The sequence below is a fragment of the Pseudonocardia benzenivorans CB1190 genome (assembly GCF_000196675.2).
Lineage (GTDB): Bacteria > Actinomycetota > Actinomycetes > Mycobacteriales > Pseudonocardiaceae > Pseudonocardia > Pseudonocardia benzenivorans.
Genome location: NZ_CP002597.1, coordinates 1 through 57,671 on the forward strand (window position 1 = coordinate 1; position 57,671 = coordinate 57,671).

Here is a 57,671-nt window from a genome sequence, read left to right on the forward strand (position 1 = left end):
TTCTTGACACGACGCGTCGAAGACAACACAACCCCTAAACGATCATGGGAGTGTTGCGACGCTCCGTAGAAACCACCCGGTCGGCACCTGCTCAGTTTTCATCCGTCGTCGACATTGGTCGACGCCGAAGGCCGGCCGCTGGTCCACCCACACCGCTTCCGCCACACCATGGGCACTCAGCTCGGGGAACGCGGCGCGAAGCTCCAGACCATCATGAAGGTCCTCGGCCATCGTTCCGCGGGCATGTCGATGACCTACACCAGCCTGTCGGACCCGGTGGTCCTGGCCGACTACCAGTCCGTCCTCGCCCCGGGCGCTGTCCTGGCCGGGCCGCAGGCCGAAGCAATCCGGGCTGGGGAGCTCACCCAGGAAGCGGTCAGCTGGCTGTCGACAAACTTCTACAAGACCGAGCTCGAACTCGGCCGCTGCCTGCGCCTGCCCCAGGAAGGCCCATGCGAATGCGACCTCTACCTGACCTGCTCGAAGTTCGTCACCACTCCCGACTACACGCCGCGGCTGCAGGCACGGATCCGCACCGAACACCAGCTCGCTACGGACGCCGAGCAGCGAGGTTGGGCACGGGAGGTCGAACGACATCAACGCACGGCCCGCCGACTTTGCGATCTGCTCGACCAGCTCGGAGAGCCTCACACGCCTCGCTGATCCCAAGAGTCCCGACATCGGCCAGAACCGCTGCTTCGGGGCCGTGTCTGTCTGAAGTCTGTCGGGCCCGAAGGGGAGCATGAGCGGGTGGATGGCAGAACCTTGTTCAGCAACGGAGACTTGGGCCAGCACCTCGCCCAAGCCCGCGCCAAGGCCGAGCAGGCGCTGCTCGACTACAACCCTGACCAGCTGCTGCTCGCCTCCGAAACGGACGTCGTCGACTACCTGATCGGTCTGGGGACCATCGAGGAGCTCGTCCTGCACCGCGACGAGGCCTACCAGCTCGATTCCCCTGCTGAGATCACTAAGTGGGTCCATGATCGCTGGGACAGGCAGAAGCACCAGCGTCGCGTTACTCGCTACACCGTGGTCGTCCCGTTCAGCGGTGACCCCAAGCTGTTCGACCTGCGCGCATCGACCTTCGGCTTGGCGCCGCCATACGCCTACGTCGGCCGCCAGGAGATCCATCTGTTCTGGGACAGCGACTACGGACACGGCACCGCCGAGGTGATCAAAAGCCACATCGGCGAGGAACTCACGCGCATCGAGACATCGGTCGGCTTCACCAACAACGATATCGCCAGACACAACAAGACGCTCGCGAGCGCCATCCCCGGCCTGGTCAGCAAGCGGCGCGCGAAGCACCTGGCCGACAAACAGATCCAAGCTGACCTGGGGTTTCCGCTCAAGACTCGGCGCGACGCCGCAACCTATACCGTTCCGATCACCCGAAAGAAGGTCGTCCCAACCCGGCCACCGCAGGAGCGCGGACAGGCCTACACCCCCGAGCCCGCCATGGGCGAAGCCGAATACGAACAGGCGCTGAAGGTTCTGCTCAACAGCCGTAACGCGTTGGAGCGCAGCCCCTCCATTGCAGCAAAATTTACCGAGGAAGAAATCCGCGACATCCTGCTGATCGGCCTCAACGCCCAATTTGAGGGCGCAGCGTCCGGCGAGGTCTTCAACGGCGCAGGAAAGACGGACATCCTCATCCGCGAAGACGACCGCAACATATTCATCGGCGAGTGCAAGATCTGGAATGGGCCGAAGAAGTTCGCCGCCGCCATAGACCAGCTTCTCAGCTACACGACCTGGCGCGACACCAAGGCCGCCCTGCTGATCTTCGTGAAGTCGGGCGACGTCACTGCAATCACGACGAAGGCCGTCACTGCAGTGACCGAACACCCCAACTTCAAGCGGAAGGGCACTCACGCCAGCGAGGACCGTCACGACTTCGTCCTCCACGCAAACGGAGACCCCAACCGCGAGATCAAACTCGCCCTCATGCTGTTCGTGATCCCGACGAGCACCGCCTGAACGTCTCCAGCGCAGCTATGGCCTGCCTCACTCTGGGTCCGATCCGTTCGGATAACGCCGCTGTATGACCCGCCCGCGGCCCTCCAATTGTTGCCCGATTCGCAGGAAGCCAAGCGATCCCAGACGGTGTTCGTGCTGGTCCCGGCGTCCGGGCCGGACTGCTTGTCCCCGCCGGCCTGGTCCCCGGCAGGCTGGTCGTCCTGCGCGGCCTGATCCGTCGAGCTCTGGTCTGTTGAGTCTTGGTCCGAGGCGCCGTCGTCCTGGGACTTCTGGTTCTCCGACTCGTCCTGCTTCTGGTCCTGACCGTCGGAGCTCTGCTGGTCGTCGGCGCCCTGCTGGCCGCTGTCGGTGTCCTGGTCGCTGGGTTGATCGCTGTCGCCGCCGCCCTGATCGGCACTGTCCGAGGTCGACGAGCTGTCCCCGGAGTTGGTGCCGGTGGAGGTGGTGTCGGTCGGGTTCGTGGTGCCGGCCTGCTGGGCGCGGCCGGTGATGCCCTGCGCGGCGAGCTGCTCGGAGAGGTTGCGTGCGACCGGGTCGTCACCGGCGGAGGACAGCTCGTCGGCCAGCTTCTGCGCCTTCGCCTCCCACGCCTGCCCGGCCGCCCCGGCCCCACCGGTCGAGGTCTGATCGGTCGCGGGATCGTTCGCGCCGGTCGTAGCCCCAGAACCCGTGGCCCCGCCGCCGCCCGGGGCGGTGTCACCACCGGTGGTGCTCCCGGTGCTCCCTTGTCCGGTGCTGCCGGTGTCGGTGCCGCCGGCGTCGGTGCCGCCGGCGTCGGTGCTGGTGGTGCCGGTGCCGGTGCTGGTCGCGCCGCTGTCGCTCGTGGTGGAGCCGTTGTTGCCGCGTTCGGTGACCTGGTTGTTGACGGTGTTGCCGGTCCCGGTCCCGCTGGCGCGGGCCTGCTCGATGATTTGGGCGAGCTGGCGGGCGGCGGGGTCGGAGTCGCCGGTCAGCTGGGCGAGCAGGGCGTCTGCCTGGGACGACCAGTCGCCGGTGCCGGCGGCGCCATCGGCCGACGAGCCCCCGCTGGTGCTGGTGCCGGTGGTGGAGTCGGTGGTGGAGTCGAGGCCGCAGGCTTCGAAGCCGTCGGCGGGCAGTGCGCGGATCGCCGCAGCGAGCGCGCCGCCGGCGAGCAGGACCGACCCGACCGCGGCGCTGGGCGCGATCGCCGGCCCGCTCCCACCATCCGCGGCCGCGTCCTGCCCCGATGCTGTGCCGGTGGCCGTGCTCGCGCTGGTGTCGGGGGCCTTGTTGGTGTCGGTGCGCAGGTCGGCGGGGGTGGGGGAGTAGCCGGCCTTGGCCAGCGCGACTGCGAGCGCTCCGGCGGCCGGGTCGTCGCCCATCGCGGCCAGCGTGGTGTCGGCGAGGTCGTGGGCCTGCTGCTCCCAGCCCGAGGCCACTGACGGGGTGATCCCCAGCGCCCGGATGCCCGAGCCCAACGCTGCCGCGCGGGCATCGGCGCCGGCGAGGGTCAGCGAGGTCACCAGTTCCCGGGTCTGCTCGAGCAGCTGCGCGGCCTGATCCGGCGTGAGCTGCCCCGTGCCACTGGCCCCCGTGCCGCCGGTCCCGGTGCCGCCGGTCCCTGTGCTGGTGCTGGTGTTTCCGGTGGAGGTCTGGACGGTGCAGGTCCGGTTGTCGGTCTGGTCGGCGACGAGGGCGGGAGTGGTGGTCAGGGCCGGTCCCGCGGCCAGCGCGGCGGCGACGGCCAGGGCGCCGACGGTGGTGGTGACAGGCATAGGGGTCACTGCTCCTTGGTCAGGAAACGATCGGTGTGGTCGGGTCGACGACTGGTTCTCGGTAGACAGGCGAGACGCGCCCGGTACATGGCGTGGCCGTCAAACGGGAGGGCTCATCGCTGCCCGTTTCCGCAGGTCGCCGCGCTGGGCTCGACCCCGCCCGAGCCCGACCCCGAGCCCGCGCCCGAGCTGGTGCTGGGGTCGGTGTCGGTTCCGGTGGGGGTGGTCTGGGTGCCGCCGCTCCAGTCGGACAGGACGCGGAGCTTCGCCCACGGGATGTGGTCGAGGGCGACGAAGTCCCCGGACAGCCCGGCCTGGGAGTAGGCGTTCGAGTCGGGGGCGTACTCGGCGATGAACGCCATCCGGGCGCCGCCGTTGTCCCCGACGTAGGCGCCATAGGTCTGCAGGGCCTTGGCGATGGCCTTCTCGCCGCTGCTGATCCCGGGGATGGTGTCGACGTCGATGCTCGGGTCGAGCTGCACCCGCGCGCCCTCGGGGATCGGGGCGGAGGCGCCGTCCATGTTCGAGCCGTCGGTCTTGGTGGCCGGGTAGCGGACCTCGCCGGGTTTGACCATGTTGGTGGAGAAGAACAGGGCGTGCGGGATCGTGCCCGCGGCGATCTCAGAGGCCCGCACGACCGCGGCGTAGCGGGCGATGCCGGCGCCGGTGGAGGAGCCGTTGTGTTCGCGGCCGTCACCGTCGAGCGGGGTGGCTGCGCCCCAGTTCGCGGCCAGCCCGGTGCCGGTCTTCTTGGTGACCCACAGGTTGACCACGGTGTCGGTGGTCGGGTCGGCGATCGCGACGTGGCCGTCGGAGCCGGGTGGGATTTGCAGGTTCGCCGGGACCGGCACCTTCACCCCGGCCAGGGGGTTGCCGCCCCAGTTCTCCGACAGCGGCACCGTCGAGCGCGGGGTGGAGGCGCTGATCTGGTCGGGGTTGACCAGCGCGACGCCGAACTCGCCGGTGTTGAGGATGTGATCGCCCGAGGCCAGATCCCCGGCCATCGCGGTCGACGACGGATCGAGTTTCGCCCCCGACGGGATGGGGGACCACAGCCAGTCGGCCTTCGGGAAGTACGGCCGCGCACCAGACGGGCACGTCCTCGTGTTCCTGCCCGTCACGCCGGGGGCGGTGTCAGCGCAGCCCGCAAGAAAGGCCGGTGTGCCGGCACCTGCCGCCGCAAGGCTGTCGCGCAGCCGCGTTCCTCCTGGGTCAGCGGCCGACCGCAGATTGTCGAAGAGCTGCTGAGCGGTCTGGCGCCATCCACATCCGGCGGCCACCGCAACAGCAGCCGCGGGCGTAGGCAGCTGGGCTTGGGTCCCAAGGGCGGGCACGGTGAAGCAACCGAGAAGTGACGAGGTGGCCAGTGCGGCGGTGACGACCATCTTGAGAGCGCCCATCGCCGTCACCGCCCGCCGGTCGTGAAGCCGTCGGGGGCAGGGAAGTCCCAGGTGAACGCTTCCGCGACCAGGGCTGCGAGTTCGCGACCGGCCTGGCGTGTCCGGGGCCGCAGCATCTCGAGGTCGATCCGGCCGCCCTCGGTGAGGTGCGGATCGGCTGGGAACTCGACGACTGCGCGGCAGCGGTCGGCGAAGTGCTCACGCAGGGCAGCGGGGTCGATGCTGTGGGCCTGCCGATCGCAGGTCAGGACGACGATCGCATCGCGGACGAGCTCGTCGAAACCGTGCGCGATGAGCCAATCCAGCGTCGTCGTGATCCCCTCGGCGGCGTCGATCGTGGGCTTGCCCGTCACGATCAGGCTGCGTGTCGTCTCCAAGGCTCCGGTCATGGCCGAGTGAATCAGCCCGGTGCCGCTGTCGGTGATGACGATGTTGAAGAACCTGGTCAGCAGCGCCAGGACGCGGCGGTACTCCGCGGCGTTGAACGCCTCCGACATCGCCGGATCGAGGTCGCTGGCCAGCACCTGCAGGCGTCCGGCAGTGTTGACGAACCGGCTGACCTCGGTGAACGAGGCGAGCTGATCGAGATTCTCCTGTTCGAGCAGCTGGCGGACAGTCGCGGGGGCCCGGTAGCCGAGCAGTCGTTGAGCGAGGTTGCCGGCGTCGGGGTTGGCGTCGAGGGTGACCACCCGATCGCCGCGGTGCTCGGCCAGAGTGAGACCCAGCAGCGCCGACGTCGTCGTCTTGCCCACCCCGCCCTTGCTGCTCGCCACCGTGATCGTGTGCCAGCCGGTCAACGGCGTCCGGATCCTGTCGAGGTGCACACGCTCGGAGAGCTCGCGCGCTGAGGCGCCGACTGAGATCCGGCCGCCGCTGGCCCTCCAGAGGAGGGCGCGCAGGCCGCGGCGCGGTACCTGGAGCTGCAAGCTCTGCCCGCGCAGGTAGCCGTCGAATGTCGCGTGCTCCGGTGGCGCAGTCGGAGCGCTCGCTGGTGGTGTGGCAGTCAGGGCTGCCGCTTCGGGTGTTGGCTCGGACTGTGGCCCGGTGGTGGCGGTAGGTCCCGTTTCGTCCCGGTCGGTGCCGCGCCCGAGCGGCGGGGTCGCCGAGGACGCAGTGTCGCGGGGCGCGGGAGGTTCGAAGGGAACTGCCCTCAGTACCGGGCCGGATGGGACCGCCGCGGACGACGGCACATGGGCACGCGCCCTACCTGGAGCGGCCGGAGCGGTCTGCGGCGGGGCTGCGTGACCGCCGTCGGGGGAGGCGCTGGTGGCTGGGGCGAGGGCGCCGCTCCATGCGCGGACGAAGGGCTGCATCGGGGCCGGGCGTTCCTCGGTCATGAGCTTCTCTCCGCGTTCTCGGGGATCGGGGCCAGCTCCACGACGAGCGCTCCTGAGTCATGCCGGCGGATGGGGATCGACAGCCGCAGCCACATCGACGGTCCGGCTTCCCACCCCGCTGCGGTCGTAGGCGGTACCGACGACCAGCGGGCTCCCTCGAGCAGCTCGAAGTCGTCGGTCAGGTCGGGCGGCGGCCCAGATAGCCGCCGGTAGGGCGTGACGCGCGCCCGTACGTCGACGACGAGCCAGTAGTCGACGCTGATGATGCGACCCGCATGCGCGGCCTCGACGCGCTGGCGCCCCTTGCCCGTCCAGCCGAGCGTGCAGTCGGCGCCCGGGGGGAGGTACCAGCCGAGAGCCTCGACACGGCGCTCCGGTACTGCCTCGTCCCAGGACAGGTAGTCCGTCGCGAAGCAGACCGCCAGCTGTGCTGCCTCGCTCCGATCCGGTGGCGTCAACGCTTCGAGCGGGCGATCAACTGAGGTCCAGATGCCTGGGCGATGGCCATCGACGGGGCGGCGGACCGCTGCGGCCGGGGCGCTGCTCGCCGGGGGGATGAACCCTTGGGCGGGCGGGGGTGCGCTGTGCGCCGAGTTCATTCGCAGCGGCGCGACGACCGCCGGGCCCGGAGGGGGCGGCGAAGTGTCGGCGTCCGGCTGGGCCCACCGCTTCTTGACCGCGGCCAGCGCCGCTCCGAGGACGTTCGGTGGTGGGACGGTCGGCGGAACCGGCGCCTGCTGAGCCGGTGGGGAAGGAGCGGGGAGAGGGACCGGTGCGAGTGGCGCGGACGGCGGCACCGCCGCCCGCGGCTCAGGCGGCGCTGGGATTGGGACCGGCCTCGGCCTCGGTGCCGGTGTTGGTGGCGGGGAGGGCCTGGTCGGAGCGGGCCCGATCGCTGGCGTGGGCGCGTACCCGGCGGCCCGGCGGTCCCCGGCTGGGCCACCGTCCTGCGGTGGAGACCACCATGGGGGAGGGGAGGAGACACGGCCGCGGCGCCCGCTATCGCGGCGACTCACGACCTGGCCACCTCCGTCGGGGCCTTGCGCACAACAGCCGCGGACCCGAAGCCAGTCCTGGACGAGCCGATGACTGGCGAGAATCGGTACGATCGAGGTGTTCTATTGCTCTGCTGACGACAGTGGCGTCGATCCGACGGGCACGCCTCTACCATGTGATACGGCTCGATCCGAGTCGTAGGAGGTGTCTGGTCGAGGCGAGCAAGCACGGTACGACTGTACCGATGACTCTATCTGTGCGCTATACAGTCATGCATGACCATGACTGCGGCCCACCGGCTGGTGCGTACGCTTGCCCCGATTCGACGCGGGCTCGAGCTCGTACCGACGGTGGAGGGTGACGAGGTGGTCAGGCGCCAGGCTGGGACGCAGGACGGGGTGGCTGCATCCAGCGCGCGCCGCAGGAGGGTCGCCAACCCCCGCGGGACGATGCCCGAGCGGCTGAACTACCTGTTCCAGAGCATTCGCAACATCGACGACAAGCCGTACTCGGCGGCCCAGGTCGCACGCTGGATCAACGACAACGGCGGCGAGATCAGCAGCGTCTACATCCTCAAGATCCTCAACGGCGAGCGGACCGACCCGTCGCAGCGCTACCTCAAGGAACTCGCCCGATTCTTCGGCGTCTCGCCCGCCTTCTTCTGGGAAGACGAGCCAGCCGACCTCGACGTCGACGAGCTGCGCCAGCGGATCCTGCTGCGTGACGACCTCGTCCAGTCGATGATGCTGCGCGCCGCCCGGCTCTCCCCGCGCTCACAGCAGGCCTTGAGCGACATCATCGAAAGCCTGCTCAAGGCCGAAGGAAAATCGGACTAGCGGGCGCGAGAAGGAACCGAATTCCGTCGGTAGGGCCTGATAGATCTCACGGACGTGTGGATTGACAGCGTGCGCAAGTTATTCGGTATACGGATCTCGGAGCCCGAGGTGCCCTGGCAGGAGCGCTGCGAGCAGCAGGAGGATCGCGGGCAATGCCCGGCAGGCGCGACTGAGTCGTTCCAGAACCGGAATCTATGCACCGAGCACGTCGAGCTGATCGTGATGTACGAGTATGACCGGCCAAGGGGCTGGCGCCCCGGCGGAGCGCCTCAGCCCCCTTGGCTGCCGTAGGCGGGGCGGGGACGATGCTGCGGGCCCGCCGGCGGCGACCGGCTGCTTGCTGTCGCTGCGTGCTCCGAGGGGCGGGTGGGCGGATCGCGCGGTGCTCCTCGGTCAGGTGGTCCTTTTGGGCCGTCCTGGTGTTGAGCTGACGATCCGGCCGCGCGGTGCGTAACGCCGTAGGTACAGTCCGCGAACATTTCGTGCAGGTCCGAACAGCCCGGGGGGGTGGGATGGCGAAGCGCGTCGTCGCGCTCGTGGCCGGAGCGGTCGCGGTGCTGCTCGCCGTTGGGGGGTGCGGCACCGAGCCGAACCCGAATCCGACAACCGGCGTGCCGCCGGTGACCGGGCAACCGGACACCGCCGAGCAGACACCTGCTGGTGACCCCGGCACCGTCGACTCGGGTGTCGGGCCGACGTCGCCACGTGGGGCGCGGCCGTGGAAGGTCGGCGAGCGGATGCAGTTGTGGGGGCCGCCGATGTCGGCAGGAATCGGCCAGTACGTGACGGTTACGGCGATCAAGTCGCTCGACTCGAGCTGCCCTGCGGCGGTGACAAAGGAGAACGCGAAGCCGGAGCACGGCCGGTTCTTCACCATCGAGATGACGGTCGAGAACACCCCGGTCTACGACGCGTCGCAGCCCGGCTACTACGCCGGGTCCGCTCAGCAGTTCGACTGGGTCAGCGCCGACGGCACGGCGATCAACGACGTCGCCAACCTCGCGTCCTTCTACTGCACCAACAAGATGACGGTGTTCTCCCAGATGAAACCGGGGCGCACGTACAAGGGCTTCACGAACGTCGACGTCCCGCCCGGGGCCGGGTGGCTCATCTTTGGGCAGTCCCAGTTCGCGGGGCCTGGGTTCGAGTTCGAGATCCCCGCGGCCTGAACCGGTGGTCAGGCCTCCGGTCGGCTAGGTACGGCAGCCTCGAGACGCTGCGTGTGATCGAGTGGCTGCACCGCAAGGAACGCGACCGCCGGCGGCGGGCGCATCCAGGCGCGTGCTGGGGCACGGCTGGCTTCCCTGATTCGAGGCCCTCCGACGGGCCAGCCCTGCCACAGGGTCGTGGACGCACTGGTCGCGCGCCCGGCAGGGTTCCGGCGGGCTTAGCGAGGCGTAGGAACTCCTGCTCGTACGGCGCCGATGAACTCCCTGGTCCAGTAGGGGGAGTTCCAGATCTTCTCGACCGTCTTGACGACGTCCCCGGTCTCGGGAGCGTGCACCATCTTTCCGTCTCCCAGATACAGGCCGACGTGGTGGATCCCGCCAGCGGTGCCGTTGCTGCTGAACAGAAGCATGTCTCCGGGCTGGAGCTGAGCACGGTCGGTGATGGCGGGCTGAAAGGTGGCCCAGATCGACTGCGTCTGGTGCGGCACGGTCACCCCGATCCCGGCGAAGGCGTAGACCATCAGCCCGGAGCAGTCGAACCCTCCCTTGGTCGGGCCGTTGGCGTCCCCGCCAGCCCACACGTAGGGCACTCCCTGCTGGGAGAGCGCCCGGTCGATCACCAGCTGCGCCTTCGGGTTGGTCGCCAGAGAAGTGCCCGGGCTCGTGCACACGATGCCGGCAACTGAGCCGACCAGGGCCGAGGCAGGCTCTTCCCACCGCGCGTAGGCGTCCGGGAAGGCACTCACCTGAACCGCCTGCGCTGCTTGGGACAGCGACATCGACTGCCAACCCGGAACGGCCAAGAGTCGGGCGTAGAACAACTGCGCGGACTTGCGCGCGTCCATCCGTACCGCGAGCGGCCCCCAGGACGTCCGCTGCTGGAACAAGCCCACGGAGTCGTGGTCTGAGCCCACACGGTCGTGGGGGAGGCTCAGTGACGCGGGGACCGTCGAGTTGGCGTACATCAGCAGCTTCGACTCCTGGATCGCGGTTGCCACGGCGATGACCTGGCCGCGTTGGGGGACGCCCATTTTGACGCCGACCGTCACGATGGCGGCCGCATTGGCCAGCTGTGGTCCGGCGAACCCGGCTACGGGGTCCCCCGGCTTGCCTCCCGGCGGCGCGCAGACGACCCCGGGCATGCCTGGTGCGGCATTCGCTTCGTCAGAGCTGCTGACCAGGACGATCAGCATCAACAGCGCAGTCATCCCGGCAGCTAGAGCACCCCCGACGGCAAGAGCTGCCTTCTGCACCTGGCTGAGTATAGATTGATATTGCTAGTATCCGTACAGCTGTAACAGCTGCAGGACCGATCGCGCTGCGGGGGAAGGTACGTGAACGTCGACTCGTTGAAGCGGCAGCTGCTTCGTGACGCCCGCGCGGCCGCCGAGCGATTCCCCATCTTCCCGGTAGCACCCTTCGGCAAGACACCGGCCGTCCGGCGCTGGCAGGACCGCGCCACGCAAGACAACAGAGTGATCGAAGCGTGGTACCGCCAGGCCCCCTTCAATATTGGCCTGGTGACCGGGAAGGGCCTGGTGGTCGTTGATCTGGACGTGGCCCGAGGCGGCGACGGCCGGTCTGGCGAGTCGGGGGAGCTCTCAGGGCGTGAGCACCTGGCTCGGATCGCCCGCGAAACCGGAGAAGAGTACCCAGGAGATACCTATACAGTACGTACTCCGAGTGGCGGTGACCATCTGTACTTCGCCGTCTCGGATCGAGAGTTTCTGCGTAACACCGGCGGGCGTCTGGGAGCTCGCATCGACACCCGCGCGAACGGCGGCTACATCGTCGCTGCGGGATCGCGGCGTCCCGGCGGGATGTACCGCGTCGTGAACCGTCGCCCCATCGCACCGCTCCCAAGCTGGCTGGCCACCGCGCTGGCACCAACTCCGCCCACGCCTCGGCCCGCTCCGGTCCACGCCGTCGCCAGCGGCAACCTGACGGGCTACGTGACCAGCGCGATCAACGCGGAGTGCGCGACCGTCGCGGCCGCGAGGACCGGCCACCGGCACTACACCCTGCTGCGCGCAGCGCGGATCCTCGGCGAGTTCGTCGGCGGGGGAGCCCTGCCCGAGGACATCGCCCGACATGCCCTGACCGCGGCGGCCGCGGTGCATGTCGGGGTCGACGGATGCACCCAGGCCGAGGTGGACCGGACCATCACTGACGGACTCGAGTACGGCGCCCAACGTCCACGACGACTGCAGGAAGGTCGACGATGATGGAGACCAACTCGCCCGACCCGGCGGCCTCTTGCCGATGCGATGGCCATGCGGGAGAAAGCCTGTGCCGTCATCGGCGCGTCGCCCCGGCTTTAGCTGTTACAGGTGCCAGGATTCCGGCCATGCCCACGAGACGGCAGTACAAGCCCCGACCCGGTAGCTACCGCGGCGAGCGCAAGCTCGTCGGTGGCCGTGTCTGGACCGAGATCGTGGAGCAGGTCGACGAGGCCCGCGGTGATGTCAGCCAGACCGACTGGGTCGCCGCGGCGCTGCTCGTCGCGCTCGACCACCCGGACGCCGTGGAAGAGGCGCTTGAGCGCGTCGCGCGTCTCGATCCGCGCAACCGTGGCAACAAGCAGCTCTCGCTCGCCGAGGAGGTCCTCGACCGCACCGCCTAAGCCCTAGGACGCCAGCAAAAGTTCAAATGGGCTGAGTGCAGCAGGACCCCGAAAACGTTAGGGCCCGTCCCTCCGGCCAAGAGGAACGGGCCCACGTAACGGGGCGCGGAGTTCCAGCTCCGGCACCCAGCCCCTCCCCGAAGGGAGGCGCACACGCTTGCCTGCGCGCTCCAATAGTAGCGCGCGCCCGGAAAATCGCACAGCCTTCGGACCCGGTGCGTCACAACGCTCCCGCGTCACACACCCCGATCAGACCAGCAGCCCGATCACCACCCTGCTGGAGCCGCCGGCCGTAGTCAGGCCGTTTCGGCTCGACCTGGTCCAGCGTGACGCCTTCGCGCACCGCCCGCCGCAGATGTGCGTTAGCTGTGCTCGGCGCTCCGGGATCGCGCGCAACACCCCCCTTAGGTCGGTCGTTTGCGGCCCCTGCTGGTTCGCCAGCGGTGGCGAGACCGATGCGGCTGAGTTGACCGGCCGGCCCGCTGTGGCCGAGTCGGTGCTGCCCCGTACCGCGCACGACTGGGCCCACGCGGTGTTCGCCTCGCGATGGTTCGTCGCGCGCCGCCGCGACTGTGCCGCTCGCTTGCGGTTGCTCGTGCGCACCCTCGCGCTCCACGCGGACTGGGACGACCACAGCAGCTTCCCCACCTGGGATCGGCTCATGGAGGCCACTGGGTGGAGCCGCAGCACGATGAGCAGCTGGCTCGCGGAGCTACACCGGCTCGGCTGGCTTGCCCGTCTGGAGCGCGGCACGACGCCTCAGTTCCGGCCGATGGCGCTGCAGCACGTCGAGGGAAACCGCGCCGCGGTCTACCAGCTCCGGGTCCCCGTGACCGCTGAGGACAGTGCCTCAACTGCTCTAACCCGGACCCCAACCCTCTCTAGAAATCCTGTTTCTAACAGAGAACATGTGGTTCCTACGCGCGCGAGAAAAATCATCCACAGCTCACACACAAAACCGCAGGTCAACCACACTATTGCCGGCCCTACCGGGCCGCGCCTCGACGGAAAGAGCGCAGGCTTTTTTGATCTTCGTGTCCCGGTCAGTGCTGGTCAGATGCTTGCTGCTGCAGCTGAGCTCAAGCATGCCGACCGGGCGCTGTGGCGGGTGAGCCCGCGCGCTCTGCGCGCCATCGTGCGGCCCTGGTGGCGCGCAGGGTGGACCAATAGCGACGTCCTGCACGCTCTCGACCACGCCCCGGCCACCGGAGGTCCCCGTCGGTCCGATCGCTGCCCAGCAGCCGAACTACGGCGCCCTGAAGGGTGGATCAAGCACCGTCTCCGGCGGTGGCAGGTGGCTGGTACCCCGGTGGCGGCACCGCGCGTCTGGGAGCCCCTGCGGACCGAGGTGGTCGAGCGCCACGGCGCGGCCGCAGCGAGGCGGCTGACCTACGGTGCTGGCGAGCTCACCGCCACCGACGTCGAGCTGACCGCGGCTGAGCGGACCGCGGCCGCGGCGGCCGTGACCGAGCAGCTCACCCGCCGGTGGGCCAGGGAGTTTCACGAACGCCGCAACGCCCCCCGCCCCGAGCAGGACATTGCCAACCCCGACCACCGGCGATCTGTGATCACCAGCTGGCGCCGGACGTCGTCCACCCCGGAGAAGCCGGCCCCGCCACCGTCGGCGCTGGAAGCCCCCGCCTACGACTCGCCGGCCAACACCGCATCGCCGGAAGCGAGCGCCTATGAGCGCGCCCTGGAGCGAGCCCGGGCCGAAGGACGTCTCGCCCGCCCCCGACTGCCGCGCAGGAGGCACCGCCGATGAGCGCCGTCCCGATCGAGCAGCCCGCGGTCGCAGCACCCGACTATCGTCAGCCGCCGCAGGACCTCACTGCCGAGCAGTCGGTTCTCGGTGGGATGTTGCTGAGCAAGGACGCGATCGCCGACGTCGTGGAGATCCTGCGCCCGGACGACTTCTACCGCCCGGCGCACCAGACCGTCTACGACTGCATCCTCGATCTCTATGGTCGGGGTGAGCCGGCGGATGCGGTCACGGTGTCGGCGGAGCTGCAGCGCCGCGGTGAGCTGATCCGTCTCGGTGGTGCGCCCTACCTGCACACGCTGATCGCGACGGTGCCGACGGCGGCCAACGCGGCCTACTACGCCGAGATCGTCGCGGAGAAGGCGATCCTGCGGCGGCTGGTGGAGGCTGGTACCCGGATCGTGCAGCTGGGCTACCACGGCGCCAGCAGCGATGGCGGTGATGTTGCTGAGGTGGTCGACCGGGCCCAGGCGGCGATCTACGAGGTGACCGAACAGGCCACGAGCGAGGACTACACCCCGCTCGAGGAACTGCTGGGCCCGACGATGGACGAGATCGACGCCATCGCTGCCCGCGGCGGCATGGCCCTGGGCGTGCCGACCGGCTACACCGACCTCGACGCGATCACCAACGGTCTGCACCCCGGCCAGATGATCGTCGTCGCGGCCAGGCCGGGCGTCGGGAAGTCCACGGTCGGGCTCGACATCGCCCGCTCCTGCTCTATCCGGCATCGCATGACGAGCGTGGTGTTCTCGCTGGAGATGAGCAAGTCCGAGATCGTGATGCGGCTGTTGTCGGCCGAGGCCCGGATCCGGCTGGCCGACATGCGGGCGGGCCGGATGAGCGATGAGGACTGGACCCGGATGGCGCGGCGTATGTCGGAGATTTCCGAGGCGCCGTTGTTCATCGACGACTCGCCGAACCTGACGTTGACCGAGATCCGGGCCAAGGCGCGCCGGCTCAAGCAGCGCAACGACCTCAAGCTGATCATCCTGGACTATCTGCAGCTGATGACGTCCGGGCGCAAGGTGGAGTCACGGCAGCAGGAGGTTTCGGAGTTCTCCCGGCAGATCAAGTTGCTGGCCAAGGAGCTCGAGGTGCCGGTGGTGGCGATGAGCCAGCTCAACCGTGGGCCGGAGCAGCGCAACGACAAGCGTCCGATGTTGTCGGACCTGCGTGAGTCGGGCTCGATCGAGCAGGACGCGGACATGGTGATCCTGCTGCACCGGCCCGATGCGTTCGAGCGCGACGATCCGCGTGCGGGCGAGGCCGACCTGATCCTGGCCAAGCACCGTAACGGCCCGACCAGCACGATCACCGTCGCGCACCAGCTGCACTACAGCCGCTTCACCGACCTCGCCCACGAACCCCGCTGAACGTAATAGCTGTAGATTGATAATTGTCCACTGTGGAGTATCAGCAGGGTCTGGGGTGTGATTGCAGGGATGACGGTGACCGCGCAGGATGGCTACCGGAGTGCCGCGGCGGGCGGGGCTCATCTCGGAGGGACATCGCTGATGCGCGACAAGGAGGGGGCGGCTGATCCGCCGGTCACCGCGCCGGACAGTGGCGTCCACCAGGGTGGTGTGCGACCCGGCCCGGGTGAGGGGCGTGGCGTAGACGGGTAGGGCGGCCATCGCGTGATCTTCTGGAGACCTTCCACAGTGCTTCAGGAGTTCCACGCGATGACCGCACCCTCCAGTATCGACCCGACCCAGTTCCTGCACGAGCAGCTGTCCCAGGCGAGTCCCGACCTGCTGCGACAGATGTTGACCACGTTCATCAACACGCTCATGTCCGCCGATGCCGACGCCGTCTGCGGGGCGGCGTGGGGCGAGCGTTCCGAGCAGCGCACGAACACCCGCAACGGCTACCGTCACCGCGACTTCGACACCCGCACCGGCACGATCGACGTGGCGATCCCGAAGCTGCGCAACGGCTCCTACTTCCCCGACTGGCTGCTCGAACGCCGCCGCCGCGCCGAACGCGCACTGACCACAGTGGTCGCCACCTGCTACCTGCTCGGGGTCTCCACCCGCCGAATGGAGAAGCTCGTCGAGTCCCTCGGGATCACCCGGCTGTCGAGGTCGCAGGTCTCGACCATGGCCCAGGAGCTGGACGCGCAGGTCGAGGAGTTCCGGTCCCGCCCGCTCGATCAGGGCCCCTACACGTTCGTCGCCGCGGACGCTCTGGTGCTCAAGGTCAGAGAGGGCGGACGGGTGGTCAACGTCCACGCCCTGCTCGCCACGGGTGTGAACGCCGACGGGCATCGAGAGATCCTCGGGCTGCAGGTCACCTCCGCCGAGGACGGCGCCGGCTGGCTCGGGTTCTTCCGCGACCTCACCGCCCGAGGGCTCAGTGGTGTCCGGCTGGTCACCTCCGACGCCCACGCCGGCCTGGTCGCAGCGATCGGGGCGACCCTGCCCGGGACCGCCTGGCAGCGGTGCAGGACGCACTATGCGGCCAACCTGATGGCCGCGACCCCGAAGGCGTCCTGGCCGTGGGTGCGGGCGCTGCTGCACTCGGTCTACGACCAGCCCGACGCCGGCTCGGTGCACGCCCAGTTCGACCGCGTCCTCGACGCCGTCGCCGACAAGTTGCCGAAGGTGGCCGAGCACCTCGACGACGCCCGCGCCGACGTCCTGGCGTTCGCGACCTTCCCGAAGGAGCTTTGGCGCCAGATCTGGTCGAACAACCCCTCCGAGCGGCTGAACAGAGAGATCCGGCGTCGCACCGACGTGGTTGGGATCTTCCCGGACCGCGACTCACTGATCCGCCTGGTCGGTGCCGTGCTCGCCGAACAGCACGACGAGTGGGCCGAAGGTCGCCGCTACCTCGGCCTCGATGTCCTCGCCCGGGCCCGGATCACCGCCGTCCCCGCCACCACCAGCCCTGCCGAGGAGGTGACCTCCGCCGACACGATCCCGGCGCTCAGCGCCTGACCGACATCCAGAAGATCACGCGTCAGCCGTCACACACCACGCCAGGGGACTTGACCCGCCGGACCTCCTCGCTCGTCTGCGGCCGCGGCCGTGGGACTCGGAGGCATCCACCGCCTTCGAGGCTGCTCAAGAGGCGATCAGCCACGCCATCGGCTGCTACTCCTCGCTGCTGGCCTCCGAGCAGCACTCGCCGAATCCACGGGCTGAGCGGATGGACGCCTGGTCGGCGGCCCGGCAGCAGTGCGCGGCGGAGCGCCGCCGGCTGCGGGCCTACGACCGCGACCAGGTGGCGGAGGTCCGGGCGCGCTACACACGGCTCATCGCCGAGCTCGACGCACAACTGCAGGCGCAGTCGCGTTGAGCGGTGACGGCACGTCGCCCGACGTTGGGTCCTACCAGCTGTCCGCGGACGACAACGACCGTGTCTTCCGGCGCGACATCGTTCCCAGCGAACTGGAGCTGGTCCCGGCGCAGGAGCAGCCGATCGTCGTGTTCCTCATCGGCCAGCCTGGTGCGGGGAAGTCCGCCACCGCCGACGAGATCCGGGACGTTTTCGGTGACGGGGGTTTCGTCGAGGTCGACAGGGACATCTACAGCGTCGACATCTACGAGGCCTATCACCCGCGCTACGCGGAGATCCTCGGCCTCGACGACAAGCTCATGGCGGCGGCCGTCGGGCCGGACGGTCGTGCGTGGATGGCGAAAGTTCAGGACTACGTCCGGGCGCACCGGCTGCACGCGCTCGTGCACGAGATCGCGCAGAACCCGGACTACCTCGTCGCCACCGCCACGAAGTACCGGAACGCCGGCTACCAGGTCGCCGTCGTCGTCCTGGCGGTGCCCGAGGGGATCAGCCGACAAGGCATCCTTGACCGCTACTTCCAGCAGGTCGCGGACCGCGGGGCCGGGCGGCTGTCCGTCCCGGAGAAAGCCGCTGAGTCCTACGCGCGGATTCCCGAAGGCGCAGCCAGGCTGGAAGCCGACAAGGTCGCCGACGCGGTCGCGGTCTTCCGGCGAGGTCTCAACCCTGCCGGCGCGTCGTACTGGAACCACCAGACCGCGGCCGGTAAATGGCAGAACCCGCCCCGTATTGCCGCAGCGATCCACGCCGAACGACAGACAGTCACTCCGCAGGAAATGGCCGACTTCGCCGCCCGACAGATCAGACTGCGAGCCGTCGGCGCCGCCGAGTTCGGGGACGAGTTGGCGACCATCGAGAATCTCGTCTCCGCGCTCACCCCCGCAGACAGCACGCCCACCGCGCACCCGGCGCGCCGTGCCGCCGGAGTCTTCGCAGTCCAGGTCGAGCACGGCGCCGCCCAGGCCGTGCGGCAGACTGCGATGATGGTCCGGGTGGAGCTGGTCGCGACGGCGTACAGCATGCGCCCGCAGGGCCCGGCCGAGGTCGTCGATGACCTGGTCCATCTGAGCCGGTTGGTCGAGATGCCAGCCGTCCCGCCGGCAGGTGCAGAGATGTACGTGGCGCCTTCCACCGATTCGCTGAGCGTCGAGCACACCGTCTGGCACGCCGAGGCCCGTGCCGGCGAGCCGCACGTGCAGGTCTACCTGTCCCCTATCGACCTCGACGCCCTCGGCGACAAGGCCGAGGCGCTCGCGATGCTGATCAGCGCGGGCTGGGACGCCAGCACCTGACACCAGTATCTGACACCGCCCCTGACGTCCGTGGTGTGCAGGTGTGGCTCGGTTACGGTTCCTGGCGTGGGTGGGCCCGACCAGCTCGACGACGACGCACTCCCCGCCGGGGCGAGCGTGGTGGCCGCGATGGCGGCCGGGGATGTCGAGCGCGCGAGGGACCGTCGGAATCGGGTCCTGGCGGCGTTTTTGCTCAGCTGCCGTTCCGAGCACACCCGCCGCGCCTACGCCGGCGACGTCACCGACTTCTTCGACTGGTGCGACCAGGTCGGGCTCGAGGTCTTTGCCGCACGCCGGGTCCACCTCGACGGCTACGTCACCGCCCTCGCCGCGCCGCGGCCGCGGACCGGACGCCCGGCCGCGGCATCGACCGTGGCGCGCAGGCTTGCCGCGTTGGCCGGGTTCTACGACTACGCCGCCGACGAAGACCTGATCGAGTCCTCACCGGTGACCCGGGTACGCCGCCCCCGGGTCGAGTCCGACTCCCCCAGCACCGGGCTGGACCGCGACGAGCAACGCGCACTGCTGGCCGCCGCGGCCGCCGACGGGCCCCGCGCGACAGCGTTGGTCACGTTGTTGCTGCACAACGGGTTACGCATCGACGAGGCGCTGTCCCGCGACGTCGAGCACCTCCAGGTCGAGCGGGGGCATCGGGTGTTGCGGCTGCACCGCAAGGGCGGCCGGGCCGCCACCGCAGCACTGGCGGCGCCGACCGCTCGCGCGCTGGACGCCTACCTCGACGGCCGGGAGACCGGGCCGATCTTCACCACCCGCACCGGGCGGCGGATGGACGGCCCGGCCGCGTGGCGGCTGATCCGCCGCCTCGCCCACACCGCCGGCCTCGCCTCGGCGGACCGGATCGGCCCACACAGCCTGCGGCACACCTTCGTCACCACCGCCCTGGACGCCAAGGTCGAGCTGCGCGACGTCCAAGACGCCGCCGGGCATGCCGATCCGCGCACCACCCGCCGCTACGACCGGGCCCGCCACAACCTCGACCGCCACGCCACCTACGCGGTGGCCTCCTACCTTGCCGAGCCGGTAGCCGCTCTCACAGATCAGCCGGCGCACGACTCGGAGGTTCCGGCCCGGCGCGGTGCGGATTGACCGACTCCGGACCCCCGAGCAGCCACTGGGGCGGCAAATGGCCGCCTACGGTGAGTCTGGACTGGCCGCTGTCAGACCTGAGTTGCACAGATTTAGTGCCCCGGCGCGTTGATCGCCGGTAGCCGGGGGACTGTTTCAAGATCGGTGTTTTCGGCCCGACACGCCGGGCGAGGGTCCGGCGGGATGGGCACTGTGAGTGATGACATCGGACCTTGTGAGTCCACGCAAGGGTGAGTCCAAGCCGGCGCGGGAGCTGTCGCCGGAGCAGGCCGCTGCAGCGGCGATGGTGGCCGAGGCGAAGGCACGCGGTCTGGCGTTGACCGGCCCGGACGGCCTGCTGAAGTTGTTCACCAAGAATGTGTTGGAAACGGCGTTGAACGAGGAGATGACCGAGCACCTCGGGCACGCCAAGAATCAGGCGGACCCGGATCGAGATTCCACGAACGTGCGGAATGGGTCGCGCTCGAAGACGGTGATCTCGGATGCCGCGGGCGAAGTCGAGATTGATGTGCCGCGGGATCGTGAGAGCAGTTTCGAGCCGCAGATCGTGCGCAAGCGGCAGCGGCGTCTGACGGATGTCGATGAGATCGTGCTGTCGCTGTACGCGAAGGGGATGACCACCGGGGAGATCTCCGCGCATTTCTCGGACATCTACGGGGCGTCGGTGTCCAAGGAGACGGTCTCGCGGATCACCGACAAAGTCGTCGCCGAGATGAACGAATGGGCCAGCCGGCCGCTGGACGCGGTGTACGCGGCGGTGTTCATCGACGCCATCCACGTCAAGGTCCGTGATGGGCAGGTGGCCAACCGGCCGGTCTACGCCGCCATCGGCGTCACCGTGGACGGCTGCAAAGACGTCCTGGGCTTGTGGATGGGCGTTGGCGGCGAGGGCGCGAAGTTCTGGATGAGCGTGCTGGTCGACCTGAAGAACCGCGGCGTGCGCGACGTGCTCTTCCTGGTCTGTGACGGCCTCAAAGGCCTGCCGGAGGTCGTGGCGAACGTGTGGCCGCACACCGTCGTTCAAACGTGCATCGTGCACCTTATTCGGAACACTTTCCGGCTGGTCGGCAAACAGGACTGGGACGCGGTCAAGCGGGACATCAAGCCGATCTACACCGCGCCGAGTCCGGATGCCGCCCTTGCCGCCATGGAAGAGCTCGACGAAAAATGGGGCCGCAGATACGGGGCCGTGGTCCGGCTGTGGCGTAACGCGTGGGAGGAGTTCGTTCCATTCCTCGGCTACGATGTCGAGATTCGACGGATGATCTGTTCCACAAATGCGATCGAATCGCTCAACGCCCGCTACCGCCGAGCGGTGCGTGCTCGAGGCCATTTCCCGGCCGAACAGGCGGCGATGAAGTGCCTGTATCTTGTGACTCGTAGCCTGGACCCGACCGGGACGGGCCGCACTAGGTGGACGATGCGGTGGAAGCCTGTGATCAACGCATTCGCCATCACGTTCGGTGACCGCTGGCCGGGAGCCGAGACCTACTGACAACGACGCCGGAAACACCGATCACGAGACAGACCCCCGGCCGGCTGAGGATGGCTCGGGCCTGGTCGGTGATCTACGCGCCGGGGCACTAAATCTGTGCAACTCAGGTCTCACTCGCGGTCGGCGGGGACTGCCTGGCCGACATCGCCATGCTGCGCGCCGAACCTGCCGTGTTTGGGCCGGTCGCCTCGGACCCGACGGTGTCCCGCACGATCGATCGGCTCGCAGCCGACGCCACCGCAGCGTTGACGGCGATCGACACCGCCCGCGCCGCGGCGCGGGCGAGAGCATGGGCGTTGGCCGGCGGGCACGCTCCCGATCACGCCACCAACGCGGCGAACCCGCTGGTCATCGATGTGGACGCGACCCTGGTCACCGCCCACTCCGACAAGCAGGGCGCCGCACCGACGTTCAAGAAGGGCTATGGCCACCACCCGTTGTGGGCGTTCGTCGACCACGGCGCCGCGGGGACCGGGGAGCCCCTCGCTGCGCTGCTGCGCCCGGGGAACGCCGGGTCGAACACCGCCGCCGACCACATCACCGTCATCCGCGCCGCCCTACGTCAACTGCCCGGGCACAAGCCCGGAAACCGGCCCGGCCGCAAGGTCCTGATCCGGGTCGATGGCGCCGGCGCCTCCCACGAGCTCCTGGACTGGCTTCACGGGCAGCGGTTGTCCTACTCGGTCGGGTTCGGGCTGACCCAGGCCCTGGTCGACCAGCTCGCTGCGCTGCCCGTTACCGACTGGCAGACCGCGCTGGACGCCGGCCGCGAGCCCCGTCCCGGGGCCTGGGTCATCGAGGCCACCGGCCTGATGAACCTCACGCCCTGGCCGACTGGGATGCGGGTCATCGTCCGCCGGGAGCGACCACACCCCGGCGCGCAGCTGCGGATCACCGACCCGGACGGGTTGCGCTACGACGCATTCGCCACCAACACCCGTCCCGGCGGCCCGCACCGCCAGCTCGCAGACCTCGAGCTGCGCCACCGCCGCCGCGCCCGGGTCGAGGACCGCATCCGGGCCGCGAAGGACACCGGGCTGACGAACCTGCCCTGCACGAGCTCGACCAGAACCGGATCTGGCAGGCCGTGGTCGCGCTGGCCTGTGAGATCACCGCCTGGACCCAGATGCTCGCGTTCGGCGAGCATCCCGCCCGCCGCTGGGAACCCAAACGGCTGCGACTGCGCCTGTTCTCGATCCCCGCCCAGATCGCCCGCCACGCCCGCCAGGTCGTGCTGCACCTCCCGACGCACTCGCCCTGGTCAAGGCTCATCCTCAACGGACTCGACCAGCTTCACGCACTCGCCGTCCCCGGCTGAACCCCGGCCCGCCAGCCCCGACGACCCAGGAACCCGACCGGCACGTGGACCCGGCGCCCCGAGCGACCTCGGCCGAACTGTCACACCCAACAGGCAGAATCAGCCCCGCCGCACCGCCCAGCACCGGTGTCGATCAAGGCCCGGCCTCACGACGAAAGATCCGGGCTAGGTGAAGTGCTCTCTTCGCAAAATCAATCGCAGGCGATAGTACTCTCGGATGATCTCTGACATCGGACTCTCCATTCCAGAGTCTATGAGTTGCCGCCACCGAACACGATCTGCTCGAGCGCCTGCGTCACAAACTGACGGCCCCCTTCAGGCCGAGGGCGCGGGCAGCAAGCTGAGCCATATGGAGGGGCTCGCGGGTTCCAGCTTCACGTAGTTGGGTGCGACAGCTGAACCCATCAGCGAGAACCTCTGTATCAGCGTCGGCTTCGCGTACCGCCGGAAGCAGAACTCTCTCAGCGCATGCTATTGAGATGTCATAATGCCCCTTCTCGAACCCGAAATTACCGGCGAGGCCACAGCAGCCCGAGTCGAGAATTTCAGCCTTCACGCCGAGCGCGGCGAATACCGCTTCGTCATCTTCAGTTCCCAACTCGGCATGTTGATGGCAATGTACCTGGACAATAGCCTTTTGGCCTGGCAGAACGACGGCAGCACGAAGCTCGTCGATATGCTTAGCAAGAATTTCGGCGAATGTAAAAATGCTCCCTGCAATGGAGCGCGCAAGCGGCGCATTAGGCAAGAGCTCCGGCGCATCTGCGCGTAGCGCAGCGGTACAGGACGGCTCCAGGCCTACCACGGGAACGCCATCAGCGATCCAGGGGCTGATCGTGTGAAGACTGCGCCGCAACACCTTTCGAGCGGTCTCAACTTGACCGGTCGACGTCCACGTGAGTCCGCAGCAGACGGCCGCTGGCGGGACCTCGACTGAGTATCCTAATGCGGACAATACTGCTACAGCGTCAGCGGCGATAGACGGGTCAAAGTGGTTGGTGAACGTATCCGGCCAGAGTAGCAGTCGACCGCGTGATTTACGATAATCCATCGCTGAGTTAGCAGTAGAAGTAGGTCTGCGACTGGATCGTCGCTGGCGTACGATCGTCGTGAATGGTTGGCGCGCTATACGGGGTACAGCGCGCTGCGGAGCAATTCCTCCAGCCCGTTTGGCCACTCCCGCAAGAGGAGTTTGGGCAGCCCTATTGAGCAAATCAACAATAGGCGCCGGGAGGTGGCCGACGAGTCTCATCCAGCGAGGCAATGCGCCCATTGAATAATGGGATGCCGGACGAAGCTTCCCCTTATAGCGTTGAGCGAGAAACTCAGTCTTATAGGAGGCCATATCGACGCCAACTGGGCAGTCGCGCTTGCACCCCTTACACGACAAACATAAGTCCAGGGCCTCCGCAACCTCCGGTGACTGCCAACCGTCGGAGATCAATTCACCGTTAGCCATCTCGAAAAGTAGGCGCGCACGACCCCGGGTCGAGTGCATTTCTTCACCTGTGGCTCGATAGCTCGGGCACATCACGCCCCCAGAAGCGGTGATGCACTTTCCGACGCCCAGGCACCGGCGAGTGGCTCGTGCAAAACTGCCGCGATCATGTGTGAAAGCAAGTTCGGGAGCATTTTTTAGGGTTGGCATTCCAACGAACACGCGGAGGTCGTCATCCATCTTGGCGGGTCGCACGACTCGCCGCGGGTTCATCTGGTTGTCCGGGTCCCAGATGTCCTTGAACTCCTCAAATGCAGCGATGATCTGCGGAGGGTACATCCGGGGAAGGAGCTCCGCGCGGGCTTGCCCGTCGCCGTGTTCTCCTGAGAGAGAACCACCGTGAGCGACGACGAGATCGGCCGCATCAACCATGAAAGATCGGAAATCCGCGATGCCAGATGTCGTAAGCAGATCGAAGTCAACTCGTACGTGCAAGCAGCCGTCGCCGAAGTGACCGTAGTATGCACCGCGACGGTTGTGGCGCGATAGGAGAGCATCGAACTCCCGCAGGTAGGCGCCAAAGTTCTCCGGTGGTACAGCGGCATCCTCCCAGCCAGGCCATGCCTCACCGCCGTCCGGGCCTCGAGTGACAATCCCCGCGCCGTCCTCCCGGATCCGCCATAGCGCCTTCATCACGACTGGATCGCCGACGACAACGCTTGTCGCGCCATAGGACTTCATTGCCGCCGCAATCGCGCGAGCGGCGGTCTCGGCCTCTCGTCGGGTGGTGCCCCCGGTCTCGACGTATAGCCAGCCACCTCCGTCGGGCAGGAGCTTGCTCGCGGTCTCAAGCGGGTTGTATACGCGCAACGCAGCAATCAAGCCGGCGTCCATGCCCTCGATCGCCAACGGACGATGCTCGCGTACAGCCATTACATGGTCGGCAGCGGTGTAGGCGTCGGGGAACCCCAGCACCGCGAGTGCACGATGAGGCGGCGACTCCACGAGTCGGACGGTGGCCTCCAGGACTGTCGCGCATGTGCCTTCAGTACCGACCAGGGCCTTGGCGAGATTGAACTGATTCTCAGGCAACAGCTGATCAAGATTATAGCCGGATACTCGTCTCGTCAGGTTCGGAAAACTGGACCTGACATCGTCGGCGAACTTGTCACGTAAATCTCGGAGCGCACCGGGGATGCCGATCGCGTCGACCCCCGGCTCACCTTGTCCGAGACTGAGTCTTTCACCGCGGTACGTGAGCACGTCCAGCGCAAAGACGTTGTCGACCGTCTTCCCCCAGGCCATCGAGTGTGAACCGCAGGCGTTCGTGCCGATCATGCCGCCGAGGGTGCAGCGATTGTGCGTTGACGGATCGGGGCCGAAAGTCAGTCCATGAGCGCGTACCGCGTCTCTGAGCGTATCGAGGACGAGTCCTGGCTGAACACGGGCGGATCGCTCTGATGGATCGATCTCGACGATGCGGTTCATGTGCTTGGTGAAGTCAAGTACAACCGCGGTGTTCACAGCCTGTCCGCCGATGGAGGTACGAGCTCCAACCGGCAAAACCGCTACACCATACTCACGACACACGGCCATTGCCGCTTCAGCATCCTCGGCATCACGAGGTTCGACTACACCTATCGGTACATGCCGATAATTAGAAGCATCCGCCGAATACATCGCCTGAGATGCAGAGTCAAAACGAACTGCGCCGCGAACTGCTTTCGTGAGCTCAGCCTTCAATGCGGTGGCTGCAGCGACAGAAGGTATAATGTCATCACTCATACGGCTGGCGCACGGTCACTCGAAGTGAGCCACGAGCCTTTCACCACCCGAGCAGTCAGGCCACGAGGACATGTGGAAGTTGACAAGGGAACCAAGAAAACAGACGGTCTGCTGAGGTGTGCCCCTGTAAGCATTTACCGACACCTCCGGGCAATCTTCGAAGAGCCTCAACCGGCCAGCTACCTATCCACAGAGGTGAACCATTACCAGTTAGAGATTGACTTCGTCAGGATCGAGGCGATGTCATCCTCTGTAGGAGTCCTTGCGCATGTCGACAGCAAACGCTGCTGCTTCATCGTTCCAGGAACGAGATCTGCGACATCAGACTCGGAGTACCCCACACCGCCAAGGCCGTTAGGGATGTCGATATCACGCATCAGCTGAATCAGTACTGACGGCAGCCGCTCGGCCGGCGCACCGACGCTAGCTGCTTCGGGGTTAATCAGCTCAGCGGCGCGAAGATGACGCTCGGGGGCGCTGTCGAACGAAAAGCGGAATGCTTCCGGAGCCGTCAAAGAAACGGCCTGCCCATGAGGCACCATTGCTTCTTCCTGCGGATATCCAGCCGGGCGGTAGTCCTTCACCATCCCAGCAATTGGATATGCATTAGCATGCGGGATGTGAACGCCTGCGTTCCCGAAGCCCATGCCTGCGAATGTCGCGGCGAGCATCATGTTGGATCGCGCTTCAATATTGTCGTGTCCATCGAGTACTGATAGGCGAAGTGACTGCGAAATCAGCGCCATCGACTTCTCGCACCACAGATCCGACACAGGATTGGAACCGCAGTATGTGACACGAGCTTCAGGGGTTTTACGATCAAACTGCGTATAGTATTTCGCCGTATAGGATTCGAGAGCATGACATACGATGTCCATGCCGGATGCCGCGGTGACCTCCGGCGCCAGCGTCAGCGTCAGAAGTGGATCGACAACCGCCAAGGTGGGACGCAGACGCCAGTGGCTGATCCCGGTCTTGACTCTCATCGAGAGGATGTCCATGACACACATAGCAGTAGACTCTGAACCAGTACCCGCAGTTGTTGGAACCGCGATGAGAGGCTTGAGAGGTCCAGGCGGAACCTTGGCCTTACCGATAGGCTTATTGATGTAATCCATCAACTCACCAGGGTAGCTCGTCAATAGATTGATCGCCTTGGCGGTATCAATTGCGGATCCGCCGCCGACGACAATAAATCCGTCCCACGGCCCTTCTTGACGAGCGTAGTCAACGGCTGATGAAATAGACTGATCGGTCGGCTCGATGTGCACATCAGCAAAGATGTCCGACTCAATATTATACCTCTTCAGTCCGTCGGAGATGCGCTGTGGAACTCCGATGGATGCAACTCCCCGATCTGTCACAATGAGGACCCGAGTCATCCCGAAGCCAGAGGCCTCGAATCCGATCTCGTCAGTGGCGCCGGCCCCGAACTTCAAGGGTGGTGCACCCCACGTGAAGATCGTCTCTTCGACCGAGCCTGTGTCGACCATTTCTCTCCTACCGCTCTAACGATGTTCGAATGCAACAGGTACTGCCTAGGGAAGCTGCTTGATTCGCACTCAGCGCAACATCTGTCTCTTCCCGCGTTGCCGACGAAGCTCGAAAAATGAACTCGCGGCGGTTGCGAATATACTATTCAGGTCGATCATCTCAAAGCTCGGTCGCTCAAGACGGGGTGCCGAATTGTCCCTAAGAGTCCGGCCCCCTCATGCAACAACGGCGAACGAGCCCTCTCGCCCCGAACAGAAATTCGGGGACCAGGGAAGAAGAACGCACAAGTACTGCTTAGCTACCGAGGGAAGCCATAGAGTGGCATGTTGCATGCCACTCCGTCAACCGTCGACGCCTGAGACCGGGTTTCGCGACTCCCAGGCGGAGGTGGTCCAACCTAGGTCGACATCGACACCGTCCCCAGCCTCCTGTGCCAGGAGCAATTCTGACGTGGTCTGAATGTGCGCGCACATCGCGTCGGCCGCTCCCTCCGGGTCCCGTGCTTCCAGCCGCTCAAGAACCCCAAGGTGTTCCGCAACGATGTCAAGCATCGTCCGCGACGACTCTGCAGTCGAGACTCCACGTTTAACGACCATGTCACGCATTCCGTCAATGAACTCCGCGAGACGCTTGTTCCCGGTCGCCTCGAGGATCGTTCGATGGAATCGGCGGTCGTGCTCCCACATGCGGACCTCATCGCCGTCGCGAGCGGCGCGCTCCATCGCGGCGAACTGACGGCGCAGCTCCTTCAGGCCCGCAGCATCGAACTTTTCGCAGGCCCGTCGGGTGGCTGGGACCTCCAGTAGGAGCCGAAGCTCGAAGACCTCCTCCAGATCATGGACCGTGGTTTGGAGGATCCGTACCCCGCGGTTCCGCTCGAAGCGGACCATGCCCTGCTCGGCCATCTTGATCAGGGCTTCACGCACCGGTGTCCGGGATACGCCGAGCTCGGCGGCGAGCGCATGCACCGAGTGCAGACTTCCAGGAAGAAGCTCGCCGCTCACTACTGCACTCCTGAGAGAGCTGAGCACAGCACTGTTAAGAGTCGTGATCCCGTTCGAAACGCCCTTCATCGGAGCTCAGCGGAACCCGTGCCGGCCCCACAGTCTGCATCGTTGTCCTGCTCACACATCTACCCGTCCTCCGATCCTCCACCAGCGGCCTGCTGCGTCGGGTGCGCGAACAGCGCCGCAACAGGTGGTCGACATTCGATCACTGCGGCGGTTCCGTCCTGACGGTGGGCTGTCGCAGCCCGGAGTACTGGGGAACCGCCAGCAAGGCGTATGGCAACGAAGCCTCGACCAGCCGCATCACCTGCCCCTCCGTTGCGACTTCCTGCTGCTGAGCGGCCACACCGTGGGGAGCTTGACAGCTCTACATGTGACATGCCACTCTGCACCGCAGCATGCTACATGCCAGTATGCGCAGCCCCTAGCCAGTAAATCGCTGGGCCCAGGGGAACCGCTCCGTCGCATCGTCGGGATGGAACAGCCTATGGGTGACACTGCTTGGCGCCTTCGAGTTGACCGGGTGTCGGCCGATAGTTGTGCGGGTTTCGCAAGGTCTTTCGTTTCACCCCTGGCGTTGAAGAGGTTTGCGCTGTACGGCGGCAACTCTGGGTGCGGCTGGGCGGGATCAGGTCACTACTCCTTCTGTCGGGTCTCGGCGCCGTTAGTGTCATATCCTGGTTGCTAGTCCTAACGCGCATGCTCCGCGATTCGCTTAGTTTTTCTATTGCCGCCCGTCGTGTTGCGTTAATGTAGCGCATAGCGACCTATGGTTGATGTCGAGCTCGTTCAGCGGTATTGCAATCGGAATCGCGGTTCGTCAGAAAGCTTCAAGCGTGGCCTCGCCAATGCATTCTGGTCTAGGAAAGTGTGGCATGTTACATGGCACGTCGCAGTGGAGACTCGGAGGCTGGACTATGTTCAAGATCATGTTTGTCGTCTACGAGCGCGAGGGTATCGATCGGGATGAGGCTCTGCGTTATTGGCGCGAGCAGCATGGCCCGCTCGCGTCCAAGGTTCCCGGCCTGCGTTATTACGCTCAGACGCACGCCCTCAGCTCTGTTGACGGGGGCTCGGCCCCGTACCTCGGATCCGCTGAAATGGCGTTCGACAGCCAGGGAGCCTTTGTCGAGGCAACGGCATCTCCCGAGTTCGATGCAGTTCTGAAGGACGTGGTCAACTTTGCAGATCCTGACAACGTTCCGACGGCAGTTGTCCAGGATTATGTCTTCGTTGACTGACCTTTATTCTGGTGGCTGGCCGAGTCGTCATCGGCCGTCATAATTTAGGTGTCTGGTTTCGCTCGCGGCGCCGGCCACGCCTTTGAATGTGCGGTTCCGTCTTAGCACGTAGGGCCTATTCAGCTTACCCTCGCCGTTGAAGGAGTAATAGGATGACTGTGATCGCCAAGCCCGATTACCTATTGCGTGACGACGTACAGAAGTTCATTGATCGCCCGAAGAAGCTTTTCATCAATGGTCAGTGGCACGACTCCATCAAGGGTGAGACTCTCGAGGTCTACGACCCTGCGGTTGGGACGAAGATCTGTACCGTTGCTGCGGGTGATGCGGAGGATGTCGACCGAGCTGTGGCGGCCGCGCGCCACGCGTTCGACGAGGGGCCGTGGTCCAAGCTGAATCCTTCGGAGCGCGGCAGGCTGGTCTGGCGGCTCGCGGATCTTCTCGAGGAGCACGCGGACGAGTTTGCACAGATCGATGCGCTCGACAACGGCAAACCGGTCACGGACGCGCGTGCGGTAGACGTGGCGTTCTCGATCGAACTGCTGCGATACATGGCTGGTTGGTCGAACAAGATTTATGGCGAGACGATTCCGCTCACCAACCCGGCTGACTTCCATGCATACACGCTTCGCGAGCCGGTCGGCGTGGTTGGGCAGATCGTTCCTTGGAATTTCCCCCTCATGATGGCGGTCTGGAAGGTCGCTCCTGCCCTGGCCGCCGGCTGCACCGTGATCCTCAAGCCCGCCGAGCAGACGCCGCTGAGCGCACTTCGCCTGGCTGAGCTCACCGAGGAGGCCGGCTTCCCGCCGGGTGTCTTCAACGTCATCACCGGCTTTGGCGAGACGGCAGGTGCGGCGATCGCCGCCCACGACAACATCGACAAGGTCGCGTTCACCGGTTCGACCGAGGTCGGGCGGCTGATCGCGCATGCGGCGAGCGGGAACCTCAAGAAGGTCTCCCTCGAGCTTGGCGGAAAGTCCCCCGTGATCGTGTTCGGTGATTCTGACATCGAGCAGGCTGTTGCCGGTGCTTCCAGCGCGATTTTCTACAACAACGGGCAGACCTGTACGGCGGGATCTCGTCTCTATGTGCACCGGAAGGTCTACGACAAGGTCGTGGAGGGTATCGCCAGTGAGGCGTCTGCTCTCCCGATCGGTCACGGTCTCGACCCGGCGACCCGTATCGGGCCGCTGATCTCGGCGGAGCAGCGCGACCGTGTCACTGGCTACATCGCACAGGGCCGCGAGGCCGGCGCAGAGGTGATCGTGGGTGGGGACACTGTCGGTGATGGGGGCTACTTCATTCAGCCGACCATCCTTACCAAGACTGATCCGAGCATGAGCGTAGTGCGCGAGGAGATCTTCGGCCCGGTGCTGTGTGCCATGGCCTTTGACGAAGACACCATCGATAGCGTCGTGCGTGAGGCGAACAACTCGGTGTACGGGTTGGCCGCGAGTATCTACACCCGCGACATTAGCGTCGCACATCGAGTCGCCAAGCGGCTCAAGGCTGGAACGATCGGTATCAATACCCACCATGTGGTCGATGTCGCGCTCCCATTCGGCGGATTCAAGCAGTCCGGATATGGTCGGGACATGGGCCGCGACGCGATCGACCAGTACACCGAGGTCAAGTCGATCGGTATCGCACTCTGACGCTACTGCGCTCACCAGGGGGAGCACTCTCATTCAAGAGAAGATTGGTGCCCAGGTAAGCGCGACATCTCGGACTTGATACCCCGCATCGTCTGGCGCTCCACCCACCATATAGAGGCGCCATCAATGGGAAAGGCTTAAGATCACGATGACTGCCCCACCGATGAAGAGGCCGCGTCGAAGCATTACGGCGAGCCACGCCAAGATCGGCGAGCTGGGCTGGGACCGGACGTACTACCCCCATGAGCGCGGGAAGTATCCCAGCCGATACAAGCTGCCGAACAAGCCAGGCCGGGATCCCATGAAGCAGATCATGGGCGACTACCTGCACATGCAGAACGAGAAGGATGACCGCGTCCACGGTGGCCTCGATGCAGCCGTCCGCGCAGAGGTCCCCGGCAAGGCCCCGCTTCGGTGGCTGGAGCTGCTCAAGCCTTACCTGCTGACTGTTGTTAGCGCCGAGGCCGCCGCTACCCGCTGTATGGGCATGCTTGTTGATGCCATCGACGACCCCGAGCTGCAGAACGCCTATTACATCTAGCAGCTCGACGAGCAGCGTCACACCGCGATGCAGATGAACCTGTATCGCTGGTACATGAAGAACATGCCCGAGCCGGTCGGCTGGAACCTCGGGCTCCAGGCGGTCGGGGGCGACTCCATCCTGGTCGCCGCCCAGAACCTCACCGGAAGCTTCATGACCGGTGACCCCTTCCAGGCCGCGGTGGCGCTCCAGGTCGTCGTTGAGACCGCCTTCACGAACACCATCCTGGTCGCGTTCCCGGACGTGGCAGTCCGGAACCATGACTTCGCTCTGCCCACTGTCATGAACTCCGTGCAGTCGGACGAGGCGCGCCACATCAACAACGGCTACGCGACACTTCTGTACCTCCTGCAGGAGCCGGAGAACGCCCCCCTGCTTGAGCAGGACATCCAGCAGATGTTCTGGACCGTGCACGCATTCGTCGACGCCTTCATGGGCATCATCGTCGAGTACGCCCCCACGGATGCGACCGACCCGGAAAGCTGGACCACGAAGTGGGACCGGTGGGTGAATGACGACTACTACCGTTCCTACATCGTCAACCTCGGCAAGCTGGGCTTGAAGATCCCCGACTCGATCTTCAAGCGCGCGCGTGAGCGGATTGCTGCCGACTACCACCACAAGGTTGCTGTCGGAGTCTGGGCCTCGTGGCCCTTCCACTACTATAAGTACGGCAACCTCGAGCAGAAGGACTACGACTGGTTCGAGAGCAAGTACCCGGGCTGGAACGAGAAGTTCGGTGCGTTCTGGCGCGGCTACGCCGACGTTCGCTACCCCGGTTCGGGTCCCTTGCAGCTGCCCGGGCTGCTCGAGGGTGCCGGCCCGATCTGCTGGACCTGCCAGCTCGGATGCCTGCGGCCCGAGGAGCAGTGCCACCGCGTTGTCGACGAGCACACGCGGTTCTATTGCTCGCCGGAGTGCAAGTGGATCGACATGACCAACCCTGGTCGCTATGTCGGTGACCGTGTTTGGTTCGACCGCTACCACGGCTGGGAGTACTCCGAGATCGTGCGTGACCTCGGCTTCCTCCGTCCGGACGGTAAGACGCTCACAGGCCAGCCGCACGTTGATCCCGACCCTGCTAAGCAGTGGACGATCGATGATCTCCGAGAGCTCGGCCACATCATGCAGAGCCCGAACATCCTCACTGCGGAGCGTCTCGGCCTGCCCTATAAGCGAGTGGAATACACCGGCACTAAGACCGGTGACATGCCCCCCACCATTCCGCCGCTCTTCGGGGTCTGAGTAAGTCTCATGTCTCGTCCCGGCAGGCTGCCGACTCGTGGTTTGGCAACCTGCCGGGGCTTGGCGTATGACTCTCACCGAGTCATCAGATGAGTGGCCGCAGGTTGGGAGGGTGGCGAGCAGATGGGAACGTTCAACGTAAGGTTCGAGCCAATTGGTGAAGAGATCGAATGCGGCGAGGATGAGACCATTCTCGATGCAGCATTTCGATCGGGTTTGAACCTTGTGCACGGTTGCCGCGAGGGGCGCTGCTCGGCGTGCAAGGCATTTGTCCTCGATGAAGGATGGATATATCTAAAGAAATATTCAAGCTTCGCTCTCTCCGATCAGGAAGAGGAGGGGGGATATACCCTTCTATGCCGGGCAGTTCCGGAGTCAGACGTTACGATTGAGCTGCTCAACTATGATCCAGACCACTATCGGCTCGAGCACGCCATTACTGATGGAGTTGGCCGAGTAGTCGATGTGGAAGCGTTGACGCACGACATTCGACGCTTGGAGCTCCAGATCGAGTCTCCTCAGGGCTTCGGATTTCTTCCCGGTCAATTCGTCGACATCTGGATCCCCGGGACCGAGCAGCGGCGATCGTTCTCGATGGCAAACCTTCCTAGCGACGGGCGCCTTGAGTTCATCATCAAGCAGTATCCGGGCGGCCGGTTCGGGGCGATGCTCGACGAGGGCCTGACGGTGGGTGATTCAGTGAAGTTCACCGGGCCTTATGGTACATGCTACCTCCGTGATACCGGCGGGAGTCGTTCGGCGTTACTCATCGCCGGTGGTTCGGGTATGGCGCCGATTCTTTCTCTGCTGCGCCAGATGTCAGAGGACGGTCAGGGCCGCACCGTGTCGGTCTTCTACGGTGGACGTGCGAGACGCGATCTTTTCTATACCGAGCTCGTTCAGTCCCTCGGAAAACGAATCGAGCAGTTCGAGTTCATCCAAGTAGTGTCGGATGAATCCGATAGTGACGGTGACGGTGACGATGTACGATACGGATTCGTGCATGACGCCGTTGATCAGTGGATAGAGACTTCCGGGTTCCGCCTGGATGCATGTGACGTCTATATGGCAGGCCCGCCACCGATGGTTGATGCGGTGAACGATGTTCTGACGCTCAGGCATCAGGTGGAGCAGAATCGGATCTTCGTAGACAAGTTCACGTCGACCGGCCCTGAGGAATCTGCCGATTCCGATTCTGTATCGTCGCTTTAAGATTTGTTCTCCAGAGAGGAGATCTGCGCAATGAGTGCATCAGCTGCCGAGCGGCGTGAGCTGCGAGAGCTCGAGCGGACACAGCACTGGTTCATCCCGGAGCGGAAACGTTCGTCGCTCTACGAGGACGTGACTATCGACGTCCAGCCGAGCGTCCACCGGCATACCAGGTTCGGCTATCCTATCGCATTTCCAAACGGGCGTCAGTCATTCTGGGATGACTCCACTGCGATCCGGTCCAGCGACTGGTATGCGTTTCGTGATCCGGCCGGGCTTTGGGAGCGCACGTTCTTCCAGACTGGCTCAACTCATGAGCGCGAGATCGAGAATGATCTCCAGGTGGCGCGGGACAACAATCTGTTCGTTGCGGCAAGCAAGGAGTGGGTTGACTTCTTGTCTGCTCAGCTTCTGCCGATCAGCCTTACCGAGTATGGTCTGGTTGCCCCGCAGTCGGCGGCACTCCGGCCCGCCCTGGGTGATGCCATCGCGAACTGCCTCGGCTACAGCGCCGGTTACAAACTTCGCCAGGCTCAGGCACTTGTTCTCTACGGGGGAGAGCTGGAGCGGGAGATTCCCGGATTTTCGACCGCAGACGGGAAGCGTCGTTTCTTGGAGGATCCCGAATGGCAGCCGACACGTCGCTACCTTGAACGGCTGGGCTCGATCACGGACTGGGCGGAGACCGTCGTCGCAGCCAACATCTGCTTCGAACCGCTCATTGGTAATCTGCTGCGCCGCGATGTGCTGATCCGACTCGCCGGCTCCTACGGCGACGCCACCACACCGACCCTCGGCCAGGTTGCTCAAGCCGAGTGGGGTTGGGTGCGTGACTGGTCCGTGGCCCTCGTTCGCTTCATCCTGAATGACGCTACTCATTCCGAGGCCAACACCCAGAAGGTCCAGGAGTGGCTGGAGGACTGGGGAACGATGGCTCGCGAGGCGATCGATGCGCTGGAGCCCGTCTTCAGCTCGATCGACCCCGCCTACTCTGAGACCCGTCAGCGTCTCAACCAAGATCATGCCGACCTGCTTCAGGAATGCGGCCTCAAGTCGAGCGAGGTGACGGTCTGATGACGGATGCCACGGCTGCGCCGGCGGCTGCGCAGGGGAGCGGCGACGTCGCTTATGATTATGTGGGGCTGGTTATGCAGCGCACTCCGGAAGGCGAAGCGGTCGGCCGGGTGTGCTCGCAGACTCCTGGTGTCGAGGTCATCACGAACGCAACTTTCCTCGATGTCAGGGCCAAGGATCGGCTGATCGTCAACTTCGACGCGGTCGGCGAAGAACTCGGCAGCGACATGGACGGTTACGTTCTTCAGGAACACATGACCACTCACTATGGCCGGATGGCAATGACCGATGACTCGTTCATCCTGGTCGCCGATCCTCTCGAGCTGATCGAGCTGATCAACTCTGAGTCGTAGGAAGGGATCATCAAGGTGATCTCGCCTCTCGGGTGAGTGACGCAGTTTTTCACTCCTTGATATGTGGGGAGCCTCATTGGGGTGGTGTGTTGCTCCCCTGCACCATCCTTGCTCTCGGGCCGGCCGGAGTTCGTGCCGGCCCGAGAGCGGGGCTGTGGTATTTGGGAGGCTTCGGGGTATTGGATTGATGTTATCTGTTCCCTAGGTGGTGTTTCGCTCGGGCGGACGCCGCCGCAGCTTGAGGAGAGTCATGGTTGTTGAGAATTCTGAGGCACTGGAAACGATGCCTTCGGCAAGCGACAGAAATTCGGCGTATACGGCTGCCGCGGGTAACCCAATGCTCGTGGCCCTCCCAACCTTTCTCGTGGGTAGTATCACTCTAGGCCTTTGGCTCATTGGTTATCTGCCGACAGCTCTTCCTGGTGGACTAGTTGCGGGTGTCTTCTTTGCCTCCGGGGTCGGTGTGATTCTCGGAGCGGCCTGGGCAGCGCGCCTGGGCCAGAGTGCGGTAGCGGGCGTCCTGGCCACATTTGGCACGTTCTGGCTTAGCTTCGGCGTGTTGGTCTTCGGTCTGGTGAATGGGCTTTTCGGGGTATCGACTACAGATGCGGCAGCAGCTGGTAGCCAGGTGCAGTCGGTGCAGGCCACGTTCCTTTTGTCATGGTTGATTGTGCTTGTGGTGATGACGCTGGCAACTACGAGATTGCCGCTCGCCTATACAGTGCTCTTCGTGCTTGTTGACATTGCTCTCGGGCTCGTTCTCGCTGGAGTTCTGGCGGCTTCTTCGGCACTTCTGGTGTGGGGTGGAATCGCTGTGTTTGGCTTCTGCCTTGTGGGGGCTTACCTGTTCTACGGGGCCATGTCGGAGGAGCTCGGAGGATCATCAGCGCCGCTCGGCTCCCCTTTGACACAGTAGTTCTAAGGAACACGGATTTCCTATGGCCCCCGCGCGGCTATTGGGCTGGGGTGCCGTCATTGACGGGCTCCCCCCGCAGAAACTCCGGGAGACTCTCCGTTCCGAGTCTCCCGGAGTTTCTGCGGAGGCGGTCGGCCTGCACGAGTAATGGAATCATTAAAGTTGTGCGAGCCGAAGTCGAGCACGCGCATAGTATCCATCAGTTTGTGCAATCTGGTGTGAGACGTGATAGAGGAAAGAAGCGAACCGACTAGTGCAAGCTGAACCATTCTGGATCGCAGGTCGTCCAGCGACTGGTAGCGCGGTGATTGATGTCCAGTATCCTTATGATGGTCGAACGGTCGCCTCGGTATTTGTTCCATCCGCTGAGCAGGTTGAAGAGGCCGTGGCCGCGATGCACGCGGCGAGGGATGTTGTGGGGGCAACATCTGCTCATCGGCGAGCGTCTGCACTTTCGCATGTCGCAGACAGGCTTGAGCAGCGTTTAGAGGAAGCCGCTCAGGTCATCGTGCTCGAGAGCGGTAAGCCCATCAAGTGGGCCAGGGTGGAGGTAGCGCGCGCGGCCTCCACGTTCCGATGGGCGGCAGAGGAAGCCCGGCGTTGGTCGGGAACCCTGCAGCGATTGGATACCGATGCCGGTGGGGCTGGACGGCTTGCGCTTGTTCGGCGGTTTCCACGAGGTTCTCTGCTGGCGATTACGCCGTTCAACTTTCCACTTAATCTCGTCGCGCACAAAGTGGCCCCAGCGATCGCGGTCGGAGCGCCGGTTATTATCAAACCTGCCCCGTCGACTCCGCTCTCATCGCTGTTCTTGGGTCAGCTCCTCGCTGATACGGACCTGCACCAGGGCAGTTGGTCTGTGTTGCCGGTCCCAAACAGTCAGATGGAGCATCTCGTTCTTGATCCGAGGATTCCTGTTATCTCTTTCACAGGGTCGGGGCCGGTGGGCTGGGATATTAAGAGCCTTGTCCCTCGTAAGCATGTGACGCTTGAGCTCGGTGGGAATGCGGCGGCGGTTGTATGTTCCGACTGGTCGAGCGAGCAAGATCTGGAGTGGGCAGCTCAGCGGATCGCTCTCTTTGCAAACTATCAGGCGGGCCAGTCGTGTATCTCGGTGCAGCGAGTCTATGTGCCACGTGAGCTGTACGAGGTGTTTACCGTGCTGCTTTCGCGTCATATTGGCGCACTTAGGCAGGGGAACCCGAATGACGACGCAACTGATGTTGGCCCTGTCATTAATGAGGCATCAGCCATCAGGATCGAGCAGTGGATCGATGACGCGGTCCATGCCGGGGCGAAGATTCTGGTCGGGGGTCGCAGGAACGGGACAAGTCTTGAGCCGACGCTTTTAGCAGATGTTCCGCTCGCCGCGCGGATTCTTCGTGACGAGGCATTCGGCCCGGTGGTGAGTATTACGCCTTTCGACAGTCTAGACTCGGCGTTTGCTGCCGTTAATGATTCTGACTTCGGTCTGCAGACGGGTGTGTTTACACGTGATATCCGGACTGCGTTCCGTGCGCATCGTGACCTTGAGGTGGGTGGGGTCATTATTGGGGATGTTCCGAGCTATCGTGCGGACCAGATGCCTTATGGTGGAATGAAGGACTCTGGTATAGGCAGAGAAGGCGTCCGCTCAGCGATGGACGACTTCACGGTGGAGAAGGTTCTCGTGCTTGCCGGGGTTGCGCTGTGAAAAGCGTTGCTCTGTGCCCTGTGAATTCTTACTGACCTCCCCGGCGTCGGCCAGTCTGCCCAACAGTGATCCTTGCTTGGGATATCGGGTGTCAGTTCGGTTATGGGCTCCCGCTGGATTTGCCCCGCCGGATTCGGTGAGCGAGGGTGGCTCCGATGAGTCACTAGTGGCCTCACGGGCACGAGGATTCAATCCCGGATGGGGCCGTTTTTTGTAGCGGCTCGGCGGCGTTTATCAAGAAGGGGTAATGGAGGTGAACGCGATGACCACGGCGGTGAAGGCGCGCGTCGAACGTGCCCGATCCGGGGCCCTGCTGCTCGGCCCGGCGCTGGTGGCGGCCGCCGCCTACGTCGACCCCGGCAACGTCGCGACCAACACCGCCGCCGGCGCCGGGTTCGGCTACCTGCTCGTCTGGGTCGTGCTCGCCGCCAACGCCATGGCCGGGCTCGTCCAGTACCTGTCCGCCAAGCTGGGGCTCGTCACCGGCAGGTCGCTGCCCGAGTCGCTGCGTGACCACCTCCCGCGCCGCACCCGCTTCGCCTACTGGGCCCAGGCCGAGCTCGTCACCATGGCCACCGACCTGGCCGAGGTCCTCGGCGGCGCCATCGCCCTCGCCCTGCTGTTCGACCTGCCCCTCATCTGGGGCGGAGCGATCACCGCGGTCGTCTCGATGGTGATCCTGGAGGTCGTAGACCGCTTCGGGCAGAAGCCCTTCGAGCGTGTCGTCACGACGATGCTGCTCGTCGTCGGCATCGGGTTCGTCGCCAGTCTCTTCGTCGCCCCGCCCTCGGCCGCCGGGATCGTCGGTGGCATCGTCCCGGGTTTCGAGGGCACCAGCAGTGTCCTGCTCGCTGCGGGCATGCTCGGCGCGACGGTGATGCCGCACGCGATCTACGTGCACTCCTCGCTCTCGCGCGACCGGCACGGCTCGCCCCCCCCGGGCCCCGAGCGGCGCAGGCTCCTCTCGGCCACCAAGGCCGACGTCGCCGTCGCGCTCACCGTCGCCGGGGCCGTCAACCTGGGCCTGCTGCTCGTCGGCGCCGCACTGCTCAGCGGCGACGACCGCACCGGGACCCTCGACGGTGTGCACGCCGCCATCGGCGACAAGGCCGGCCCGCTGTTCGCGCTCGGCTTCGCCATCGCGCTGCTGTTCTCCGGTCTGGCGTCCACGGCGGTCGGCTGCTACTCGGGTTCGGTCGTGATGGCAGGGTTGCTGAAGGTCAAGGTGCCCCTGCTCGCGCGCCGTGTCGTCACAGCGATCCCCGCGCTCGTCGTCCTCGGGGTGGGGGTCGACCCCACCTGGGCGCTGATCGTCTCCCAGGTCGTCCTGTCCTTCGGCATCCCTTTCGCGCTCGTCCCGCTGGTGATCCTGACCTCACGGCGCTCGATCATGGGCGACGCCGTCAACCAGCGGATCACCGTCGTCGCGGGGATCGTCGTGTGCACGGCGATCGTCGCCCTCAACATCGTCCTGCTGTACCTGACGGCCACCGGGGGTGGTTAACCCTGGTGATTCGTGGGGCCCGGGACGTGATCTCGGATTCATGATCGTTTCTGGTTTCCGGCTCAGGCGTGACAAGGCGTCCGGCCTGCCGTTCTTGCCGGGTGCTCCGCGCCGCTCATGCCGGCGGGATCGGAATTCAGCCTGCGGGGATGGGCGATGAGAGGAGTCGGACGAACGCCACGGCGAGCTCTTCGGCCCAGGGCGGCAGCTGATCGGCCCGTTGCTGCCGTCCAACGTGGGGCGGCGTGGTCATCCGTTCGGCAACGACCGCCGCGTGGTCGAGGGGATCATCTTCAGGTACCGGACTGGGATCCCCTGGCGCGATCTGCCCCGAGAGCAGTTCGGACCCTGGCAAACGGTGTGGAAGCGGCATCGCCGCTACGCCGGTGACGGCACCTGGGACAAGGTGTTGGCAGCGTTGCTGGCACGGGCCGACGCTGCCGGCAAAATCGAGTGGACCGTGTCTGTGGACAGTGGCGTCCACCAGGGTGGTGTGCGACCCGGCCCGGGTGAGGGGCGTGGCGTAGACGGGTAGGGCGGCCATCGCGTGATCTTCTGGCCTGACTTCTGCCACCCCGGCCGGATCGTGACGACTGTGGGCTCCTGAGCTGCGGCGATGCTGCTCGGTGGTGGTGGTTTGAGGCACTAAGTTTGGTGTCCTACGCTCGGTTGGTGGCGTGGGTGAGGCGGGTGCGGACGGCCTCGGGGGCGACCGCGGTGCAGGTCGCCGAGTACACCGAAGGACGTCGGCGGATCGTGGCTCACGTCGGGTCCGCGCACACCGAGGCCGAGCTCGGCCTACTGGTCGAACGTGCCCGTGAGCTGCTCGCCGACACCGGGCAGGCCGAGCTCGATCTGGGTGTGGAGCCGGCCCCGCGCCGGGCCCGCCTGCTCACCCCCGTCGAGGCCGGCGACGAGGACGGTGGGCTGTTCCCCGAGTCCACCACACCAGCACCCTCGGCGAGGGCTGCGCGGGCTCGGGTGTCGGCGCCGCAGGTGATCGCGACGGGGTCGCGGTTGTTGTTCGACACCCTTGCCGAGGTCTACGCGAGCCTCGGGTTCGGCGCCGTCGGCGATCACACGTTCCGGGACTTGGTGATCGCCCGAATCGTGGAGCCCACCTCCATCATGGACAGTGGCCGGGTCCTGACCGACTTGGGCGTGTCCCCGTCCAGCGAGCGCACGATGCGCCGCACCCTGGTGCGCTGCGCCGGGCGCGGCTACCGCGACACGGTCGCGAAGGCCTGCTTCACCCACGCCCGTGGCAGCGGGGACGTGTCGTTGTGTCTCTACGACGTCACCACCCTCTACTTCGAGGCGGAGAAGGAGGACGAGCTGCGCAAGGTCGGGTTCTCCAAGGAACGCCGGGTCGACCCGCAGATCGTCGTCGGGCTGCTGGTCGACCGCCACGGGTTCCCGCTCGAGATCGGCTGTTTCGAGGGCAACAAGGCCGAGACCGCGACCATCCTGCCGATCATCGAGGCCTTCCGCGCCCGACACGACCTACCGACAGGGCCGGGCGGGATGGTGGTGGTCGCCGACGCCGGGATGCTCTCGGCCGGGAACCTACGCGAGCTCGACGAGGCCGGCCTGCGGTTCATCGTCGGCTCCCGAGTCACGAAGGCCCCGGTCGACCTGGAGTCGCATTTCCACTGGCACGGCGACGCGTTCGTCGACGGGCAGATCATCTCGACACCCTCACCCCACGCGACCGCCGCAACGGGCGCACCGAGAACAGCCCGAAGGTCAAAGCCGAGCCCGTCTGGAACCCCGAGCAGCACCCGGGATCCTGGCGGGCGGTCTGGGCCTACTCCACGAAGCGGGCCGTCCACGACCGACGCACGCTGACCTTGCAGGAGAACCGGGCCCGCGAGGTCGTCGCAGGCGAGAAGACCGCCCGCACCCCGCGGTTCGTCAAGACCACCAACGGCACCCGCTCCCTGGACGAGGCCTCCCTCGCCCGGGCACAACGCCTGGTCGGGTTGAAGGGCTACGTCACCAACATCCCCGCCGCTGTCGCGGCGGCCGGGGAGATCATCGGTGACTACCACGACCTCTGGCACGTCGAGCAGTCCTTCCGGATGAGCAAGACCGACCTACGCGCCCGCCCGATGTTCCACCACCAACGCCAGTCCATCGAAGCCCACCTGACCATCGTGTTCACCGCTCTGGCCGTCGCCCGCGAGGTCCAGAACCGTGCCGGGCTCGCCATCCGCAACATCGTCCGCCAGCTACGACCGCTCCGCTCAGCCACGATCGCCGTCAACGGCACCCGGCAGACGTTCCCGCCCGCCATCCCGGACCACGAACGGACCATCCTCGACGCTATCGGGCGCCAACCGAACTGAGGCACTACGGCAAGTGGCAGAAGTCGGGGGGTAGGGCGGCCATCGCGTGATCTTCTGGAGACCTTCCACAGTGCTTCAGGAGTTCCACGCGATGACCGCACCCTCCAGTATCGACAGCGAGGATGGTCCTGGCGCCACCGGCTGGGTCTGACCCAAGTATCGATTGACGCTGACGTTGTCCTCGTTGGGATTCGTCGGCCCGGTCGGTGGCGTCGACCCGGCGCCGGCGGGTCGAGCTGTGTGACCTCATAGGAGCTTGCTCGAAGGGGCTCATCGCTGTCTTGTCCGTGCTCGACCGGCGGTGGTCTCCGCAGTTCCGACGAGCAGCACGGACGCACGTGCTGAGCACTCCCTCTCCCCACGAGGTCGTCGGCGGCGTCGACACCCACCGCGACACCCACCACGCAGCGGTGATCGACGCAGTCGGACGTCGGCTCGACGACGCCCAGTTCCCGGCGACCGCTCGCGGTTATGAACAGCTGCTGACTTGGATGCGTTCTCACGGGGAGCTCACGCGGGTCGGGGTGGAGGGAACGGGCTCCTACGGTGCCGGGCTCGCACGGTTCCTCGCCAAGGCGCACGTCTGGGTCGTCGAGGTCGACCGGCCCGACCGCCGGGCCCGCCGGCGGCACGGGAAGTCCGACCCCCTCGACGCCTACGCCGCCGCGAATGCCGCACTGAGCGGCTCGGCGAGCGGTACGCCGAAGAGCAGGGTCGGCCTGGTCGAGGCCATCCGGTCGCTGCGGGTCGCACGCCGCGGCGCGGTCAAGGCCCGCACGCAAGCGATCAACCAGCTCCGCGCGCAGATCGTGACCGCACCCGCCGAGCTACGCGAGCAGCTGCGCGGACTCACCACGGGCGCGCTGGTGAAGACCTGCGCTCGACTCCGTCCGGCCGCCCAGGGCGCCGAGCTCGTAGCCCTCGACCCCGACGCGATCGTGTCGGCTGCGACCAAGACCGCCCTACGACAGCTGGCCCGCCGCCACCAGCATCTCTCCGAGGAGATCCGCGACCTCGACCGCGACCTACAGCCGCTCGTGCAGGCCGCAGCTCCCGAGCTCGTCGCGCTGTCCGGGGTCGGGCCAGAGGTCGCCGGGCAGCTACTGGCCTGCGTGGGCGACAACGTCGAGCGGCTGCGCTCGGAGGCGGCGTTCGCACATCTCTGCGGTGTCGCGCCGATCCCGGCCAGCAGTGGCCGCACCGATCGGCACCGGCTCAACCGCGGCGGCGACCGCTCAGCCAACAACGCCCTGCACACCATCGTCCTGTCCCGGATGCGCTACGACCCCAGGACCAGGGACTACGTGCTGCGGCGCCGCGCGCAGAGCCTCAGGACGAAGGAGATCATGCGGTGCCTCAAACGCTATGTCGCGCGAGAGGTCTACCGTGCACTCCCACGCGACCTCGCTCTACTTGACAGTCCATAGGAGCATCCCGACCCAGTTCCTGCACGAGCAGCTGTCCCAGGCGAGTCCCGACCTGCTGCGACAGATGTTGACCACGTTCATCAACACGCTCATGTCCGCCGATGCCGACGCCGTCTGCGGGGCGGCGTGGGGCGAGCGTTCCGAGCAGCGCACGAACACCCGCAACGGCTACCGTCACCGCGACTTCGACACCCGTGTCCGCGTACGACCTCACGTGCTCAGCGGCGTACGGCCTGACGTGCCGAGGTCCCGGCGTGTCGTGACCGTGATGAGCTGAGTGTTGATCACCCTTCAGGGAGTGTCGGTCGACCGTGCCGGCGAGCCGAAGGGTGGCCTGCACGTCATGATTCTGGATCCGGAGGAATGGATGGATCTGCGCCGTTTTAGAGCTTTGCATGATGCGGGTGTGAGTATTTCGGCGATCGCTCGGGAGACCGGGCATCACTGGCGGACCGTGAAGAAGTATCTGGCTGAAGAGAAGGCAACACCTCCAGCGGCTCCACCGCGGCGGGGCACCCAGCCTCGGGTGATGGACGCGTTCGCCGAGGTCGTCGACGCGTGGCTGCGTAAAGATGTCACCTTGAAGGGGTCGGTGATTCACGAACGGCTCGTCGACCAGTACGGATTCACCGGCCATTACCAGCGTGTGAAAATCTATCTGGCCGAGGCTCGACCGCGAATCCGTGCCGAGCTGGGAATCGACGCCGACGCGTTGACCGATCTGCATCGGCGTTTCGAAGTCACGCCCGGTGCCCAAGCGCAGGTCGACTGGGGCGACGAGGGCGGTGTGTTGGCCCATGTCGGGGTCGAGAAGGTGTACTCGTTCCACATGGTGTTGTCATACTCGCGGGATCCGTTTTGCTGCTACACCACCTCGATGGATCTCGGGGTGTTCTGGGACTGCCACCGGCGGGGCTTCGCGCATTTCGGCGGTGTCCCGGCGTCGATTGTGTATGACCGGACCAAGACCGTCGTCCGGCGTCACGTCGCTCCGGGGAAGGCGGTGCCGTTGCATCCGGAAGCGGTCGCGTTCGCCGGGCACTACGATTTCGATATCGACGTGCTCGCCGCCTATCGGCCGACCGGGAAAGGCCGCGTCGAGCGCCAGGTCGACATCGTCCGTGACCATGTCCTGGCCGGGCGCAGCTTCGACCGTCTCGACGAGCTCGATCACGCCTTCGCCGCCTGGTCGGGCCTGCGGCGACGGCAGGTCCACCGCACCCACGGCGAGGTGATCGGCGAGCGCGCCGCCCGCGACCACGCTGCGCTGCGGGCACTGCCTGCCACCCCGTACCTGGTCGCCGATCGGCATCTGCGCCGGGTCGGGAAAGACGCTCTGGTCTCCTTCGCGGCCAGCCTCTACTCGACCCCGGCGCGGCGGGTCCGGCCCGGTCAGACCGTGGAAGTGCGGGTCACGCCGGCCACGGTGGCCATCCACGCGCTCACCGCCGGACCGGACGAATCCACGCTGCTGGCGGTGCATGCCCGCGCCGAACGCCGGGGCAGCTGGGTCGTCGACGAGCGGCACTGGGACGGGCTGCCCGACGGCACCGGGCGGGCCACCACCGACCGGCTCGGTGATCCGGCCCCGGCCGGGGCGCCAGAGCCTGAGCCGAGCCCGCTCGCCGCGTTGCTGACCCGCTCCGCCGCCGCTGCGGTCCCGGTCGGGCGTCGCTCCTTGGCCGCCTACGACGACGCCGCCGGTCTCACCACCCCACGCCCTGCTGGACGCGGGAGGAACGGACAAACCTCATGACTGAACTGACGACCGCGCGCATCAAATCCCACGCCACCAAACTCGGGCTGCCGCATTTGGCGGCCAGTCTCGAGCAACTGGTCAAACGCGCCGACACCGAACAGTTGGGCTACCTCGACTTTCTCGACCTCATCGTCGAAGAGGAACTCGGGATCCGCGAAGGGCGCCGTTTCCGGCAGGCCCTGCGACTGTCGAAGCTACCTCACCACAAGACCCTCGAGGAGTTCGAGTTCGCTTTCCAGCCAGACCTCGACACCCGCAAGGTCCGCGACCTGGCCAGCCTGTCATTCATCGCGACCAAAAGTAACGTTGCCCTCCTGGGCCCGCCCGGGGTCGGAAAAACACACCTGGCCGTCGCGTTGGCCGTATCAGCATGCCGCGCCGGCTACTCCACCTACTTCACCAGTCTCGACGACATGGTCCGCCAGCTCCGGGCCGCTGAGGAACTCGGCCGGCTCAACCGGAAAATGCGCACCTACACGCGCCCAGCAATCCTTGTCGTCGACGAAGTCGGCTATCTTCCGCTCGATCGATCCGACGCCAACCTCGTCTTCCAGATGATCTCGAAGAGATATGAGACCGGACCCATCATCCTCACCTCGAATAAGAGCTTCAGTGAATGGGGCCAGGTCTTTTGCGATGACGTCCTCGCCACGGCCATTCTCGATCGCGTGCTTCATCATTGCGAGGTGCTCTCGATCAACGGACCAAGCTACCGGCTCAAACACCGACTCACCGCGATCGAAGGAGGCGACACTACCGTGGCATGATCAGCCGGCCAGGCTCGGCACGTCAGGCCGTACCCGCCTCGGCATGTCAGGTCGTACGCGGACACCCGCGCCGACGTCCTGGCGTTCGCGACCTTCCCGAAGGAGCTCTGGCGCCAGATCTGGTCGAACAACCCCTCCGAGCGGCTGAACAGAGAGATCCGGCGTCGCACCGACGTGGTTGGGATCTTCCCGGACCGCGACTCACTGATCCGCCTGGTCGGTGCCGTGCTCGCCGAACAGCACGACGAGTGGGCCGAAGGTCGCCGCTACCTCGGCCTCGATGTCCTCGCCCGGGCCCGGATCACCGCCGTCCCCGCCACCACCAGCCCTGCCGAGGAGGTGACCTCCGCCGACACGATCCCGGCGCTCAGCGCCTGACCGACATCCAGAAGATCACGCGTCAGCCGTCACACACCACGCCAGGGGACTTGACCGAGCCGGGCCACCGCCGGTGGCTCGGCTCCGCTCTGGCGGATGAGCGATGCCGCTCGCGACATCACCGTCGCCCCCGTTACCAACTTGTTGGATCTCTGCAGGAGATCAGGTCTGCAGCCATGATCTCCGAGGCGCCGGCAAGGCTTGCTCGCCCGTTACCTGTCGCCCTCCGGGGGTTGGCTCCAAGAAGGCTTGTGTCCTGGTCGGCGCCGCCGACGGGAGTGGCTTGAGAGAGGTCTGCACTGCCCCAAGTTGGTCTGCCCTCCTCGTCGAACAACAGATGAAGATCGTCGAGGAGGTTGGGTGTCGAACACATCGACGCAACAGCAAGATCGTGTGGTCATCGCCGTCGACCCGCATAAGGCGTCATGGACCGCGGCCGCGGTCGGCGCGGGGCTGACCCCGCTGGCGACGCTGCGGGTCCCGGTGAGTCAGCAGGGCTACCGCCAGCTGCGTCGCTTCGCGGCCCGCTGGCCGGACGCGGTGTGGGCGATCGAGGGAGCGATCGGGCTGGGCGCTCCGCTGGCGACCCGCTTGTCGGCGGACGGTATCGACGCGGTGGATGTGCCCGCGAAGCTGGCCGCTCGAGTCCGCACGCTCTCGACCGGGCACGGCCGCAAGAGCGACAGCGATGACGCGGTGTCGGTCGGTATCGCGGCGCTGACCGCGGTCGGGCTACGCAGCGCCGCAGTCGACGAGACGATCACAGCCCTGCGTGCCCTGGTCGAGCATCGAGACGACATCGTCCGCACCCGAACCCAGACGATCAATCGCCTTCATGCGCTACTCGCCAAGCTGCTCCCGGGCGGAGTGTCTAGCTCACTTGATGCCGAGACCGCAGCACGGGCGCTGCGCACGGTGCGGCCGCGCACGCCGGGCCCGCGCATGCTACGCAGCCTGGCTGTCGACCTCGTCGGCGAAGTCCGTCACCTGGACCGACGGATCGCCGCCGCGACGACCGAGATCAGCGCTGCCGTTGCGGCCAGCGGCAGCAGACTCACCGAGCTTCGCGGCCTCGGTGATCTGACCGCCGGCAAGATCCTCGCTCGAGTCGGGGACGTACGCCGGTTCCGTTCGGCGGCAGCCTTCGCCTCCTATACCGGCACCGCGCCCATTGAGGTCTCCTCCGGCGACACCGTCCGCCACCGCCTGTCCCGAGCCGGGGACCGCCAGCTCAACTGCTGCCTGCACGTCATGGCCATCAGCCAGATCCGGCACGAGGGGCCTGGCCGAACCTACTACCAGCGAAAGCGCGCTGCGGGAAAGAGCCACAAGGAGGCCATGCGCTGCCTGAAACGGCGACTGTCCGACCTGGTCTACCGCGAACTCCGCCGCGACGCGGAACGTGTTGATGGCGCGGACCCGGGAGGACACCAGGGGGCGACTCAAGAGTCCAGCGCGACCGGCTCAACCCCTACCACCGGCTCTTCGGACAAGTCACTTCCCGGGCCCGCGGCCGCCACTCTACCGTCACACGATCAAGATCGACTTGACTAGAGAGGAGCCTTCTTGATCAAGCCCGGTGAGGGCTTGCAGGCCACCGGCCACGGCATGACTCGTTGCCCCTGTCGTTGATGATCTGGGGGGTGTTGTCACCGTGGTCGGCGGGCGCCAACGACCGCTGATAGAGACCTGACCCGCCTGCGTGGTCTGCTCGTAACGTGGCTGCCGGCGCGGGCGCCTTGGGTCGGTCTGCGGCGACGAGCGAGGAGACCTTCTTGTCGGAACCCGACAACACCGGCTTCGAGGTGTTCTGCGGCCTGGACGTGGGCAAGTCCGTCCACCACGCCTGCGCCCTGGACCGGAACGGGAAACGGCTGCACGGCAAGCCGTTGCCCAACGACGAGGCGGCGTTGACCGAAGTCTTCATCCACCTCGCGGCGCACGGCCGAGTACTCGTCGTGGTCGATCAGCCTGCCTCGATCGGCGCGCTGGCCGTCGCGGTCGCCCGGTCGCTGAACATTGAGGTGGCCTACCTGCCTGGGCTGGTAATGCGCCGCATCGCCGACCTGCACCCCGGCCAGGGCAAGACCGACGCCCGCGACGCCCACGTCATCGCCGCACAGATTCGTGGGGCCGCCCGCACCATGCCCCACACCCTGCGCCGGGTCGGCACCGACGACGAAACCCTCGCCGAGCTCACCGTCCTGGCCGGCTACGACGACGACCTCGCCGCCCAGTCCACGCGGCTGACCAACCGGCTGCGTGACGCCCTGCTGCACGTCCATCCAGCTCTGGAACGCCTGCTCGGACCCCGGATGGACCGCGGCGGGGTGCTCGACCTGCTCGCCGCCGCACCCACCCCGCAGGCCCTTCGCGACCTCGGCGAGGCCGGCATCGCTGCAACGATGCGAGCCCGTTCCCCGCGGCTGGCCAAGACCCTGCCCGCCCAGATCCTGGCCGCACTCGACACCCAGACCGTCGTCGTCCCGGGCACCGTTGCGTTCGGGAGGGTGATCGGCGGGGTCGCCGCCCAGCTGCGTGAGGTCCGCCTCGAGCGAGACACCCTCGCCACCGAGCTCGAGACGCTGCTGGAGGCCCACCCTCTTGCCGGGGTCCTGACCTCGATGCCCGGCCTCGGGTTCAGGACCGCCCTGAAGATCCTCACCATCGTCGGAGACGGCGCCGCGTTCCCCACCGCCGGCCACCTCGCCGCCTACGCCGGCCTCGCTCCGGTCACCCGACGCTCCGGCACTTCGATCAAGGGCGAGACCCGCTCTCAGCGCGGGAACCACGCCCTGAAGTCGGCACTGTTCTTGTCGGCATTCGCCAGCCTCGCCGACCCGACCAGCCGCGCCTACTACGACCGCAAACGAGCAGCCGGCAAGCGACACAACGCCGCCCTGATCTGCCTCGCCCGTCGCCGCACCGACGTCATCTACGCCATGCTCCGCGACCGCCGCCCCTACGCGCCACCGAGCGTCCCGACGCTGCCGCCAGTGGCCGCAGCCGCTTGACAACCCCATAGAGACACCCCCCGTAGGCGCCGTCTCGACGAACTCGCCAGGATTGCCGACCACCGACCACCTTGGGCTTGGGCCATCGCCAGACCCCAGAGTCACATGATAAGTGGCATTATCTTGTGGACCGATACGTAGCATTACATCGCATAAAAATAAAAGGCTATGCTATGATAGATTGCCGTAATGCTATGTATCTGGTAGTTTCGTCGCGTGACCGAGACCAATGCGGCGGACGCCGGCGTGCCGCAGCCGCAGCTGATCGCGTGCGAGTTCCCGATGCCGGGCGGCTGCCCGAACGTCATGGAGTACGCCGGCGTGGGCCGCAAGCCGAAGTACTGCCAGCAGACCGTCGACGGCCTCCGGCACGTCGCCTACACCGCGCACCGGGTCGTCAACGGCATGGTCACCGTCCCCGAGCCGGGCAGCCAGCCGTCCGCGCCGGCCGTAGGTGCCACTCCCCCGCGCCCGATCACCCAGGCTCGCGCCACCGCCGCGAAGCTGCACGAGCAGCTCGGCAACCTGGTCGACCGTCAACTGCAGCCGCTGATCACGCAGCTCGTCGAGGCGCTGCACGTCGCCGCCGACCCCGAATCGGCCACGTCGGAGGTCGACGCCGTGCAGCGGGAGGCCCGCACCCGCATCGACGCCGCCGAAGCCGCCGCTGAGGACGCACTCGCCCGCGCCGAGACGGCCGAGCGCGCCGCCGACACCGCCCGGCTCGCCCAGGCCGAGGCCGAGGACGTCGCCAGCCAGGCCCTGACCGAGCGCGACGAGGCCCGCGACCAGCGCGACCAGCACGAACGCGCTGCCGCGTCACTCGCCGGCGAGCTGGCCGAAGTTCGTGCCGCCCTCGCGGCGGCGGAGAGCGAAGGCGAGACGACCGCCGCGGCGCTGTCCGACGCACGGAACGAGATCGAGCGCCTCACCGCACGACTCCTGGCGGCCAAGGCCGCGCGAGACGAGGTCCGGACCGAACTCGCAGGCGCGACACAGCAGGTGCGCGACCTCACCGAGGCCCGCGACGACGCCCGCGCCGCGTTGGCGGCCGAGCGCCGCGAACTGGGCGAACAGCGCCGCCGCACCGAGCTGGCCGAACAGCGCATCGCCCGCGACGAATTGACCATCGCCTCACTCACCGAACAACACAGTGCGGCCCGCGACGAGGCGCGCGACCAGCAGGAACGCGCCGCCGCAGCCCGCGCCGAGCTCGCCGCAGCGACGGCGCAGATCGAGGCCCTACGCGACGCTGTCGCCACCGCCACCGCGCACGCCGAGCAGCGCCTCGCCGACGCCCGCGCCCGCCACGACGAGCAGCTCGCCGAGCTCCGCGCTCGGCTCGGTCAAGGCGAGTAACCCGCCGAGTTCCGCAAGCCAACGAGTCGAACCTGCTGATGCGGAAGAGCCGACCCCCGCCTAGACCTAGGCATCGACAAGAGCCAACTCCCCCGGACTGGCCGGCAGCGTTGCGGACCTTGCGCGCTGCCGTCGAGCTCGTCAGTACCCGAGCATCGCCCGGGAGCTGCTTCTCCTCCCCACCCGCCGCTGCGAACCCGCCCTCTCAGCTCAGGGGAGTCGCGATCGTCGAGATGGTGACCGAGCCATCGCCGGAATTGACCCCGTCGGCGTACCAGGGGTGTCGATAGCGAGGCGCATTCGTCGGCGGCGCGGGAGGGGGAAGTCCCCTCTCCGTCTGGACGGAGAGTTGTCGGATTATCGAGGGGAGACCATGCTGATCATCCACCCAGCGCAACGCCCAACCGGGGCTCAGCCTGTGAGGTGCTGACGGAGTCGGTTCTGCGCCTTCTGCATATGCCGCATGGCATCGGCGAAGGCGCGAGCTAGGTCGCCGTCTCCCCCATCAGACAGCACACGGTCAGCTTCCGCCAGCGCGTTGTCGAGATGCTGAATGACGGCCGACGCCGCTGCGCGCCGCCTGGGGCCTGGGTCCGTCGCGCCAGCAGCTTCGCGGGGTGAGGTCGCGGCCTCAGCAGCGGCAACTGCGGTGTCGACGGAAGCAAGGGGAGGCCCGTCTCCGCCAATCTCGCTGTCGTTGGAAACCGGGTTTACAAGCGGGGGCACGAGATGGAGCGGGCCCTCCTCCCCCACTGCGGCGGTTGAAAGCCGTGTCTCACTGCTCTCACCGACCTGGGCCGCTGGGGCAACGGGGCGCTGCTCCACGAACGGCGGCCCGGCCGCAAGTACACTCCGCTGCTCGTCCGCAGGCATACCCCCGAGGCGGCGGGCGTCCTTGATGGACAGAGTTCCGGCACGAAGCTGGTCCTGGAACTCCGGTATTAGTTGGAGCAGCGCCACGCGCTGCGACACGTATGTGTGGCTCTTCCCGATGGCCTCGGCAACAGACCGCAGGGTCTGCCCAGCTCGGTTCAGACGCCGCTGCAGGTGCGCGGCTTCGAGCAAGGGCGGCAAGTCCTTCCGGTGGATGTTCTCGATCAGCACCCGGTCCTCGAGATCATCGAGGCTTTGAACCTCGCTTTCGACACGGACGTCGAAGGTGTCGAGCCCGGCGAGTAGAGCCGCGGCGAGACGCCGGTTGCCGACGTAGACCACCCAGGGCGCCGGCCCAAGCTGTGCCTCGCAGTCCGGATACAGAGTGACGAAGTCCGAGCGGGAGATCACGAGAGCAGGCTGCAGCTGACCAACTTGCTTCATGCTGTTGGCGAGCTCGACGACTTCGGGGTCGTCGTCCGGATAGCGAGGATTCTGAGGGTTCGGTTGTACCTCAGAGAGACGCAGAGCGGTCGGACGGGCTGCTCGTGAGCGCATTGCTTCCCGCGCCTGGACCGCAGTCCCCGCTCGTGCCGCTGCCCGCTGCTCCATCGCAGCGAAGTCCTTCTTCGCGACCACGTCCGTCACGCTCCTTCCGCATGCGCGCGGACGCCGTCGACTGCAGCGTCCTCAGTTGAGTCAGTGACGTAGAGCTCTTCGTGGTGCGGCCCGTCAGGGTCGAACTCGAGGAACGGCTCCGGTTCCCAGGCCTCCGCCGGGCTCAGGCCGGCCGCGATGTCGAGGCGGAGGGCGACCTTGCGATACGCGTCGGCGATCGGGGCAGATGGCCGATAGTCGGTAACTGGCTCTCCGGAGAGCCACGCCTCCTCGACGATCGTCGCGAGCGGCAAATGAGCCAAGATCGGCAGCGGCTCGACGAGTCCGTCCGGGTCGGGAAGCGTGTAGCGCTCGAGCTCAGCCATCTTGAAGCGCTGGATGCCGGACAGCGGACGCCGGTAAAGCCCCGGGACCATGCCGTACAGCTCCCGCCGAGGCAGCCGCAAGTCGTTCTCGATCGCTGCGATCTGATCGATCAGCAGGCGCAGCGCTCGCAGAGAAGTGTTGCTGGGCTGAACTGGAATGACGACGCCATCGGCGGCGACCAGAGCAGTGTCGGTAAGGATGTCGAGCGACGGCGGGCAGTCGATGAGGATGTGGTCGTAGGCATCGGAGGGCAGCTGCTCGAGCAGCCGAGCCAGCTTCGTCTCCGGGGCACGCCGGCTGTAAAGGTCGCGCACGACCAGGAACATCGCGAGCGTCGTCGGAATGACATCCAGCTGACCGCCACCGTCGTATGACGGTCGGGAGATGATCAAATCTTGGATCGGGCCCTCGTATTCCCCGGTCAGCGCCCTAGCGAGATTCGGCCCATCCTGGTCAGCCTCGGGCAGGCGGAGCGCCTCACACGTCAGATGTCCCTGGGGGTCCAGGTCGATCATGAGGACTCTGCGCCCCATCTCCGCGAGTGCGCCTCCCGCTCCGACCGTGACGCCGGTCTTGCCCACTCCCCCCTTCTGGTTGAGGAAGGCGGTGACGAGGGGGAGCGAGACGGCGGCATGAGCCGAGGATGTAAACCGGGTTGCCACGTAGACCTACCGCTTCGGGTTGTCGGTGAAAACGTCCTGGTCGATGAGCCACTGCCGCCAGTACGCGACTCTCGCAGGGTCGGCGACGAAGCCGGTTGGCCACCCGTCCGTGACGATGTGGCGGAGAGCGTCGCGCACACGGCTGCGCCCGATCCTGGACCGGGAGTTCAGCCGGGCGAGCTGCGGATCGACGACCGCGTGCATCGCCCGGGCCGTCTGGTCGAGGGTAAAGGTGATCGGACGGTGTGCGACCAGCACCTCCGTACCGTTCTCGTCGCGACGCGCGACGAGGGCACTCTCACGCATTTGCCGTCCTCCAGAACAGTCCCAGGAACGGTACCGACAGGAGCGCGGTCGGGTTGGTTGACACGCCTGACCCGAACGACCGAACTGTCGCGAGAGCGAAGCCGAAGAGCCGCGGTGGCGACTCGGCCGTCAATGCGCAGAGGCCAGCGAGTGCCGCGCCTGCATGCGGCTGGGCGTGGAAACCCGGTTTACAGCGCGGCACGCGTCCGCACTCCCCCAGGACCGTCGGTCTGGGTTCCGGACGGCGTAACGACCTACGGGCCGCGACCGAATCGTCACCCGTGCGCCGCGCCCTGATCATCACCATTGCCGCCATCGCCGCCGCGACCCTAGCCGCATGCAGCAGCTCCCCCAACGCGCCAGCAGCCAACCCTGGCGGTCCGTTGAGCACGACTCAGCCGGCTGCTGCCGCCACCCCGTCGGCGCCACCCGCAGCGACGACGCAGACGAAGTCCGGCCAAGGAACCGACGTCGTCACGCTCGACACCTCCGTTGAGGTCGGCATCCTCAAGTTCGACTGCTCGAAATGCACGGGCACAGTCGAGGTGAAGACCGACGCGGAGTATGACCCGAACATCGTGTTCTACGGGCACAAGGCGCCGTATGTCGGCACATCCTGGTTGGGTATGCGAGGGGACACGGTCACCCGGATACAGGTCAACACCAAGGGGCCCTGGACGGTGACCGTCGGCGGTCTCGATCTCATCCGCGTGGTCGACGGCAAGAGCCCAATCGCCGGGAAGGGCGACGAGGTCCTGAGACTGACGACGCCGGCTGGCGCCGCCGCGATCACAAACAAGGGTGGCCAGTACAGCAACTTCACCGTCTGGGTGATGACCGATGGGACGTCGAGCCCGGAGCTGGCGGTGAACGAGGTCGGCGGCTCATACGAAGGCACGGTCATGTTTCCCGTAGCCGGACCGGACAAAATTCAGCTGGTGCAGGTGAAGTCGGATGGGAACTGGACGATCACGCCCAAGTAGCGGGCGGTGCTGGGCCGCCGTTCGCCAAGGACGGACTTCCTTCCTGCAATGCGCTTCGTCGACGGCCGTGAGCGCCAGCAGGAAATCACGGACCGGGGGAGCGTTCGAGGGGGCTGGGCCGCGGCCGGGACCGTGGCAGCGTCGCGCCACGCCCACTTCCCGTCTTTCCTCCCATGCCGGACCAGCAGTGACTTTCCGCTGAAGGAACTTTGGAAACCCGGTTTACACGAAGCCCTCAACAGGGCCAAACACGCAACCGTGTCCGGTCAACAAGGCTCTGCGCGACCGCTGGCGGCGCCCCCACCCACAAACACACCCTCTCTGACCAGCCAAGCCCGCCAGTACTGGACCCGTACGGGATCGGGCTGAAAGTCCTTGGGCCATCCATCGAGGACGATCGTCCGAAGAACTTCGCGAACCCGTGATCGCCCGACGCGATTTCGAGCGCCGAGTCGCCCTAGATGAGAGTCGACGATGGCGTGCATTGCACGGGCTGCTTCGTCGAGGGTGAAGGTCACAGGTTTGTGCACCACAAGAACCTCGCGGCCGTGGTCGTCCCGGCGCGCGACCAGGGCGCTCTCTCTCATGCGGACCTCCGTCCACTGTCTTCGGCCCCATTAACGAGGACGGTACTAGGTAAAGGGGTGTGACACATCCTTTCGTGTGCTTGCTGGACCTGCCGCGACCAGCAGAAACGTGAGACGTAGAGAGCGGAAGCAGGTTGGAGCCAACACTCTGCGTAGGTACAGAGCCCGGCATGACTACACAGCGCTGCAAGATGACTCGGCCGCCCGCGGAGGCCGCCGCTCGCCCGTGCTACTCGACCTCGCCAGGGTAGGAGGCGTACAGCGCGGACCAGGAGGTATCGGCAGCACGGAGGTCATGGTCGATCGCGAGCTCGTTGAACACCGCGCTGCTCGCGAGATCCGCCAGTGCGAAACGAATCAGCTGAACAGATCCTGGCGTGACGACGTCGTCGCGCAGGTCACGGGCGATCTCAACAACCCACTCAGCCGTCTCGACGTCGAGCAGATCGCGATGCGCCACAAGAGCCTGGGCAACAGCGAGCACTTCGGAACGGTGGCGGTCTATCCAGCGAGCCTCGCGCGCATGTTTGTCCTGGTCGGGACCCTTGAGCGTCGCCATCGGTGCTTCTCCGCGGAGGCGGGCGATCTTTGCGCGTGCCAATCGGAGTCGGTCGTGGACACCCTGCCGGCTGCGGACGCCGAGCAGCTTGCCGATCCGCCGGGGCGGGACCTGGAGCCGGTGCGCGCGCTCGAGCAGCCACAGCTCCGCTTCTTCGCCAAGCCACCAGAGGCGGACACGCAGGACGAACCCATCGAGCAGGTCGGCTTCGATCACCGACCGTGGGAGCCCGCCTCGATGCCGCTGTAGGTAGACCAGCACATTTGCTGGGTCGCGGTCGAGTTGCCAGAGATCAGGATCGTCGACGGCCCGGTGGCGGTCGATGATCCGCTGGATCGCGGCGTCGGCCTCGGCCGCGGTCACAGGCGGGGGCGTGGCCACCCCGTCAGAATAATTCTGACGAGGAGCGACAGGCAGCTCTGCCCAAGTCGGATTCGAAGTCGCGAGGCTTGGAAACCGGGTTTCCACGGTGACACGCGGGATGGTCCGGCTGTTCCTCGGACGTCCTCGCCGCCGTCGCCAGCCTGGTCCGGCGCGAGGCGCTGCGCGTCATCGGCCAGCTCTACAACGCCACGCGCGGACCGAGGGCGAGGCGCCCGGCGGCGAGGTGGTCAGGGACTAGGTGACCAGGGACGGCGGCGACCGCTGCCGCGTAGGGACCAACGCAGGGGAGTGGCGGCCTGATGTGGAGGGCCGCCCACTCGGCATTCCACTGAGGGGCCGCGGTGACCTACCATCCAGGTCGTGACGTCGGGCGGAGCCCGCCCATTACGAGCACCCCGAAACCGGACATGGCATAGGACCGGATCAACGCCGTGTCCGGTTTCGGGTCAGTCCCGCGCGGATAGCCGTCTACGCTGCCTCCCAAAGGAGGTGCGCGACCTGGCCCAAGACACCGAGCCTGTCGACCGCGTCTTCAACGACCCCATCGGCGGAGTCACGGTGCGGCCCGGGGACTGGACCACCACCCCTGAGGCGATGGCGGTGCTGCTCCGTGACGGGGCGGCGTCGTGGCACGCGTGGTGCGACGAGCACAGGCCAGAGCCTGCCGACGACGGCCCGACCGCCGAACCGTAGGGGTGACGGCGTCGCGGGTCGTCGACTGTGGCGCGGGCCGGCGTCGGGAACCTCGGTGAGGCCGGGGGCGTCGGGTCGACCTGATCGGCTCAGCGCCGACTGCGGCCGCGTGGCGGACGGCGGTGGGCGGCCTGACGCTCGGCGGGCCACCCACTCGCATTTCCATTGGTCGCGCAGGGAATCCGGAGGGGACGGGCTCGGGCTTGCCCTGGCCTGTGTGCAGCCTGGGGCGTGAGACGGTAAGAAGTATCGAACACTTGTTCGATTTGCTCGGCGAGGCGACGATCCTCGAGTGACCCCGTACCGCCGTACCCCGCTGACCCCTAAGCGGCTTGCCGCCATCGCCGCTGACGTTGAGGCCGACGCGGCCTGGCGACGTGAACCGTGTCCGTGCGGCGCCCACGAGACCACCCACGGTTGGCACCCGTGCCGCTGCGGTGGCCACCGCACCAAGCACTGCTGGGCGTGTGGGCGAGAACTCTTCCGGCCCGAGCTGGGGGAGCGGTGCGCCGATCCGAGCTTCGGGCCTCCGCCGCCCGGGTTTCCAACCGCAGGCCGCCCCTGACGAGCGATCACGCGGACCGTGGGAGACGGGTGCGCGGTGGGGTAGACCTCAACCCAATGTGGCGCAGGAGGAAATTTCCTTTCCGACGATCACGGCCGAGGCCCCTGGCTCCCTCAACGCGATGCGTGTACGCGCGCGAGGCAGTGAAATTTCCCGCTGACTTCCAACGCGTGGGGCTGGGGCCGTCGAGGCCTCAGCCTGGTTCGGTCACATGCGTTGCCAACCCTGATTAGTCGCGCCTAGTCTCAAGCTCGTAGGATTCGGCGACTATTGGGACGGGGACCGGGATGATCACTGGCCTGCTGGCGGCGTCGGACTGCCGGAACGGCAACTGCCCGACGGTCTGGGCAACCGACCGCGACACAGTCCTCGTGCAGGGCTACGTCGAGCGGTCGCGGCGCGCGCACGCCATCACTGTTCGGGTCCCCGGACCGATCCTCGACGGGGCCGCAGCGTCGATGCTGTGCGGGACTCCGCCGACGATTCCGAGCCAGGCCGGCCCGCTGTCGGAGTG

The 57,671-nt window shown here is 66.3% G+C and carries 41 protein-coding genes and 6 pseudogenes (1 of these 47 running past the window's edge); 35 read left to right on the forward strand and 12 right to left on the reverse strand.

Translation table 11 applies throughout. From position 1 onward, the window contains the following. The first annotated feature begins 114 nt into the window (after positions 1-114). Positions 115-663: a site-specific integrase gene (locus tag PSED_RS34875; protein WP_238790982.1), complete on the forward strand. Its 549-nt coding sequence runs from the start codon at positions 115-117 to the stop codon at positions 661-663. An 87-nt stretch (positions 664-750) separates the two neighbouring features. After that, positions 751-1,980, forward strand: coding sequence for a hypothetical protein (locus tag PSED_RS34880; protein WP_014203903.1), 1,230 nt, complete (start codon positions 751-753; stop codon positions 1,978-1,980). On the opposite strand, the gene PSED_RS34885 is transcribed toward PSED_RS34880, so the two are convergent. The 4 genes from PSED_RS34885 to PSED_RS34900 all read right to left on the reverse strand — a co-directional run bounded on the left by PSED_RS34885 (position 1,890) and on the right by PSED_RS34900 (position 6,911). Continuing rightward, positions 1,890-3,716 carry a transglycosylase gene (locus PSED_RS34885; protein ID WP_014203904.1) on the reverse strand — a complete coding sequence of 609 codons (1,827 nt, stop codon included), beginning with the start codon at positions 3,714-3,716 and terminating at the stop codon, positions 1,890-1,892. The genes PSED_RS34880 and PSED_RS34885 overlap by 91 nt on opposite strands. Positions 3,717-3,829: 113 nt before the next feature. Continuing rightward, positions 3,830-4,837, reverse strand: a complete 1,008-nt coding sequence (locus PSED_RS34890; RefSeq protein WP_233899533.1) for a hypothetical protein — start codon at positions 4,835-4,837, stop codon at positions 3,830-3,832. Positions 4,838-5,121: 284 nt separating this feature from the next. Beyond that, entirely contained in the window at positions 5,122-6,453 is a 1,332-nt protein-coding gene (locus PSED_RS34895; protein ID WP_014203906.1) for a nucleotide-binding protein, read from the reverse strand. After that, positions 6,450-6,911: a hypothetical protein gene (locus PSED_RS34900; protein ID WP_014203907.1), complete on the reverse strand. Its 462-nt coding sequence runs from the start codon at positions 6,909-6,911 to the stop codon at positions 6,450-6,452. The genes PSED_RS34895 and PSED_RS34900 overlap by 4 nt, the downstream gene beginning before the upstream one ends. Before the next feature lie 813 nt (positions 6,912-7,724). On the opposite strand from PSED_RS34900, the gene PSED_RS34910 reads away from it, so the two are divergent. Then, the gene (locus tag PSED_RS34910) at positions 7,725-8,285 is read left to right on the forward strand and encodes a helix-turn-helix domain-containing protein (protein WP_181392444.1); all 561 of its coding nucleotides are present in this window, start codon (positions 7,725-7,727) and stop codon (positions 8,283-8,285) included. Positions 8,286-8,797: 512 nt separating this feature from the next. Then, entirely contained in the window at positions 8,798-9,454 is a 657-nt protein-coding gene (locus PSED_RS34915) for a hypothetical protein (RefSeq protein ID WP_014203910.1), read from the forward strand. A gap of 218 nt (positions 9,455-9,672) precedes the next feature. Here PSED_RS34915 and PSED_RS35575 read toward each other — a convergent pair whose 3' ends face one another. Then, positions 9,673-10,707, reverse strand: a complete 1,035-nt coding sequence (locus tag PSED_RS35575) for a C40 family peptidase (RefSeq protein WP_325176155.1) — start codon at positions 10,705-10,707, stop codon at positions 9,673-9,675. 81 nt (positions 10,708-10,788) lie between these two features. Here PSED_RS35575 and PSED_RS34925 point away from each other — a divergent pair, with 81 nt between their 5' ends. The 10 genes and pseudogenes from PSED_RS34925 to PSED_RS34970 all read left to right on the forward strand — a co-directional run bounded on the left by PSED_RS34925 (position 10,789) and on the right by PSED_RS34970 (position 22,354). After that, positions 10,789-11,679 (forward strand): bifunctional DNA primase/polymerase, encoded by an 891-nt coding sequence (locus tag PSED_RS34925; RefSeq protein ID WP_014203912.1) that lies wholly within the window; start codon positions 10,789-10,791, stop codon positions 11,677-11,679. 122 nt (positions 11,680-11,801) lie between these two features. Beyond that, positions 11,802-12,077 (forward strand): DUF7970 domain-containing protein, encoded by a 276-nt coding sequence (locus tag PSED_RS34930; protein WP_014203913.1) that lies wholly within the window; start codon positions 11,802-11,804, stop codon positions 12,075-12,077. 496 nt (positions 12,078-12,573) lie between these two features. Continuing rightward, positions 12,574-13,842, forward strand: a complete 1,269-nt coding sequence (locus PSED_RS34935; protein WP_233899534.1) for a helix-turn-helix domain-containing protein — start codon at positions 12,574-12,576, stop codon at positions 13,840-13,842. Continuing rightward, on the forward strand, positions 13,839-15,215 hold the full coding sequence (gene dnaB, locus PSED_RS34940; RefSeq protein WP_014203915.1) for a replicative DNA helicase: 1,377 nt from the start codon (positions 13,839-13,841) through the stop codon (positions 15,213-15,215). Before PSED_RS34935 ends, dnaB begins: the two co-directional genes overlap by 4 nt. 309 nt (positions 15,216-15,524) lie before the next feature. Continuing rightward, a complete protein-coding gene (locus PSED_RS34945) occupies positions 15,525-16,781 on the forward strand; it encodes an IS256 family transposase (RefSeq protein ID WP_014203916.1) in 1,257 nt (418 codons plus the stop codon). Positions 16,782-16,992: 211 nt separating this feature from the next. Then, the gene (locus PSED_RS34950; RefSeq protein ID WP_014203917.1) at positions 16,993-17,142 is read left to right on the forward strand and encodes a hypothetical protein; all 150 of its coding nucleotides are present in this window, start codon (positions 16,993-16,995) and stop codon (positions 17,140-17,142) included. Then, complete coding sequence (locus PSED_RS34955; RefSeq protein WP_014203918.1) at positions 17,139-18,434, forward strand: zeta toxin family protein; 1,296 nt, start codon at positions 17,139-17,141, stop codon at positions 18,432-18,434. The genes PSED_RS34950 and PSED_RS34955 overlap by 4 nt, the downstream gene beginning before the upstream one ends. A gap of 66 nt (positions 18,435-18,500) precedes the next feature. Then, positions 18,501-19,541, forward strand: coding sequence for a tyrosine-type recombinase/integrase (locus PSED_RS34960; protein ID WP_014203919.1), 1,041 nt, complete (start codon positions 18,501-18,503; stop codon positions 19,539-19,541). A gap of 214 nt (positions 19,542-19,755) precedes the next feature. Then, on the forward strand, positions 19,756-21,036 hold the full coding sequence (locus PSED_RS34965; protein ID WP_181392452.1) for an IS256 family transposase: 1,281 nt from the start codon (positions 19,756-19,758) through the stop codon (positions 21,034-21,036). Between the two features lie 149 nt (positions 21,037-21,185). After that, positions 21,186-22,354, forward strand: a pseudogene (locus PSED_RS34970) (IS1380 family transposase). A 295-nt stretch (positions 22,355-22,649) separates the two neighbouring features. Here PSED_RS34970 and PSED_RS34975 read toward each other — a convergent pair. From PSED_RS34975 to PSED_RS34985, 3 genes are all read right to left on the reverse strand, one after another. Next, positions 22,650-25,577, reverse strand: a complete 2,928-nt coding sequence (locus PSED_RS34975) for an FAD-binding and (Fe-S)-binding domain-containing protein (RefSeq protein ID WP_014203921.1) — start codon at positions 25,575-25,577, stop codon at positions 22,650-22,652. A 203-nt stretch (positions 25,578-25,780) separates the two neighbouring features. Further along, positions 25,781-27,070: a hydroxyacid-oxoacid transhydrogenase gene (locus PSED_RS34980; RefSeq protein ID WP_014203922.1), complete on the reverse strand. Its 1,290-nt coding sequence runs from the start codon at positions 27,068-27,070 to the stop codon at positions 25,781-25,783. A gap of 342 nt (positions 27,071-27,412) precedes the next feature. Beyond that, positions 27,413-28,144, reverse strand: a complete 732-nt coding sequence (locus PSED_RS34985) for a GntR family transcriptional regulator (RefSeq protein ID WP_014203923.1) — start codon at positions 28,142-28,144, stop codon at positions 27,413-27,415. 863 nt (positions 28,145-29,007) lie between these two features. Between PSED_RS34985 and PSED_RS34990 the strand changes: the two genes are divergently transcribed. From PSED_RS34990 to PSED_RS35080, 19 genes and pseudogenes are all read left to right on the forward strand, one after another. Then, positions 29,008-29,319 (forward strand): EthD family reductase, encoded by a 312-nt coding sequence (locus PSED_RS34990; RefSeq protein ID WP_233899535.1) that lies wholly within the window; start codon positions 29,008-29,010, stop codon positions 29,317-29,319. A 152-nt stretch (positions 29,320-29,471) separates the two neighbouring features. Beyond that, the gene (locus tag PSED_RS34995) at positions 29,472-30,974 is read left to right on the forward strand and encodes an aldehyde dehydrogenase family protein (RefSeq protein ID WP_014203926.1); all 1,503 of its coding nucleotides are present in this window, start codon (positions 29,472-29,474) and stop codon (positions 30,972-30,974) included. 163 nt (positions 30,975-31,137) lie between these two features. After that, positions 31,138-32,760, forward strand: a pseudogene (locus PSED_RS35000) (ferritin family protein). A gap of 123 nt (positions 32,761-32,883) precedes the next feature. Continuing rightward, entirely contained in the window at positions 32,884-33,972 is a 1,089-nt protein-coding gene (locus tag PSED_RS35005) for an FAD-binding oxidoreductase (protein WP_014203927.1), read from the forward strand. A 30-nt stretch (positions 33,973-34,002) separates the two neighbouring features. Further along, on the forward strand, positions 34,003-35,043 hold the full coding sequence (locus PSED_RS35010) for an aromatic/alkene monooxygenase hydroxylase subunit beta (protein ID WP_014203928.1): 1,041 nt from the start codon (positions 34,003-34,005) through the stop codon (positions 35,041-35,043). Then, positions 35,043-35,396, forward strand: coding sequence for an MmoB/DmpM family protein (locus PSED_RS35015; RefSeq protein WP_014203929.1), 354 nt, complete (start codon positions 35,043-35,045; stop codon positions 35,394-35,396). The genes PSED_RS35010 and PSED_RS35015 overlap by 1 nt, the downstream gene beginning before the upstream one ends. Positions 35,397-35,646: 250 nt before the next feature. After that, positions 35,647-36,312, forward strand: coding sequence for a GPR1/FUN34/YaaH family transporter (locus tag PSED_RS35020; protein ID WP_225223542.1), 666 nt, complete (start codon positions 35,647-35,649; stop codon positions 36,310-36,312). 304 nt (positions 36,313-36,616) lie between these two features. Further along, a complete protein-coding gene (locus PSED_RS35025) occupies positions 36,617-38,005 on the forward strand; it encodes an aldehyde dehydrogenase family protein (protein ID WP_233899536.1) in 1,389 nt (462 codons plus the stop codon). A 262-nt stretch (positions 38,006-38,267) separates the two neighbouring features. Then, on the forward strand, positions 38,268-39,509 hold the full coding sequence (locus tag PSED_RS35030; RefSeq protein ID WP_014203932.1) for an Nramp family divalent metal transporter: 1,242 nt from the start codon (positions 38,268-38,270) through the stop codon (positions 39,507-39,509). Between the two features lie 208 nt (positions 39,510-39,717). Then, positions 39,718-39,996: pseudogene (locus tag PSED_RS35035) on the forward strand (transposase); the annotation flags it as partial. A gap of 185 nt (positions 39,997-40,181) precedes the next feature. Beyond that, positions 40,182-41,857, forward strand: a pseudogene (locus tag PSED_RS35040) (IS1634 family transposase). Between the two features lie 338 nt (positions 41,858-42,195). Beyond that, positions 42,196-43,284 (forward strand): IS110 family RNA-guided transposase, encoded by a 1,089-nt coding sequence (locus PSED_RS35045; RefSeq protein ID WP_014203933.1) that lies wholly within the window; start codon positions 42,196-42,198, stop codon positions 43,282-43,284. Continuing rightward, positions 43,271-43,483 (forward strand): annotated as a pseudogene (locus PSED_RS35050) (transposase); the annotation flags it as partial. The gene PSED_RS35045 and the pseudogene PSED_RS35050, both read left to right, overlap by 14 nt. Positions 43,484-43,627: 144 nt before the next feature. After that, the gene (gene istA / locus PSED_RS35055; RefSeq protein WP_014203934.1) at positions 43,628-45,040 is read left to right on the forward strand and encodes an IS21 family transposase; all 1,413 of its coding nucleotides are present in this window, start codon (positions 43,628-43,630) and stop codon (positions 45,038-45,040) included. After that, positions 45,037-45,810, forward strand: a complete 774-nt coding sequence (gene istB / locus PSED_RS35060; protein ID WP_014203935.1) for an IS21-like element helper ATPase IstB — start codon at positions 45,037-45,039, stop codon at positions 45,808-45,810. The genes istA and istB overlap by 4 nt, the downstream gene beginning before the upstream one ends. A gap of 66 nt (positions 45,811-45,876) precedes the next feature. Beyond that, positions 45,877-46,188, forward strand: a pseudogene (locus PSED_RS35065) (transposase); the annotation flags it as partial. 360 nt (positions 46,189-46,548) lie between these two features. Beyond that, positions 46,549-47,742, forward strand: coding sequence for an IS110 family RNA-guided transposase (locus PSED_RS35070; RefSeq protein WP_014203936.1), 1,194 nt, complete (start codon positions 46,549-46,551; stop codon positions 47,740-47,742). A gap of 221 nt (positions 47,743-47,963) precedes the next feature. After that, positions 47,964-49,202 carry an IS110 family RNA-guided transposase gene (locus PSED_RS35075; RefSeq protein ID WP_014203937.1) on the forward strand — a complete coding sequence of 413 codons (1,239 nt, stop codon included), beginning with the start codon at positions 47,964-47,966 and terminating at the stop codon, positions 49,200-49,202. A gap of 216 nt (positions 49,203-49,418) precedes the next feature. Further along, entirely contained in the window at positions 49,419-50,561 is a 1,143-nt protein-coding gene (locus PSED_RS35080; protein ID WP_014203938.1) for a coiled-coil domain-containing protein, read from the forward strand. A 411-nt stretch (positions 50,562-50,972) separates the two neighbouring features. On the opposite strand, the gene PSED_RS35085 is transcribed toward PSED_RS35080, so the two are convergent. Genes PSED_RS35085 through PSED_RS35095 form a run of 3 tightly spaced genes read right to left on the reverse strand, consistent with a single transcriptional unit; the run spans position 50,973 to position 53,386 of the window. Further along, positions 50,973-52,073, reverse strand: a complete 1,101-nt coding sequence (locus PSED_RS35085; RefSeq protein ID WP_014203939.1) for a ParB/RepB/Spo0J family partition protein — start codon at positions 52,071-52,073, stop codon at positions 50,973-50,975. 5 nt (positions 52,074-52,078) lie between these two features. Beyond that, entirely contained in the window at positions 52,079-53,080 is a 1,002-nt protein-coding gene (locus PSED_RS35090) for a ParA family protein (protein WP_014203940.1), read from the reverse strand. A 6-nt stretch (positions 53,081-53,086) separates the two neighbouring features. Beyond that, positions 53,087-53,386 (reverse strand): hypothetical protein, encoded by a 300-nt coding sequence (locus tag PSED_RS35095; RefSeq protein WP_014203941.1) that lies wholly within the window; start codon positions 53,384-53,386, stop codon positions 53,087-53,089. A 281-nt stretch (positions 53,387-53,667) separates the two neighbouring features. Between PSED_RS35095 and PSED_RS35100 the strand changes: the two genes are divergently transcribed. Next, entirely contained in the window at positions 53,668-54,369 is a 702-nt protein-coding gene (locus tag PSED_RS35100; protein WP_014203942.1) for a hypothetical protein, read from the forward strand. 816 nt (positions 54,370-55,185) lie between these two features. Here PSED_RS35100 and PSED_RS35105 read toward each other — a convergent pair. Next, on the reverse strand, positions 55,186-55,896 hold the full coding sequence (locus PSED_RS35105; protein ID WP_158703540.1) for a hypothetical protein: 711 nt from the start codon (positions 55,894-55,896) through the stop codon (positions 55,186-55,188). 1,548 nt (positions 55,897-57,444) lie between these two features. On the opposite strand from PSED_RS35105, the gene PSED_RS35110 reads away from it, so the two are divergent. After that, a protein-coding gene (locus tag PSED_RS35110; RefSeq protein ID WP_014203945.1) for a hypothetical protein crosses the window boundary here: on the forward strand, positions 57,445-57,671 show its 5' portion. The gene runs 157 nt beyond the window's last position; only the first 227 of its 384 coding nucleotides appear in the window; it begins with the start codon at positions 57,445-57,447; its stop codon lies off the right edge, out of view.

Excerpts from the sequence above, each read along its gene's own strand:
- PSED_RS34885 (WP_014203904.1), bottom strand. The coding sequence starts at position 3,716 with ATGCCTGTCACCACCACCGTCGGCGCCCTGGCCGTCGCCGCCGCGCTG.
- PSED_RS34895 (WP_014203906.1), bottom strand. The coding sequence starts at position 6,453 with ATGACCGAGGAACGCCCGGCCCCGATGCAGCCCTTCGTCCGCGCATGG.
- PSED_RS34910 (WP_181392444.1), top strand. The coding sequence starts at position 7,725 with ATGACCATGACTGCGGCCCACCGGCTGGTGCGTACGCTTGCCCCGATT.
- PSED_RS34915 (WP_014203910.1), top strand. The coding sequence starts at position 8,798 with ATGGCGAAGCGCGTCGTCGCGCTCGTGGCCGGAGCGGTCGCGGTGCTG.
- PSED_RS34930 (WP_014203913.1), top strand. The coding sequence starts at position 11,802 with ATGCCCACGAGACGGCAGTACAAGCCCCGACCCGGTAGCTACCGCGGC.
- dnaB (WP_014203915.1), top strand. The coding sequence starts at position 13,839 with ATGAGCGCCGTCCCGATCGAGCAGCCCGCGGTCGCAGCACCCGACTAT.
- PSED_RS34945 (WP_014203916.1), top strand. The coding sequence starts at position 15,525 with ATGACCGCACCCTCCAGTATCGACCCGACCCAGTTCCTGCACGAGCAG.
- PSED_RS34950 (WP_014203917.1), top strand. The coding sequence starts at position 16,993 with ATGGACGCCTGGTCGGCGGCCCGGCAGCAGTGCGCGGCGGAGCGCCGC.
- PSED_RS34975 (WP_014203921.1), bottom strand. The coding sequence starts at position 25,577 with ATGAGTGATGACATTATACCTTCTGTCGCTGCAGCCACCGCATTGAAG.
- PSED_RS34980 (WP_014203922.1), bottom strand. The coding sequence starts at position 27,070 with ATGGTCGACACAGGCTCGGTCGAAGAGACGATCTTCACGTGGGGTGCA.
- PSED_RS34985 (WP_014203923.1), bottom strand. The coding sequence starts at position 28,144 with ATGAAGGGCGTTTCGAACGGGATCACGACTCTTAACAGTGCTGTGCTC.
- PSED_RS34990 (WP_233899535.1), top strand. The coding sequence starts at position 29,008 with ATGTTTGTCGTCTACGAGCGCGAGGGTATCGATCGGGATGAGGCTCTG.
- PSED_RS34995 (WP_014203926.1), top strand. The coding sequence starts at position 29,472 with ATGACTGTGATCGCCAAGCCCGATTACCTATTGCGTGACGACGTACAG.
- PSED_RS35005 (WP_014203927.1), top strand. The coding sequence starts at position 32,884 with ATGGGAACGTTCAACGTAAGGTTCGAGCCAATTGGTGAAGAGATCGAA.
- PSED_RS35010 (WP_014203928.1), top strand. The coding sequence starts at position 34,003 with ATGAGTGCATCAGCTGCCGAGCGGCGTGAGCTGCGAGAGCTCGAGCGG.
- PSED_RS35015 (WP_014203929.1), top strand. The coding sequence starts at position 35,043 with ATGACGGATGCCACGGCTGCGCCGGCGGCTGCGCAGGGGAGCGGCGAC.
- PSED_RS35020 (WP_225223542.1), top strand. The coding sequence starts at position 35,647 with ATGGTTGTTGAGAATTCTGAGGCACTGGAAACGATGCCTTCGGCAAGC.
- PSED_RS35030 (WP_014203932.1), top strand. The coding sequence starts at position 38,268 with ATGACCACGGCGGTGAAGGCGCGCGTCGAACGTGCCCGATCCGGGGCC.
- istA (WP_014203934.1), top strand. The coding sequence starts at position 43,628 with ATGATTCTGGATCCGGAGGAATGGATGGATCTGCGCCGTTTTAGAGCT.
- istB (WP_014203935.1), top strand. The coding sequence starts at position 45,037 with ATGACTGAACTGACGACCGCGCGCATCAAATCCCACGCCACCAAACTC.
- PSED_RS35095 (WP_014203941.1), bottom strand. The coding sequence starts at position 53,386 with ATGCGTGAGAGTGCCCTCGTCGCGCGTCGCGACGAGAACGGTACGGAG.